The organism is Sphaerospermopsis sp. FACHB-1094, from assembly GCF_014696195.1.
In the GTDB taxonomy this organism is placed as follows: Bacteria; Cyanobacteriota; Cyanobacteriia; order Cyanobacteriales; family Nostocaceae; genus Sphaerospermopsis; species Sphaerospermopsis kisseleviana.
Genome location: NZ_JACJPT010000038.1, coordinates 1 through 43,690, shown reverse-complemented (window position 1 = coordinate 43,690; position 43,690 = coordinate 1). Strand labels below are relative to the sequence as shown.

The window sequence follows — 43,690 nt, the reverse complement described above, 5'->3', positions numbered from 1 at the left end:
TGACTCCTGACTCCTGACTCCTGACTCCTGACTCCTGACTCCTGACTCCTGACTCCTGACTCCTGACTCCTGACTCCTGAATCCTGACTCCTACCCCTTGCCTTCTGTTGCTAAATTAACAATGGATGTAACTCTACCAAAAATCAACAATGGTATCTAATACTGCATCATTTCCCGATATTCAAAATCATTGGGCGCGGTTATTTATTCAGGCTTTAGCCCAACGGCGAATTTTAAATGGCTATCCTGACGGTAGTTTTCGCCCTAATACCCCTGTTACTCGTGCTGAGTTTGCGGCGATTATAGCTTCTGTACTGACAACAACCAAAAAACGGGATTATGTACCTTTTGGAGATGTACCTGTTACACTTTGGGCTAATAGTGCAATTAGAAAAGTTTACGAAACTGGATTTTTGGTTGGCTACCCTGATCGGACTTTTCGCCCTAATGATAGTATTTCCAGAGGTGATGTTTTAGTTGCGATGGTTAATGGTTTGGGAATTGCTAGTCAAGTCCAAGCTGATTTAGTTAGTAGTTTAGGACAAATCTATCAAGATGCGGCTACAATTCCTAATTATGCTATCAATCAGGTGGCGATCGCCTCTCGTGTTGGTTGGGTAGTGAGTTATCCAAATATCAAATTACTTAATGCCAGAATGGCTGCGACTCGTGCTGATGTGGCTGTGATGGTATATCAAGCTTTGGTATATCTGGGAAGGGCGGAAAAAATTGCTTCTGAATATATAGTAGTACCACCATCGTCTGGAAACCAACCCAGGACTGTAAGGGTAAGTCATAACCGGGAGTTCCGGGGTGCTTGGATCACCACTGTGTGGAATAGTGATTGGCCTTCCAAACCAGGGTTGAGTGTTGAACAGCAGAAAACGGAATTACTGCAAATTATTCAACAATTACAATCTTTAAATTTTAACGCCCTAATTTTACAGGTGCGGCCAGAAGGGGATGCTTTATATGCTTCTAATTTAGAACCTTGGAGTGCTTGGATTACGGGAACTCAGGGAAAAGCACCAGAACCATTTTATGATCCTTTGGAATTTGCGATCGCTGAATGTCATAAACGCAACATTGAACTTCATGCTTGGTTCAACCCATATCGCGCCAAAACTACTACTAAAAGCGGGTTTAATGTCGGTCCCCATATAGCTATTACTAATCCAGAAGTTGTTTATCAATGGGGTAATCAGTTATGGATGGATCCTGGATCAAAAATTGTTCAAGATCGAGCTTATAATGTGATTATAGATGTTGTCAATCGCTACGATATAGATGGCATTCATCTTGATGATTATTTTTATCCCTATCCTATATCTGGTCAATCATTTCCTGATCAAAAAACTTATGGAGTTTATCAAGCTAATGGAGGTAAACTCAGCTTAGAAGATTGGCGAAGGGAAAACGTTAATCAAATGGTGTTGCGTTTATCAGAAGGAATTAAAAAAACTAAATCTCATGTTAAATTTGGGATTAGTCCTTTTGGTATTTATCGCCCTGGACAACCACCGGGTATTGTTGGTTTAGATGCCTATAATGCCCTTTATGCTGATTCTAAAAAATGGTTGCAGGAAGGTTGGATAGATTATTTAGCACCGCAACTTTATTGGCGGACTGATCAAACACAACAAAGTTATGAAGTGTTGTTGAACTGGTGGACTCAAGTCAATACTAAACAGCGACATATTTACGCTGGTAACAATATTTCCAAACTAGATGGGAAAGCTTGGAAAAATTCGGAAATTGAAAAACAAATTCTCATTTCTCGGAACTTAGCTAAAAATTTGTCCTTGGGAAATATATTTTTTAGTATGAATTATATCAAAGAAAATGTCCAAGGTATTGCTGATCAATTTAAACAGGTTTATTATTCTCGTCCGGCCATAATTCCTACTATGTCATGGCAAAGTCAAAATCCTCCTTCTCCTCCCAAAGAAATTAAATTTGAAAATGGTAGATTAAATTGGGAAAGAGGTGATGATAAACCTGTGCGTTCTTGGACTCTTTACCGTCAAAGTGGCGATAATTGGATCATTCAACGCATTTTGTCTGCTGGTACTACTTTTGCTACTGTACCACCGGGAACTTATGCGGTGTGTGCAGTGGATAGGTTGGGTAATGAGAGTGTGGGTGTAGTAATTACTGTAACTTAATCTGAGGAAGGCAGATGATTATGGCGATCGCACTTTGGCTATTTTGGCAAGGTGCGTTTTTTAACTTCTGTCTAGAGGTGAAGTCTCAACCCAAACAACAACAAATATTAGAAATCATCGAGACAATTTTAATTTACAAATTTCCAAGAATGAAGAGGGAGGAAATAGAATCAAGGGTAAAATACAGTAATGGTAAGTTTGGGTTTTCTGTGCAGAAACGGATTTACAGCACTTACCGGTGTTATGAGGTACAGAGATGAATCATAAAACTCTTGTGGTGCGGGCATCTTGCCCGCTACTGGTGTACTTCACTCACTGAAAAGTTACTAAGTATGAAATTATGGAAGAAATATTAAATCTCAAAAATCTACTCCTACAAGGTGACTTTCAAGGTGCATTAACTATAGTTGAAGAATTAGAAGAAATGAGTCGCAATGATATTATCAAAACCATTCGCAGTTATGCAATAATTTTACTCATCCACCTCATTAAACAACAAGCGGAAAATTGCTCAACTCGTTCTTGGGAAGTTTCCATTAGAAACTCAGTGAGAGAAATTCAACGGGAAAATAAACGCCGTAAATCTGGAGGTTATTTTTTAACAAAAGAAGAATTATTAGAAACTTTAGCAGAAGCTTATTTAAATGCTATTGATGAAGCTTCCCTAGAAGTCAAAGAAGGTCTTTATGAAGCAGAGGAATTAGAGAAACTGGTGAATAAATCAGAAATTATCAATTATGCTTTAGATTTAATACTACCAGAAAACTAACAAAAATTAAATAAGGTAGGTTGGGTTGACGTTAGGAAACCCAACATTTACTTACTTTTGTTGGGTTGCGCTGTCGTTTATATTGGGATAGGTTGACGTTAGGAAACTCAACATTTACTTACTTTCGTTGGGTTGCGCTTTCGCTTAACCCAACCTACAAACTACAAAATAACAAAAAATAAATGAAACAAAGACTAGATACACTATTAGTAGATTTGGGTTTATCTCCTTCCCGTCAACAAGCACAAAGACTAATTCAAGCCGGCGAAGTCATGGTAAACCAAACAATAATTGATAAACCCGGAACAGAAGTAGATAAAACCGCAGAAATTCAAATTAAAGAACGTCCTCCTTTTGTTTCCCGTGGGGGTGAAAAACTGGCTAAAGCATTGAAATTTTTTGGTATTTCCGCAAATCAAAGAATCTGCTTAGATGGGGGAATATCTACCGGCGGTTTTACCGATTGTTTATTACAAAATGGTGCTGCACAAGTTTATGGAATTGATGTAGGTTATGGACAAGTTGACTGGAAAATCAGAAGTGATGAAAGAGTAATTTTAAAAGAACGTACCAATTTACGAGAACTACAACCAGAAAAATTATATCCTGAAGGGGCAATATTTCCAGATTTAGCTGTTGTAGATGTTTCCTTTATTTCCTTAACCAAAGTTTTACCAGCAATTTGGCGTTTAACCCAAGCACCAAGGGAAGCAGTTTTATTAGTAAAACCACAGTTTGAAGTTGGTAAAAATCGTGTGGGTAAAAAAGGAGTAGTCAGAGATCCAAAAGATCATGGAGATGCGATTTTTCAAGTTTTACAAACAGCGTTAGAATTAAAATGGAAATATCTGGGTTTGACCTTTTCTCCCATTACTGGACCTGCGGGAAATATTGAATATCTTTTATGGTTAGGGATGGAAAGTGAAACCCAACCACCAGACTTAACAAGCATCCAAGAAATGACTAAAAACGCTGTACAGGAGTTGACAAAAAATGAGCAATAATCATCAATTAAGTTTAAAAACCTTGTATGAACAAGATTATCAATTGTGGTTAGATGGAACAATTGAAAATTTAAAGCATCGTAACTTTGATAACTTAGATATTGATTTATTAATAGAAGAAATAGAAGAAATGGGTGGCAGTTTAAAAGATGCTTTAGAAAATAATCTCATTGTCATTTTAGCCCATCTCTTAAAATGGAAATATCAACCAGAAAAACGTTTAGGAAGTTGGAAAGCTAGTATCAAAGAAAATCGTCGGCGAGTGAATAAATCTATACAAAAACATCCCAGCTTAAAAAATTATTATGAAAGTATTTTTTCAGAAAGTTACTCTCCTGCCGTAGATTGGGCAATAGAAGAAACAGGATTATCACCTGATATTTTCCCAGGAAAATGTCCTTTTACTCCTGAACAGGTGCTAGATAGTGAGTTTTTACCTGAGTGATTGATAATTATTGAAAATAAAATTAATTACCAATCAACAATAAACCATTGATAAATCTAGCTTGCGGTAGTCTTTCAAGAAAATTATCTTTGTTAGGGTGATGATGTCGCGTTTATTTATCCTATTCAGAGGTTGAAAATGGCTAATTTAAATCAGCGTCGTCCTGAAAATATCAACGGTGATTTTTATGTTGATACTACTTGTATTGATTGTGATACCTGTCGCTGGATGACTCCCGAAGTATTTTCCCGTATTGGTGAACAATCAGCAGTGCATCATCAACCAAGCAATAATGCAGAAAGAATAGCCGCATTACAAGCACTTTTATCCTGTCCCACCAGTTCCATTGGTACAGTAGAAACACCACAAGATATTAACTTTGTACAACAAACTTTTCCGATTTTAATAGATGAGAATATATACCATTGTGGCTATCATTCCGAAAAATCTTTTGCCAGTGTTCCCTATTTAATTCAACATCCAGAAGGCAATATATTAGTAGATTCTCCCCGGTTTGCACCACCATTAGTTAAACGTTTAGAAGAAATGGGAGGAATAAAATATCTGTTTTTATCTCACAAAGACGATCTTGCCGATCATCAACAATTTGCAGATTATTTTCAATGTCAACGCATTTTACACAGTGATGATATTGACCCAGAAACAAAAAATATAGAAATACAAATAACAGGTTCAGAACCATTTCAACTGACAGCAGACTTATTAATTATTCCCGTTCCCGGACACACTAAAGGACACACAGTTTTACTGTACAAAAATAAATTTCTGTTTACAGGAGATCATCTTACTTGGTCCCAAGAAGAAAAACAATTAATAGCCTTTCGTGAATTTTGTTGGTATTCCTGGACAGAACAAATTCAATCTATGCGTAAACTAACCAATTATACCTTTGAGTGGGTGCTACCAAGTCATGGAAGACGCTATCAAGCTGATTCTGAGATTATGCAACAAAAAATGCAAAGGTGTATTGATTTTATGGAAAGTTTGCAGTAATAATTCAGGAGTCAGGAGTCAGCAGAGAAAATTCTTGCCTTACACCCCACACCATGCTATCACCTGTCATAACATCCCCAAAAAATCATCTACAACCTAACCCATAGAGTTAAAATAGAGAAATTGTGAAAAGATAGAAAATCAAATGTTTTGGGCTGATAAAATCGCTGCTGATACACAAGGCTACCAGGTAGTTAATGATTCTAAAACTCCTTCAGGACGGGTCCACGTCGGATCATTGCGGGGTGTGGTTATCCATGATGTTATTTACCGTGCCTTGAAACACGCAGGTAAGCCCGTAAAATTCATGTACGGTGTGGATGACTACGACGCATTGGATACCGTTCCCAAATATTTAGACAAGGAAAAATTTAAACCATATTTGGGTTTCCCCCTGTGTAACGTACCTTCACCTGGTGAGGGTGCGAGTGATTATGCTAAATATTTCATTGGCGAATTTTTTGAAATTTTTGAGTATTTAGGAATTAAACCAGAAACTTATTTTTTACGTGATTTATATCGTTCTGGTCAACTTAATTCCCACATTGATACTTTCTTAAAAAATGCTCATCTTGTGAGAGAAGCATATAAAGAAGTAAGTAAAGGCGATCGCCCTGATAACTGGTATCCTTTTCAAGTTATTTGTGAAAATTGCGGTAAAATCGCCACAACTGTAACCACAGATTATAACGGTTCAGAAGTTTTTTATACTTGTGAACCAGATGCAACTAATTATGTAAAAGGTTGTGGTCATTCTGGTTGGGTTTCTCCTTTTAATGGTAATGGGAAATTACCTTGGAAGGTGGAATGGGTTGCAAAATGGGATGTGTTAGGTGTAACTATTGAAATGGCGGGAAAGGATCACTCGCAAAAAGGTGGTTCTAGGGATGTAGCTAATGCGATTTCTCGCAAAGTTTTACAAAAACAACCGCCTTTTCATTCACCTTATGAATTTATTCTTGTCAATGGTACAAAAATGAGTTCATCTAAAGGTGTAGGTTCGAGTGCGCGGGAAATTGCTGATTTATTACCACCTGAGTTATTACGCTTTTTAATGTTAAGAACTCAGCCGAGAACGGTAATTAATTTCGCTCCCAATTATGAAACCATTACTCGGTTATTTAGAGATTACGATACTTTAATTAGTAAGTATCAAAATAATTCTGAATTAACTGAAGAATTAATGTCTTTATTTTATGCCCAGTTGGGTGATGAAGTTAAACCATTTCAACCTTTTGATTACAGTACGTTAATTTCCCTGTTGCAAGTTCCGCGTTTAAATATTCAGGATGAAGTTGTACAAAGAACTGCAAATCCTTTAACTGAGTATGATCACTTTATTGTCAATCAAAGAATTGCTTCTGCTCAAAAGTGGTTGCAAGACTACGCAGATGAGGAAGAAAAGCTAGTTCTATATTTAGAACAAGTTCCCGAAAAAGCTAATACTTTAAACGCAGAACAGGTGAGTTATGTACAGAAGTTAGCGGAGAATTTAGAGAATGCTGCTAACTGGGAAGCTGAAGAATTGCAAACTGTGATTTTCTCAACTACTAAGGAATTACAAATTCCTCCAGCGAATGCTTTTAAGGCTTTGTATTTGGCGTTTTTAAATAAAGAACGTGGTCCAAAAGCTGGTGGTTTGTTCTCTTATTTAGAGAAGTCTTTTGTGATTTCTAGATTGCAAGATGTTGTCAGTTTGAATCAGGCAAAAGTTTAATCACTTGTTGACTTGTTCCCTGTCTCTGACAGGGAATACATTTTGTGAGTCTCTGACTTATATTTAATATTAGCAGAAGGCAGAGCCTTCTTAATTGCATTCCCAGTTAGAAACGGGGAACGAGGAGAAGACGTATTTAGGGTTTACTGAATAAATCCGAAAACTTTACAGGTAAAGGGTTTTAGCTATTTTGACTTGTACTGAGCGACTTGTACTGAGCCTGTCCTGAGCGGTGTCGAAGGGCGCAGTCGAAGTAAGCCGAAGTGCTTTCAAAAATTGCCAGCTTTTATGAGGTGACAAGTGAAAAACCTTGCACTTAATTCCTACTTCAAGAAAAAATCGTTCCTATCCAACTCTTGAAACTGTCACCGTGGCGTAGCACCTGTCACCTGTCACCTGTCACCTAGCCTTCACAGATAACTTTTTCAGCAAACCCTATTTATTCAGGTTTCATAATTTTGATACTAATTTTTCATGATCAAAATCCTTCTGCATAGCTTTATTATCTTGATTTTGATCACGCTGTTTAAATTCCTCTAACAAAGTAAAAAACCTGTTAAAAGCATCTTTTTCATCACGGGTAAATAATAAAATAATATTCGCCCAAGAATTGGAAGTTCTCACATTAAAATGTTGCTGTATCCAGGGCTGAAAATTCTCATAAAAATCAGCTTCTTCCTGATTTAATTCCACTCCTAACTCATTCCTTGCGAATTTATATCCTACTAAAAAATGATGTAAAATCGTAATAGAAGAATTACCAATATACATTCCTGGCCTGTGTTTGATTTTTTGTAAAACTTCATATATTCCTCCCATATTAACCTCCTTGCTGTGGTGGTGCTGGTTTTACTATAGCAAATCTATTTCAGTGATAATAAACTCACGGCTGAGACAATCAAAATCATTTAACCAATCCTCTTTCGTCATTCCTTCAACTGAGAGATTATCAAAAACTTTGCCTAAAACCTCCACTTCATAATGAGTACCATTCTGTGTAATTGAATTGGTGATATCCTGTTTTTCTAAACGATTACTCAAAATATATTCATCTGTTCTATTTTTTGTTTTTAATTTGAGAATTTTAGCTTGAATATTGTTCTTTTGTAACCATTGGTATATAGCCCTAGCACAATCATCACATTGATAAAGATCAAAATTTTGAATGATTTTCCCAATTTCTCGAAAAATATCCTCATCAGATAATTGACTCACCCACACCTCCAGGCTACCGCTAATTTATCAACCTTTATATTTTCTTGTATATTTTCTTGTTCCCTGTCTCTGACAGGGAATACAGTTTATGGTAAAAATTCCATATCCAGAATTTGAGTCACAGTGTAAGGTAAATCTGCTGGAAAGGTATTTTGAGAAATTCCTGTTTCGTTACTTGCTAGTTTTTTGCCTCTGCGGTAGCACTCAGCTAATACTTCTTCTAAATAAGGATTAAGACTAGGACTATCTTGTAATAAGTCTTCAATGCGGTTGCGTTGTTCTGTAATTGTATTTTGCGAAGATCCACTTCGCAAACTAGGCTGATATTGCCATTTTAGCAAATGCTGTAACAATACCTCCAATCGGCTTTTCAACTCTCGTTTATCTGACCTTCCCAAGCTTTCAATCTCCTCAACAACCGCTTCCCAATCTACCCTATCCCATTTTCCAGCGCGAATTAACTCAGCCGTTTGCTGTGTCCATGCTAAAAAATCAGTATCATACAATCGGATTGCTGTCTTGGGAATAGAAACCATGATGTTTTCTCCTATTCTCTTTTAATGTTAGCAGAAGGCAGAGCCTTCTTAATTGCATTCCCAGTTAGAAACGGGGAACGAGGATAACGAGAATAAATTCAAATACCCTGACGAAATTTTCTAATTGCTTCTAAGGGTGAAGATAACAAAATACAACGACTCAATAAAGATAAATCTAATTCTCGTAACAACACACTATTACTAATTTTTTCATATTCTGCTTCTCGCAAACAATAAACCTCAAGTGTGCCATCTTCCCAAAACCAAACTTCGGGAATTTGCATTAATTTGTATTTCTGTAATTTAATAGGACTACCGCTAGTAATAACTACCTCTATACACAAATCTGGTCTATCTTTATCTGTGCCTAAACAATAGGATAAGTCGGCTTGATAATCAACTATACCAGGAATAACTTGATTAAAACTACCACTAGGAAAAAATTCAATTTCTTTGTCTAAAAAATACTGTCCTAGCAACAAACCTATTAAAGATGTTATAAATTCATGTGCTTTACCTATACCCACAATTTCTAAAACTCCCTCACAATAAAATAAACGCACCCCTGGTACATTTTCAAAGCTGTTTTGAATTGCTTGAAATCTTTCCCAAATAACTCCCCGACGGTAGAAACGTTGTTCTTCTTCGGCTAAACCAATGGAATTTTCTAAGGCTTGAGTCATAATTTTTTTCACTCTCCCTAGTGACAATTTTAATTATACCAAATTTAGATCCCCCCAACCCCCCTTAAAAAGGGGGGCTAATATGGCTAATATTTATTGATATTATGTTAAAACCAAATTATCCCGATGAATGACGGTTTCTGCACCTGCATAACCTAAAATTCCTTCGATATCTCGTGAATGACAACCGCGAATTTTTTGTAATTCTTCGCTGTTATAATTCACCAAACCTCTAGCAATTTCATTACCATGAATATCACATATTTGCACTGCTTCTTGGTGATCAAATTCCCCTTCTACGGTTTTAATTCCTGCTGCTAATAATGATTTTCCTGCTTGAGAAATAGCTGTAATTGCGCCATCGTCTAAATATAATTTTCCAGATGGAACTAAACCATAAGCTATCCAGCGTTTTCTCGCTGATGTGGGTTCTGGTTGGGGTGCAAAGTGCGTTCCGATGGGTTCTCCGTTGATGATTTTTTCAATGTTGTGGGGAAAACGTCCTTGAGTGATGACAGTTCTTACTCCCGCAGCGATCGCAATTCTAGCAGCAGATATTTTTGTTACCATTCCCCCAGTTCCCCACTGTGAACCCTGTCCCCCGGTTTGAATCTGTAATTCCGCTAATTCCTTCATGTTACTAATTAAAGAAATAGGTTTAGCGTCGGGTACTGTACGGGGATCTGCTGAATATAATCTATCAACGTCTGTCAGTAAAAATAACCAATCGGCTTCTACTAAACTCGCCACTAAGGCGGAAAGGGTATCATTATCACCAAATTTCAATTCTTCTATGGCTACGGTATCATTTTCATTGACTATGGAAATTACTCCCAGTCCTAGCAATTCCTGAAAAGTATTATAAACGTTAAGATAGCGGCTACGTTGCACTAAGTCTGACCTAGTTAATAATACTTGGGCAATAGGCTGTTGCAAAGTAGTAAATAAGTCGTCATATATACGCATTAAACGACCTTGCCCAACTGCTGCTACTGCTTGTTTGAGGGCGATCGCTTTGGGACGTTCTGTTAAACCCAGTCGCGCACAACCCACACCCACAGCACCGGAGGAGACTAAAATTATATGATGTCCCTGTTGTCTTAAATTACACAGGGTTTCTGTTAAGCTGGCAATGGTAGAAAGGGCTAATTGTCCCGTTTCTGGTTGGGTCAGGCTAGAAGTACCGATTTTTACAACTATTGTTTTAGTCATTAGTCATTAGTTATTAGTCATTAGTTATTAGTCATTAGTTATTGGTCATTAGTCATTAGTTATTAGTTATTTTTCCCAATCACCAGTCACCAGTCCCCAATCACCAATCACCTATCAACACCTAAAAAATTGTACAGCGCCAATCCCTCTATCGTGAAGGCTGACGCTGTACGGGTTTAAAGTTATTTTTGATCGGCTAGGGTCTTTATTTGCTTGACCCCATGTTATTAATACCTATAATCTCCGATTTTTTGGAACATTAAGGATTTCTTTAGTATTTCTTTAGATTTACTTTTTTATTGATTTATCAATCTTTGTTAATTTTTGTGTATTTGGGAGAAATAGAAGCGCCAAGTATTTCTGATACCCAAACTTCAAAGTTGCGAATAGGATGAGAACGAAGCACAGTATCAGCATGAACAATAGGTTCAACTAAAATAGTAAACATTCCTAAACGATTACCTGCTATGACATCAGTAAATAAGCGATCGCCTACCATACCTACTTGATGTACAGGTAAATTCATTCCTTGTAATGCGGCTCTAATTTTACGACGTGAGGGTTTAGCCGCACCCAGGTAATAAGGAATATTCAGGGAACGAGCAATACTACCAATTCGGGATTCACTGAGATTATTACTCACTAACCAAAGAGCCGCATAATCACGCATTTGTTCTACCCATTGTTCTAGTTCTGGGGAAGCGGCGCTGGCAGTAATGGGTACTAGAGTATCATCAACATCCAAAACCAGCCCTTTGAGTCCATATTGTTGGATGATATCTGGTGTGAGTTGCAAAACGGAACCTTCTAAAATCAAGTCTGGTTGTAAAATATTGTTCCAAGTCTTCATAATTCGTAATTCATACATGAGGTGACAGGTGATTGGTGACTGGTGACTGGTGACTGGGGAAAAATATTTCCCTTCTGCCTTCTGCCCCCTGCTTCTTCTGCCTCCTGAACTCCTAACTCCTGTAATAAAATTCCATTGCCAATCAAGATTAGACTAGCAATGGAAACATTAAATTTCAGTTATGAATTATTCAACCTGATCAAACAGATGTTCTTCTAAAAGCGGTTGAACTTTACGAAATTCTTCAGGAGATAGTAATTCTGGCTTACCTGACTTGGTGATACGGGCAAAAAATAGCAGGGGATCAAGGGGGGTGTAAACTGCATACTCCTGGTCTTGATGATAGAAACTAGCCAGTAGCTGTAGTTGCTCCGGTTCTAAATCTGTTCCTTCATCTTCGATTTCTAAGGTGAAGATTTCTGATTCTTCTACTGGTGGTAATTCACCCACTACAGTCAAAGCATAAGCAGTATTTTTAATAGTCAGATTTTGCTCAGAGAGAACTGCTTGAGCGGTACTAAAAATCTCATCAATTAAATCGTCATCTTCTACCAAAATGGCTTCTTCTTCCTCACCATCACCTTGCCAAGCAAAAATTTCTATGGGTGAGTCAACAGGCAGAAGTAAAACATATTCTTGCCTATCTACCGAGAGGGAATGCTCAATATAACATTCGAGCGATCGCCCTTTTTCATCGGTCAAAGTGATAGCAGCAGCGTCAGCACGATCATTTTCTTCAGAAAATTCAGATGAATACATAGTCACATTATCTAAACTTATCAATACTCAAATCTATGAAATTCATTTAACTGTTTTATGACAGTCAATGTCAACCAAAAAGCTGAATATACAGTTGAGTAATAGTTTTCAGAATATCATGTTCAAAGGTATTAATCCTCAACAAATGCTACCGATCTGTTGGAGTTACTGCGTCTAGCATCTAGCCACTGTTGCAAAATTAAAGCTGCGGCTTTCCGGTCAATCAGGCTCTTATGACGTGATGGCGAGCGATTTTCTGCAATCAGCATTTGTTCAGCTTGAAAAGAAGTTAATCGCTCATCAACGTATTCAATAGGCAGATGCACAGCTTTAGCCAACCTCTTGGCAAATTTCTGGACGTGTCGAGCTTGAAAACCTAAAGATCCATCCATTGAATATGGTAGACCAACAACCAGAACTTGCACTTGGCGATCATGCAAGATTTGTTGTATTTGCTCCACATCATCTTGAAAGGATCGGCGCTCAATCGTAGTGATACCTGTGGCAATCAAACCAGTACCATCGCACCCTGCTAAACCGATGCGTTTGCTACCAACATCCAAACCCAAGGCGGATATAAAAGATTTTGATTGCTGCTCAAGCATCACTCTAATTGTTCTCCTGGTGTGCCTCTGATGATTCAGATTGGCGATATGTATCCATATTATGAAATTGTTGACTACCAAAAGCAACAGTTTCTGACTTATTTGCTGCTGTTCGCTCTGAGGCAGGTTGTGGTTTAGGAACCCATGACATACCACCGGGTATGGGTTTACGTGCTGGTTGTAGTCCTTGCAGCACTTCTGGCCATTGTATGCCTTCCAAAGAAACGAATTTTGATTCGCGGATTTTATGCCAAACGGAACGCGACATAATTAGGGTATGTTCAATGCGTTTAGCACCAATTCTTTCTAAATATTCTTCCCGTTCTGGCTGATAATCAGAGGAAGCCAGTTGTAAACCTTGTTGGGGAAAATCTTGAGCAATGCGAGCTAATTGAGACAATAATTCTGGATACAACCAAGTATAGGCTGGGTGAACCGTCAAACTCGCTACATGAGGATTTTCGCCTTTCCGGTCAAGTTGTACCTGAAAATAGCCAATAGCTGCTTTGCGTTGGGGTTCAAACACATAACCGCTGACAACCTCTGTTTTTGTCACCCATTGCTTCACAGCATCGGCAAGAACACCGAATAAACTGGTTTTAAAATCATGGGTATGGCGGTCAAAAACCTGACGTACCAAAGGCGGCATGGATGCTGTATCTAGTTGATATAGTAATGGTGCATCAGCATTACTAACGGGTAAGAGATTAGGTAAGTCAGGTTCTGCTTGTGCTAATTCTCGCAGTAACTCTGGGCTAATTTCCCAGTAGGTCATTTCTGCCAACCGCTGAAATCCATTTTGTCGATATAGTGCTAGAGCATCAACGTCATTGACATTAATTTCTAGCAGCCAGGTACGAGCTTCTAAAATTGATTCAAAGCAATGCCTAAGTAGTTGTGAACCTACCCCCAGTTTGTCAGCAGTACGGTCTAACATTACCCTGTCAATTCGCCAAGTGCTGCGGGTACGGTTAAATGGTGATACTTGAATCATTCCTAGCAGCATCCGTCCTTGCTCTGCGACAAATCCGCAGAAGCGGTACTGTAAAGGGTTGGGAAACCAACTCAAAAACTTGAGTAAGCCAAACCAGTGACGCAGCCATTGCATGGTAAAAAAGCTGCCCTTGGGAGAGAGGTCTGTATAGGAATCTTGTGTTAGACGTTCAATACCGTCTAGATCCCGATATTGAACAGGACGAATTACGAGGCTGAGATTTCGAGGAAGTAGTGAATTCATTTTGATTCAAGCCGCCATTTAACCTTTACTAATTGCGATGGGTAAGGTACTGCTGCAATAATAATCTTAACGGCTTTTCACTCTTAAGTTATTGTTCCAAAAGAGTGATTTTATTAACTGAATACCGAAAAAAGAATAAAAAGCAGAAATTGTGATGACACCGTTGGCGTAGACACAATCATATCTGCTTCTATTGTATAAGTTTTTCTGAAAATTCTCTATAATGCTCAGGTTTTATAAACCTTGTCTAGAGGCCAGCTTTTCAAAGTAAGCTTGAGTTTGATGAAGTAGCTGCTGGCGACTATCTTCTTGTGTGTGTTTTAGTGTTGGAACCAAGTTGCGAGCTTGGAGTGTCATGTGCAACTGTAGATGCGCCACATATTCACTGATATCTTGGTTTTCTACAACTGCGCCCGTTAATACATTTGATTCCATTTCCACTGTGTTCTCCTTTATCAATGTTGTGCGGTTGTATGACTTGATCACATGATCAAAATATCATACTTGTTTGACTTAGCTTATTGATTTGCAACGAACTGTAATAGTTAGGTATTGGGGACTGGGGACAGAAGGAAGTTTACCAATTACCAATTACCATTTCTCTACCCAATAGATAATTTCTGAGGCTGAACTATCAATAGCGACTCCATAGCTATGATCATGATTCCATTTAAACCCTGGTTTACCTTGGTCTTGTGCCTTGAATACCAAGATTTGATATGTACTGGGAAAGGCTAAATTATCAGATTTACCAGTATAAAAAAATGTTGTGGGTACACCTTCAGCTTGTTTGATATGGTCGTTTGTATCACCCCCCCAATATTTATGCCCTGCAATTTTACTGTAGTGGGAAAGTGATTTTTGAATTTGTTCAGGAGGTCGTTTTAAACGGATTTGAAAAAAATTACTTCCTTGCTTCCAGCCTGGAGAGTAAGCCAGGGAGATGAACTGAATCACTAGGAGTAATCTTTATGGGGAAATGTTTGATTTGGTTAAGATCAGACCACTTGTGATTGCGAATTTCTGAATAGCGTGATATATCAGTAATTATCTGTGCTGTTGCCGTATTGTTGACAGTTTGTGTGAAGAGAAAACTGCCTGCAATTACACTGGAACTACCCACAGATAATAAACCTATTGTAGCGATTTTGACTAATAAAGATTGCTGCATTTAGTTGAGTAAATCTAGTTGGTAGATTAATATCCCAACTCATCAAACAACCGTCATGATAATTTTTAATCTATCACCAGAAATATTAATTGTCAGAAGTCAGAAGTCAGAAGTCAAGAGTCATATAGGACTGCTATTTGATTTGTGATAGCTGGCGTGGTGTAGCCATACAAATTAAATGAAAGGATTTTGGATTTTGGATTGTATTTAATCAACTCCAATCTAAAATCTAAAATCTTGTCCCAGTCAACAGTCACCAGTTACCAGTCAAGGGTTTCTTTTAGAAAGAACCAAAAATCATTCCTGCTAAAATCAAAAATCCAATCCAGACATTTTGACGGAACATTTCTCCATAAGCAGGGTTAGGTAGTTCGGGGTTTCTCAAGCGGATAAATTGCCAAACCCAACCACCAGATGCAATGATTAAACTAATCCAGAAAAATCCATTCAGGTTAACTAACAAACCCTCTCCAGCTAGGAGAATGATCGTACCAGCGAAGAAAATACCAATAGCTGTGGGGGCATATTTACCAAAAAAGAGGGCGCTGGAATTAACACCAATGCGCTGATCATCTTGGCGATCGCTCATGGCATAAATGGTATCAAATCCCAATGTCCAAAGTACAGTTGCACCCCAAAGTAACCAAGTCGGTGCGGTAATGTTTTGTGTAACTGCACTCCAACTAATCAAAACGGCAAAACCCCAAGCGATAGAAAGCACTAACTGCGGTACAGGAAATACTCGTTTTGCACCAGGATAAAGTAAAATTACGGGTACTGCTGCTACAGACAACCAGAAGCTTAAAGGGCTAAGATAGAAAGCGAGAACTGCGGCACAAGCCAGGGCAACTATCCCTACAGCTATACCCACTTTGATGGATAGGGCGCGGGAAGCCAAAGGGCGATCGCGTGTTCTCTCGACTTGCGGATCTATATCTCGATCCCATAAATCATTAACTACACAACCTGCGGCGCTGGTGGCCAGAGTACCTAATATAATTACTCCTACTAGGGGTAAAGGTGGTTTACCAGCAGCTGCCAAAAACACAGCCCATAGTGCAGGAATCATCAAAATTAACCTACCTTCTGGTTTATGCCACCGTAACAGCCGAATAATAACTAGCCATAATGGTTCTTGGTTGCTTTCTGGTGTTGTTAGCATATTCGCTTAATTCACATATCTTCACATCTATAGAATATCGTTATTTGATAACTGTAAATACAGGGAGCATCCAAATTTGGGAAAAATACAGCACTGATGTCAAAACATGATTTAATTCTCTTTACTTTTACTTTATTCTCTAGGACTTACGCACAAGTCACAGAAGAATGAACCACAAAGGAACGAAGGACACGAAGGAAAGAGGGTTGGAGAGATATTTTGCGTCAGTCCTGTTCTCTTTACTTTGCGTCTGTGCGATTTATTTTTTGATGATCTTGACACATCAACGAATGTTCCAGCTTGGGATACAAATTCATTACTTTAATTGTGTGTAATTTCACCAAACAATTAACCTGAAAACTCTATATATTTACAATACAGTAGATAGCAGATCAATCAGGTACAGAATCTAATTTGAAACCTAGACAGAAACAGAGTTTTACTCCTGACTCCTGCTGTATTGTCAGTAACAAGTATTTAGTGCGGATTAAATCGGCACACCATGACCATCCATTGTTAAGAGAGAGAAACTTAAATGGTGAATGTAGTTTCTGCGAACTGGGAGAATATGGCAACTCCACCAGTGAAGCAAAACCGGATGATTGCGTCCATTGATATCGGCACTAATTCTTTGCACATGGTAATAGTCAGGATTGAACCGACACTACCAGCTTTTACAATGATTGCCAAAGAAAAAGAAACAGTGAGATTAGGCGATCGCAATTTAGAAACGGGAGAATTAAAACCAGAAGTGATCAAAAAAGCGATCGCTTGTTTAGGACGTTTCCAAGCACTAGCCAAAAGTCTCGAAGCAGAAAGCATTATTGCAGTCGCTACTAGCGCCGTCCGTGAAGCACCTAATGGTAGAGAATTTTTACACCAAGTAGAAACCGAATTAGGTTTAAGTGTAGACTTAATTTCTGGTCAGGAAGAAGCGCGACGCATTTATTTAGGTGTGCTTTCTGGCATGGAATTTAATCACCAACCGCACATTATTGTTGATATTGGTGGTGGTTCAACAGAACTAATTTTAGGCGACTCCCAAGAACCCCGCAGTCTCACCAGTACAAAAGTTGGTGCAGTGCGACTCACTGGGGAGTTTATCACCACTGATCCCATCAGTGATACAGAGTTTCAATATCTGCAAGCCTACGCACGAGGTATGTTAGAACGTTCTGTAGAAGACGTACTTTCTAAACTCCAACCTGGTGAAATTCCCAAGTTAGTAGGAACATCTGGCACAATTGAAACTATAGCCATGATTAATGCTAGGGAAAAGATGGGTGTAATACCTTCTACCCTCAATGGTTATCAATTTAATCTTCAGGACTTGCGGACTTGGGTAACGCGCTTGCGACGCATGAATAGCGTAGAACGGGCAGCCATTTCAGGAATGCCAGAAAGACGGTCAGAAGTAATACTTGCTGGGGCAGTGATATTACAGGAAGCAATGACCCTGTTGGGTGTAGACTCAGTGACACTGTGTGAACGTTCCCTGCGGGAAGGTGTGATAGTAGATTGGATGCTGACACATGGTTTAATAGCAGATAGACTGCGCTATCAAGGTTCAGTTCGAGAACGCAATGTTCTGAAAATTGCCAAAAAATACCAAGTTAACCTAGAACATAGCGATCGCGTAGCTAAATTCGCATTAAGTTTATTTGATCAAACTCAGGGAAAACTACATCCTTGGGGTAAAGACGAAAGACAATTACTTTGGGCTGCTGCAATTTTACACAATTGTGGTCACTACATCAGCCATTCCGCACACCACAAACATTCATACTACCTAATTAGAAATGGTGAATTACTTGGTTATAACGAAACCGATATCGAAATCATTGCTAATTTAGCTCGTTATCACCGCAAATCACCACCCAAGAAAAAGCACGAAAATTACCGGAATTTATTGCATAAAGAACATAAACAAATGATATGTCAACTGAGTGCAATTTTAAGATTAGCAGTAGCTTTAGATAGAAGACAAATCGGCGCAGTATCTCATGTTAATTGTGAATATTTGCCTCATGCAAATGAATTGAAAATGTTAATATTTCCCTCTGAATTAGGTGATGATTGTGCTTTGGAATTGTGGAGTTTAGATTACAAAAAAGGAGTGTTTGAACAAGAATTTAGTGTGAAATTATTAGCAAATTTAGTCAATACTGGCGTTAAGTTTTCTTAGCTTTTAGGGAATTTAATCGCAGGGGTAAGGGTGTCAGGGTGTAAGAGTTTAGGAAAAATGAATTCTTTCTCCTGTAACTCCTGTAACTCCTGTAACTCCTGTAACTCCTTGGATTATTATGAAATATCAATTCTCTCGCATGAATGCGGTACAATCACCAATTATTCCTGTAGTTGGGGAATTAATCAAAAATTCTCCCGGTACAATTTCTTTGGGACAGGGTGTAGTCTACTATAGTCCACCACCAGAAGCAATAGAAATATTACCAAAATTCCTCAACGATGCCACAAATCATCTCTACAAACCAGTTACAGGAATACCCGAATTAATTACAGCATTAACAACAAAATTATCAACATTTAACGGCATTGAAATTAACAATCAAAATTGTATTGTTGTCACAGCCGGTAGTAATATGGGCTTTATGAATGCTATTTTAGCCATAACTTCCCCAGGTGACGAAATTATATTAAACACTCCCTATTATTTCAATCATGAAATGGCAATTACAATGGCGGGTTGTCATCCAATTTTAGTAGCAACAGACGAAAATTATCAATTAATTCCTGAAAATATAGCCCAAGCTATTACACCCAAAACCCGCGCCATTGTCACAATTTCGCCGAATAATCCCACAGGTGTAATATATTCAGAAGCGGTATTAAAACAAATAAATCAAATTTGTCGAGAACGGGGTATTTATCATATTAGTGATGAAGCTTATGAATATTTTACCTATGAGGGAATAAAACATATTTCCCCTGGTGCATTTGCGGGAAGTAATGAATATACAATTTCCCTTTATAGCCTTTCCAAAGCTTATGGTTTTGCGAGTTGGCGTATTGGTTATATGGTAATTCCTCAACATTTATTAAATGCAGTCAAAAAAGTACAAGATACAATTTTAATTTGTCCTCCTGTCGTTTCCCAGTATGCAGCATTAGGGGCATTACAAGCAAAAGAAGATTATGTAAAAGATCATATTCAAACAATTGCCCAAACTCGGAAAATAGTGATTAATGCACTTAATGAATTACAAGGTTTATGTACCATCACACCTGCAAATGGGGCTTTCTACTTTTTCTTAAAAGTACATACTCAAATAGATGCTTTAGAATTAGTAAAAAGATTAATTCAAGAACATAAAGTAGCAGTCATCCCTGGTACAACCTTCGGGATAGAAGACGGTTGTTATTTGCGTGTTGCTTATGGTGCATTAAAACAAGAAACAGCAAAAGCAGGAATAGAAAGATTAGTCAAAGGATTACAAATTATCTTATCATAACCACAGATGGATGAAGGTTACTGGGGACTGGGGACTGGGGACTGGGGACTGGTGACTGGGGACTGGGGACTGGTGACTGGGGACTGGGGACTGGGGACTGGGGACTGGTGACTGGGGACTGGGGACTGGTGACTGGGTAATCAATTTTATGTTTTCTAATCAACTATTCCCAATTACCAATTACCAATTACCAATTACCAATTACCAATTACCAATTACCAATTACCAATTACCAATTACCAATTACCAATTACCTAAATCAAACTCTACAAATTCTGGTAAACCTGGATAAATCATATTTTTATCTAATGCAGACAAAACTTGATTATTAGCATTAGTAGAATTTAAACAACGACAAACTAATTCAGCAACATCAGCACGGTGAATACTACCAACAATTCGGGGATCTGCGGTTAAAATACCATTACCTGTAGATGGTTCTGATTTTAAACCACCGGGACGAATAATGGTATAGTTGAGTCCGCTATTTATCAGGTGTTGTTCTGCTTTTTCCTTTTCAATTAATACTGGTTTGAGTGCTTCTAAAGCTTGAGGAGGAAGCGCACCTACACTATCACCACAACCAATAGATGTTACTAAAATAAACTTTTGTACTTTAGCTTTGACTGCGGCATCAATTAAATTTTTATTACCAATAAAATCTGGTTTGACACCATCTGTAGGTAAACCACCAAGGGTACTAATTACAGCTTGGATAGGTTCATTGCCTAAAAGTGCTTTTTCTACATCATCCACTTTTAAAGCATCTCCGAATACTGGATGAACAGCAATAGCTTCTAATTCCTTAGCGGCTACTTCTGTTCTCAAGAGTGCTTTTACCTTCATATTGTGTGCTGTCAAATATTTGGCGATTTCTTGACCAACACCACGACTAGCTCCAGCGACAAAAATGTAAGATGTAGTTGACATAGTGATTTTCTCAGATAGATCCTTTGATTACACAAATAATTAATATATCCTGGTTTGCTCAATTTGGTAAATTCCTGCTATAAGATTGTATCAGCCAAGATTTTGATTTACTGACATAAACCTTCTTAGTGACTATAAATGTTGCTCTAGAAACAGTAAGATGTTTTCAGAGTTAGTTAGAATTTATGGAAATCATTTAAATTTGTTTTTATCTCATTTTCTGACAATCTGCTGTAAATATCAGTTCCTATTTTTCAGATTGTTAAATTTGCTTAATCTTTATTTCACTAAAGGTTATAAAATTGGTTAAATTTCTTAGTATAACTTACATTAGGTATGCAATAGTGTGTCACTATCATGCAGATGGATTGGATTAGTTTACTCAAAGCGCAACAAACGGACTTCCTGCAAAGGGTGAAAAAACCCAAGACAATTGATCTATCTCTTTTGGAAGGTCAAGTCAAAGGTTGTCACAGTGAAATTATGGTATTTTGGGGCGATTCTTTGGCAAAAATTCTGGAATGTTCTCGTAAACAAGCAGAAATTCTGGCCAAAAATCCACCACCCATGCCTCCAGAATATCCTGAACCACCAGATTGGACAATTCCCTTTCCTAAATTTTTTCAAAGTCAAGCGGAAGATTTTCTTGTGCGTGAACAAATTGTAGATCGGGTAATCATAGAACGCTTGGGTAAATTAGTGAAAAAAGTGCCACAAGACAGTTTAGAAAATATGGTTTTGGATGATGAGGGAAATTTGCGCGGTGAAAGTAAGTTTACTTATATTTTAAGTAATAATTCCCAAATCAGTGTACAAGTTCACGTAGCGGATGGAGAAAGTTTTAACGGCATTAAAAAAGATAAAATTCGTTGGACGGTAACACAGGAAGATGTGAAAAACCACCAAGTATTAATTTTCTTGTGTTTGTTTTATCCAGGACATACAAAGTTAGGATATCAAAAACAAACAGTGATCACTGGTTTTTTACCTACAAATCAAGTTCAATTTTCTGAACCAAAGTTGTATTTACATCCGAGTAGTTTATTGTATGCTGGTGGTTTAAATTGGTATTTGGAATTTATCAATGGCAATAAAAATGGCAATAAATATGATTCATCCATCACCGATCATAAAATGATGGTGGAAGTGATTCAGACGTTGCCTTCAGAACATCCACAAAAGCATATTATTGGTGATTGGGAATGTTGGCAAACATTAAAAGGACACACGCGAGGAATTAACTGTTTAGCTTATGCTATTAAAGCTTTAACAGTGAAAGATTTGGGTGGTCATAATGTGAAAACTATCCCAATTTTAGCTAGTGGTAGTCGTGGTGAGACAAAGTTATGGGATTTATCTAAAGGTGAATTAATTGAAACTTTAGCAGAATATCCTTGGTCTGTTTCTGGTGTGGTAGATGAAGTTAATTCTTTAGCTTTTAGTACCGATGGACAAACTTTAGTTAGTGTAGGTGCTGATTCTACGGTTAAAATTTGGCATACTGGGGCGTTAGATTTAATTGATATCCTGCATAAACATCAAGGTAGTGTGCGTTGTGTGGCGTTTACTCCTGATGGTAAAAGTTTAGCAACTGGTGGAGATGATAGAAAAATCTTGTTTTGGAATTTGCGCGATCGCCTAGTAGAAAATACTTTATGTTTAGATGATACTGCTGCCCATTCAATGGTATTAAGTCAAGATGGCAAAATTTTGGTGACAGGTAGTTATCGCAAAATCAAAGTTTGGCGTTTAACATCTTCATTTAATAATAGAAATCAGCAAGAAATTAAACCTGTACATATCTTAATAGGTCATTCTCACATTGTTAATTCTTTGGCTATGAGTGCTAATGGTAAATATTTAATTAGTGGTAGTCAAGATAAAACTGTGAGAGTTTGGAATTTAGTAACTGGGGAATTAATGCACACTCTCAAAAGTCATCGAGAAGGGGTTTATGCAGTTACTTTGAGTCCTGATGAACAAATTATTGCTAGTGGTAGTGCTGATAAAACTATTAAATTATGGCATTTGGAAACCGGAGAATTATTAGGAACTTTTTCTGGTCATGCTGATACTGTAACAGCTTTAACTTTTACTGCATCGGGTGAAATGTTGGTTAGTGGAAGTTTAGATAAAACTATTAAAATTTGGCAACGGAGTGAAAATTAGGTAATTGGTAATTGGTGATTGGTGATTGGTGATTGGTGATTGGTGATTGGTGATTGGTGATTGGTGATTGGTGATTGGTGATTGGTGATTGGTGATTGGTAATTGGTAATTGGTGATTGGTGATTGGTAATTGGTGATTGGTGATTGGTGATTGGTGATTGGTAATTGGTGATTGGTAATTGGTAATTGGTAATTTTTGTCAAATTTATGTTATTAATGATATAATGAAGATTATTATTCATTAATAACTATGACTATAACAAAAGAACTCCAAATTACTCTAGATGAGTTTCTGAAATTACCAGAAACTAAACCAGCATCAGAATTTATCAACGGGGAAATTATACAAAAACCAATGCCACAGGGTGAACACAGCCTTCTACAGATTAAATTGTGTACTACTATTAACCAAGTAGCCGAAACACAAAAAATTGCCTATGCTTTTCCAGAACTACGTTGTACTTTTGGTGGAGATACTATTGTACCGGATATAGCTGTATTTCGCTGGGACAGAATACCTAAAACCGCATCAGGGAAAATTAACAACCGTTTTGAAATTCATCCTGACTGGGTAATAGAAATACTTTCTCCAGAACAACAACAAAAAAAGGTATTAACTAAATTATTACATTGTTCCCGCAATGGTACAGAATTAGTTTGGTTAATGAACCCAGAAGAAGAAAGTGTTTTAGCTGTGTTTCCTGGGCAAAAAATTGATTTATATGACGGTGAGGATCAGTTGCCAATAGTTGAAGGTGTTAATTTAGAATTGACGGTAAAAGAAGTATTTAGTTGGTTGAGTTTTAGTTAATTATCAATAAATATGAAGGAATTGGGATTTCCAGAATATTCCTTGACATAGTATCAATAGTGGTACTATAATTTTTCTATGGCACAAATTGAAAAACTTTTAGCTGAAATAAAAAATAATCCTAAAGATGTCAAATTTACTGATTTAATTTAGTAAAACTTTGTAATCATTATTTCGGAGAACCTAGACAGCAAGGAACAAGTCATTGTGTCTATAAAACACCTTGGTTTGGAGATCCAAGAGTTAACATTCAAGAAAAGAATGGAAAATGGTTAACTACGACCACTACACATATAAAATTACCTGGTCAAGTGAAGATCAAGAATTTGTAGGATTATGTGCTGAATTTCCTAGCTTATCTTATCTCCATGAAAATCGTAATTTGGCTTTAGAAGGTATTACGAATTTGGTCAAAGATATAGTATTAGATATAGAAGCTAATGGTGAAGAAATTCCAGAACCTATTGCAGAAAAAACCTACAGTGGTAAATTTCAAGTTCGTATTACTCCTGAACTTCATCGAAAATTAGCAATAGAAGCAGCAGAAGAAAATGTCAGTTTGAATCGTTATGTAAGTTATAAACTGGGATCTTGAAACTATCTAAATTCCAATTAATTAAAACCCAAAAATAAAAATCCTGTTTTTATCCTGTAAATCCTAAAAGAAATGCTAAAATCCGGCTATATACGAATAGACAACGACCCCATCACTGGAGTCGTTACCTACCATTTCCACGAAATGTAGCACCAAAAGGCACTCATACAACACCAATTATCAATTGTCAATTCTCAATTGATAATTAATTTCTACCTAGCCATTTTTGACCGTTTAAACGGTAAACTAGGCGAGATACCAATAAATCAAGGGTAATTTTGCGCTCATCTATTAAGAATGACTCTAGGGTACTGGGTTTTTTACCTTCGTTACAGGAAAAACCCTTTTTACCTTGAATGTCTGCATCGGGGAAATAGACGTTAAACTGTTTTTGTCCATTTTGCCAAGAACCAATAATTTGCCAGCATTCTTCCGCTGAGTCAAAGCCAATAATAGGATACTTCTGCTTGGCAAAATTTAGCTGTGCATCTGGTACTCCTTCATTTGCGATCGCCTTTTGTAAAGCTGGTAAATAATGTTGCTGCATAAACTCTTCAAACGGTTTATCTTCCACTGCGGGGGGTTTTTCTTTTTTAGCCGCAGGTTTAGCAGCAGCGGGTTTTTCGGTTTCTGCTTGATTTTGATTGGTTTCTTCTGCCATTGCTCAGGTCAATCCTTTATCTAACTGTGCTATAGTCAGTCATTCTTATTTTTACATATCATATTCTTGGCGTTGGTAATTGGTGATTGGGGAAGAGGTGATTGGTAATCAAAAGGAAGAATCATGGAATTAAGTATTGTAGACAACTCTTTGCAAATAGAATTTACTTTAACAGAACAACTTATAGCCATTCGCTTTCACAAACTTTGGCAAATACCCCTAAATCATATTATCTCTGTCACCATAGACCTACCACCAAAAACACTGAAAGATTTACGCGCCCCTGGTACTTTTGTACCGGGATTAATTAAAGCCGGAACTGATTATACAAACAGAGGTAAGGAATTTTGGTATGTGACAAGAAAAAATAATTTTGGTCAGGTTTTAAACATTGATTTAATTAATGAAACCTATCAGAAAATAGTCTTAAATAATATCGAAAATTATCAACAATGGCAACAACAACTAACTCAACACAGATGAACATATAGCAGGAGTCAGGAGTCAGGAGGAAGTTAATAACCCAATTACCAATTACCAATTACCAATTACCAATTACCAATTACCAGCCTCAACAGATATAATAAGTGTTCAACCAGACATGATATAAGATAACAAAGAATAATTTGTGAGGAGCTAAAAATGGGTAAGAAATATGATGTTTATGGTGTGGGTAATGCCTTGGTAGATATAGAATATGAAGTATCTCCAGAGTTGCTAGAAAAGTTAAACATTGATAAAGGTGTAATGACACTACTAGATGAAGATAGTCAAAATCTTATGTTAGACAATCTCAAAAATCTTAATTGTCATAAAAGTTGTGGAGGTTCAGCAGCAAACACAATAGTGGCTATTAGTCAACTAGGAGGAAAAACTTTTTATTCCTGTAAAGTTGCTAATGATGAATTTGGAGAGTTTTATATTCAAGATTTACTCAATTGTCAGGTAGATACTAACTTAAAAAATGCTGATTTGCAATCAGGAATTACAGGTAAATGTTTAGTATTAGTTACTCCTGATGCTGATCGTACCATGAATACATTTTTGGGAATAACAGGAGAATTTTCGAGTCAAGAATTAGTTCCAGAGGCGATCGCAGATTCAGAATATTTATATATCGAAGGTTATTTAGTTACATCTCCCACCGGTAAAGCAGCAGCTATTCAAGCTAGAGATATCGCTAAAAATGCCGGAGTTAAAACCACCATGTCCTTATCGGATTACAACATGGTAAAATTTTTCAAAGATGGTTTATTAGATATGATCGGACCTGGTTTAGACTTTATTTTTGCTAACGAAAGTGAAGCGTTAGGTTTAGCAGAAACAGAAGATTTTCAGGTAGCTGTAGATAAACTGAAAATTCTCAGCCAGAAATTTGCTATTACTCGTGGTCCTAAAGGTTCTGTAGTCTTTGATGGGGAAAAATTAATTGAAATTTCCGCACCTCAAGTTCATGCTGTGGATACAGTGGGTGCAGGTGATATGTATGCAGGAGCTTTTCTTTATGGTATCACCCACGGTATGAGTTATGAAGCAGCAGGAAAATTAGCATCTACCGCAGCTTCTCAAGTAGTTACAACCTACGGACCAAGATTAAAAGTTGAGGATTTACAAGCGTTGCTAACTGTTTAATGGTTAATTGCTCCCTTCCCACTCAAAGATTACCTATAAAGATTACCTATAAAGATTACCTATATTTCGTCCCTGAAGGGATAAGTTATGAAAATTATAGGTAATTTAACAGTGGGATAGGAGTATTATTTAGCTAACTGCTGACTGCTGACTGCTGACTGCTGAATACTAATTTTAACCACCTGCAATAGCAGGAACAATACTCACTTCATCACCATCTTTTAAGGGTGTTGCTGTTCCACCTAAAAAGCGGATGTCTTCGCTATTAACGTATAAGTTTAAGAAGCGATTTGGTTTCCCCTCTTCATTGCATAAACGCGACTTAATACCTGGACAAACTTGCTCTAAAGAATCAAATAATTCAGCAATGTTGGTACCACTGCATTCTAAGACAGCTTGATTATTTGTAAATTTTTGCAGCGCAGTGGGAACTAGAACTGTTACGGCCATAGTCTAAAGATTAGTTTTTAGTTTTCAAGTGAGAGTTGGTAGGGGGTTAGCATTGCTCAACCCCTAAAGTCAGTGGTTAATTGTAATTTACCAATGACATTAACTAAACAAGAACTTGTTGCCATTCTAGGCGATCAAGAGTGCGGGATCTTTCTAACGCCCGTTCAAAACTATCAAGTTTGGCATCAATAGTCAAAGGTTCACCAATATAACCTTGTACCGCTTCTTGGGTTTTCAAACCGTTGCCAGTGATGTACACAACTGTAGTTTCATCTGGATCAATTTTACCAGCTTCTACTAATTTTTTCAGCACGGCGATGGTTGTACCACCTGCGGTTTCGGTGAATATACCTTCAGTTTCTGCTAACAGTTTGATACCTTCGATAATTTCTGCATCATTTACTGATTCAATATTACCGCCTGTTTTTTGGGCGATTTCTACAGCATAAACCCCATCTGCTGGGTTGCCAATGGCAATGGATTTAGCAATTGTATTCGGTTTTACTGGTTGAATAAAGTCTCTTCCTTCTTTGAAGGCTGTAGCAATTGGAGAACAGCCTTCTGCTTGTGCGCCACTAAAGCGAACTTTTTTACCTTCGACTAAACCAACTTCGGTAAATTCTTGGAAACCTTTATAAATCTTGGTGAACAATGAACCAGAAGCTAAAGGTGCAACTATATGATCTGGTAGTTCCCAACCGAGTTGTTCTGCAACTTCAAAACCTAATGTTTTAGAACCTTCGGAATAATAAGGACGAAGATTAATATTGACAAATCCCCAACCGTGTGTATTGGCAACTTCTGAACAAAGGCGGTTTACTTGATCGTAGTTGCCTTTGACTGCCATTAAGGTGGGACTGTAAATTAAACTACCTAATACCTTACCAGCTTCTAAGTCAGAAGGAATGAATACACAGCAATCTAAACCAGCATAGGCAGCGATCGCAGCGGTAGAATTTGCCAAGTTGCCGGTACTAGCACAGGAAACAGTTGTAAAACCTAATTCTCTAGCTCTGCTCAGTGCCACAGACACCACCCGATCCTTAAAGCTCAGGGTGGGCATATTTACGGCATCATTTTTAATATAAAGTTTATTTAGACCCAGGCGACGGGCAAGACGATGAGAACGCAATAAGGGAGTCATCCCTGTTCCCACATCTATATAGTTGTCGGTAGCAACGGGTAAAAATTGACGATAACGCCAAATTGAATTAGGACCAGCTTCAATAGTTTCTCGACTGACAGACTGACGCAAAACATCATAGTCATATTTAACTTCCAATGGACCGAAGCACAACTCACAAACATGAGTAGCTTGGAGTTCGTATTCTGCACCACATTCTTTACACTTGAGTGCTTTCAATATGGAAGTGTTGGCTTTGTTTAAGTTTGCGATGGCCTGAGTCATAAACTAGCTTCCCCGTATATCCGTCAACTGTGAAAAAAATACTAACACGAGGCAAAATACTCGTCAAACATACCCGACAAAAATAGTCGGATATTAGGTTACAGGGAACAGGGAACAGGTGATAGTAAGTAGGGAGTAGGAATGGATCAATCTAAAATCCAAAATCCAAAATCCAAAATCTAAAATTATCCTCCGCTAACGGGGGGAATAAGTACGACTTCATCACCGTGTTTAAGAGGGGTGTCGGGTTCAACAAAGATCAAATTAATGCCATAGCGGGTAACATCACGCCATTGGTTCAGTTCTGGGTGTTCTGATATGAGGCGATCGCATACAGCTTTGACTGGTGTACCATGAGGAAATTCCAGCATTAGTTCCGAAAGTCCATAAGCTTCTTGATAAGCAGCGAACAATTTAACGGTTACAGAAATTACAGATTCAGAAATTACAGATTCAGACATACAATAATTGTTCTCAAATTTTTTTCACGCCCTGGTTAATTGAATTATTACAAGAAATAGAATGCAAGCCGAATTTAACTTTTTTCAGCACTGGTATCCTCTTACACCAATTGAAGACCTTGATCCACAACGTCCCACCCCGGTAAAATTGTTAGGAATACGTTTAGTAATTTGGAAACCTAGATCATCTGCAAATTACCGGGTATTTTTAGATCAATGTCCTCACCGTTTAGCACCTTTAAGCGAAGGTCGTATTGATGACAAAACAGGTAATTTAATGTGTAGTTATCATGGTTGGCAATTTGATGATCAAGGTATTTGTACTCACATTCCCCAAGCGGAAAATACCGAAATTGTCACCAAAAATCAAGAAAATTTCTGTGTCCTTTCTTTACCAGTACGTCAGGAAAATGACTTACTTTGGGTGTGGCCAGATGCGAAAACCCCCGAACTAGCAGCAAAGACACCTTTACCTTTATCACCACAAATAGACGCTAGTAAAGGATTTGTTTGGACTTCTATAGTCCGTGATTTAGAGTATGATTGGCAGACATTAGTAGAAAATGTAGCTGATCCTAGTCATGTTCCTTTTGCTCATCATGGAGTACAAGGTAATCGAGACAAATCACAACCCATAACTATGAATATAATTAAATCAACAATTGATTTAATTGAAGTTTCCATTCCTAGAGGTTTACCAACAACAATCACTTTTGAACCACCTTGTCGTTTAGAATATGCGATTAGTCTGGGTCAGACAGAAAAGAAATTAGGACTGATAGTTTATTGTGTACCTGTATCTCCAGGAAAATCGAGAATTGTTGGTCAATTTAGTCGTAATTTTGCGAAAACATTTCATTATTTAACACCCCGTTGGTGGGATCATATCACTAATAGAAATGTGGTGTTAGATGGTGATATGATTTTGTTAAATCAGCAAGAATATTTGTTGCAGCAAAAACAAGAAAGGGAAAGTTGGAAAACAGCTTATAAATTACCTACCAGTGCAGATAGATTAGTAATTGAGTTTAGGACTTGGTTTGATAAATATTGTCATGGTCAGTTACCTTGGAGTGAGGTGGGAATTAAGGATACAGAAACTAAAATCAATGATGATAGACTGGTGATGTTGGATCGTTATCAACAACATACTCAACATTGTAGCAGTTGTAGAACCACAGTTAAAAATTTAGAACGTTTGCAAATAGGACTTTTAGCTTATTTTGTCATAGTTGTATCTGGGGTGGCAATTCTTCCTGATGCTTTCCGTCTAAAAGTGGGTTTACCCTTAATAATTACTGCACTTTTAGGAATGGGAATTTATACTTGGTTGAAACTTTGGCTGATTCCTAAATTCTACTTTGTTGATTATATTCATGCCCATAAATAATTCAAAACTCCTGACTCCTGACTCCTTACCATTGAACTAAAGCGATAAATCGCTTACTACGAACTAAAATTTATTGTTTTAGATTTAATTCTTGGAAAGGTTCTGAGGATTCATCTAATTTTAAATTACCAGTTAAATTACCAGCAGATTGACCATTAATTTCTAGTTGATAATTTCCTTGGGGTAAATTTTCTAAACAATCAACTTCTAAAACTTAATCCCTAACCGTTCAAAATCGCGCTGAACTTCGTTAAACAGAGCTTTATTGTGGGGATCTGTCTTGATAGCTTTTTTTAGATAAATTCTGGCTTTTGGCAGTTGTTTTTGGGCAATTAAAGCCCGTCCCCAAATTTGATAAGATATAGCTTGCCATTGTTTGACTTCTATATCCCCAGGTAATCTAGCAGCTAAAGCTTCAACCAGAGCGATCGCTTGGGGAAAACGTTTTTCCTGTAAAAACCGCTGCAACTGTTCATAAGTCTTCCACTTTAACCGTTCCTCTATATCTTCTGATGTTGGTGGATGAGGCATTACTGTTGTTGATACTGACGGTGGGGATGCTACCTGGGTAGAACTATCCTCAAACACTGATGAAGTGGATGAAGTGGATGAAGTGGATGAAGTGGATGAAGGGGATGAAGAGGATGAACTATGTGATTTTACAGCTATTTCCTCAGGTGGTACTACCGTTTGCAGGAGTTTGTAAGCCTCCGTCAAGGCAATAAATTTTTCTTTACACTTTTCATCATCTGGGTTGAGATCGGGGTGATATTGCTGTACCAGTCGCCGATAAGACGCTTTAATTTCAGCAAAAGAAGCTCCTGACCTTAACCCCAATAAACGGTAGCAATCTCCGATATCCATGTTGCTTTGCTCCAATTCAAAATTCAAAATCAAAAATTCAAAGTTAAGATGCTTTTGAATTTTTAACCTTGAATTTTGAATTTATTTTGCCCTGTTTAGATGCGTTCTTCAATCACACGGTCAATTAAACCATATTCCTTGGCTTCTTGAGCAGACATAAAGAAATCCCGATCCATGTCTTTCTCAATTTTAGACAAAGCTTGACCAGTGTTATTAGCATAAATCTGATTCAGTTGGCTACGAATTCGCAGAATCTCTCTAGCTTCAATTTCAATATCAGAAGCTTGTCCGCGAGTACCGCCGGAAGGTTGGTGAATCATGATCCGGGAGTGAGGTAAAGCTAGGCGTTTACCCTTAGTACCAGCAGCTAATAAGAAAGATCCCATGGAAGCTGCTAAACCCACGCAAATAGTGACAACATCAGATTTGATGTGTTGCATGGTGTCATAAATTGCCAAACCAGATGTCACCATCCCACCGGGGGAATTGATGTACAAATAAATATCTTTACCTGGATCATCGGAATCCAAATAAAGCATAACGGCAATAATTTGGTTAGCAATTTCATCATCGACATCTCTGCCCAGGAAAATGATTCTTTCCCGGTATAGACGGTCATAAATGCTAATCCAATCTGTATATTGTCCTCCGGGCATCCGGTAGGGAACTTTAGGCACACCTATAGGCATTTTTACGACTCCATTTGTAGTTTATTTAGATTGGGAGATGGGGGTAGATTAATCACCTAATCCCCAGTCACCAATCACCAGTCACCTTCTTAAAGCACACTTGCAGGAAGTGGGGGGTTGGCGAGTTCTTCTTTTTCAAACACGCGGTCTATTAAACCGTATTCCTTGGCTTGGTAAGGAGTCATGTAGAATAGACGATCCATGTCTTTGGTGATTTTTTCTGGTGCTTGTCCTGTGGTGCGTGACAGAATATCCACCATTGAAGCTTTATTTGCCAAAACTTCTCTAGCCCGAATTTGAATATCCGTTGCTTGTCCTTGAGCGTAACTCTTAGGCTGATGCAGGATAATACTAGAGTTAGGCAAACTTGCACGACAACCTTTTGTCCCAGCACTTAACAACATAGCAGCCATACCCATTGCTGAACCAATACAGATGGTGTGGATGGGGGGCTTAATGTATTTCATGGTGTCATAAATAGCGAAGGCTTCGGTTTCAAAACCGATAGGTTCGCCACTGTAACCAGATGTTCCAGTAGAGTTGATATAGATTTTAATGGGTTTTTCTGGGTCGTCGGATTGTAAAAATAGTAGTTCAGCGATGATCAATTCTGTAACCGCAGGAACTAATGGCATTCCCAGATACACTATTCTCTCCTTTAATAGCAGGGAAGGTAAGTCTGGGGGTGGTGTGCGGTAGGAATTTTCGCCGTAATAGGCAGCTTGTACAGCTTTGATGGGAAAATGTTCCATAGAATCTCAATCGCCTAAAACTATGCCGTTAACTGTATTACATCCTAGCGCGATCGCAAAATAATTAAAGGGTGTGGATTTCTAGGTAGGTGATTGGGGATTGGAAGCCATCCAATACATTTTTTATGCTTTTTCTGTTTATTTTGTTTTTGGACTTGACAAGCCGTGAATACTGTTGTACACTTATGTTATGAGTGGGAATCTGTGGGCGCAATATATATGGTGTTTTTAACAGCCTGGGTTGGGAACGCAGATGAACGAAGATTCTCAGCATCAAGATTAAAGGATGTACAGGATATCTTCTTTGCGCCTTTGCGTCTTGGCGTGAGGAAATAGATAATTTATAGATAATTTATAGATAATTTATAGATAATTTATAGATAATTTATTACCTAATTGGGAAATTAGCGAGTATATTTTTGTATATGTTCTAAAATGTAACGTATCTACCGAAACTCTCCCATGAATCAAATATGCTGTCTAAACCCAGACTGTCATAATCCAACCGTAGCAGATACGACAAAGTTTTGTCCTAGTTGTGGTATTCCTTTAGTTATCCTTAGAAACCATTACCGTCCGGTTAAACCTTTGGGGGGTGGAGGTTTTGGGAAGACTTATTTAGCAGAAGATACTGATAAATTTAATGAAAATTGTGTTATCAAACAACTTGCACCGCAAACGCAAAATACCTATGCTTTAAAAAAAGCAACAGAGTTATTTGAAGAAGAAGCTAAAAGATTACAACAACTGCAACATCCGCAAATTCCTAGACTTCAGGCATATTTTGAAGAGAACGGATATCTATATTTAATTCAAGATTTTATTGATGGAGAAAATTTATTAATTGAGTTAGCGAATGGTGAAACTTTTGATGAAAGAAAAATTCGTAAATTGTTGCTAGAGATTTTACCAGTTCTGCAAATAGTTCACAATCAAAAAATCATTCACCGCGATATTAAACCGGAAAATATTATGCGTCGTCGCAGTGATGGAAAATTATTCTTGATTGACTTTGGGGCATCTAAGCAACTTCAGGGTACAATGCGTCCAGGTACGATCATCGGAAGTTATGGTTATGCTTCTTTAGAACAGATGGAAGATAGGGAAGTTTATCCAGCGAGTGATTTATTTAGTTTGGGTGCGAGTTGTTTTCATTTAATGACAAGGGTGCATCCTTGGAATTTATGGAAAACTCAAGGTTATGGGTGGGTGGAAAAATGGCGTGTTCATTTACAGCAACCTGTGAGTGTAGAGTTAGGTAAGATTTTAGATAAGTTATTACAGACAGAATATCAAAATCGTTATCAGTCATCTGATAAACTTTTGCAGGTTTTACAGACTCCACCCCAACCACCCCAACCACCCCAACCACCCCAACCTCCAATTTCTCAAAAATTGGGAAGTTCTCAAAATCAATCTTCTCAAAATCAATCTTTGCAAAAATCGGGAAGTTCTCAAAATCAATCTTCTCAACCTTCTCAAAATCAATCTCCTCAACCTACAATTATCACCCGGAGAAATTTCTTGGTTTATCCCAGCTTATTTGTTGGTGGTGTGACTATTGCTGTTGTAGGACAAAATTTATTATTCTCAGGTCCTAAAAATCAAACTTCTGAAAATCAAACTTCCTCAAACTCCCTCTCAACCTTTAATTTTGAAGTTGTCACCACCGACTCCACAGGAAGCATCATCAACCGACGCAACTCCTCAGCGCGATATTTTACCGAAGACTTGGGAAATGGTGTGACTTTAGAAATGGTGGAAATACCAGGGGGAACATTCCTCATGGGTTCACCGCAAACTGAGAAAGATAGAGCATCAAATGAAGGTCCCCAACGTCAAGTAACTGTTCCCAGTTTCTTCATGGGTAAATATCCATTGACACAAGCACAGTATCAAGCTATCATGGGAGATAACCCTTCTGGCTTTAAAGGCGATGGTTCAACCACGCTCACCAACCAACGTCCTGTAGAAAGGGTTAGTTGGGATGATGCGGTTAATTTCTGTGAACGGTTAAGCCAAAAAACAGGAAAAAACTACACCTTACCCAGCGAAGCACAATGGGAGTATGCTTGTAGAGCCGGAACTACCACACCATTTTATTTTGGTGAAAGTATTACCACTGATCTGGTAAACTATAATGGTAATGAAACTTATGGTTCTGCACCTAAAGGCATATACCGTCAACAAACCACAGATGTAGGTTCTTTTCCCCCTAACGCTTTTGGTTTGTATGATATGCACGGCAATGTTTGGGAATGGTGTTTGGATGATCGGGTAAAAGACTATAATAACGCGCCTACAGATGATAGTGCTGTGACAAGCCAAAGCGAATTTAAAGTGGTGCGCGGTGGTTCTTGGAACTACTTCCCCAGATCTTGCCGTTCTGCGTATCGTGGCAGCTTCCTCCCAGGCTACAGTTACAACGGCAGCGGGTTTCGGTTGGTAGTTTCCGGCGCAAGGACTCTTTAGTTCTTTACTCTCTTACCCTTTTACCCTCTACACTTTTTCTTTTTTCCCTTTTTCCTCGCCGTCAGGCGATCAATTTTTTTTACGGTTTTTAATATGTCTGAATCAGGATGTCCAGGATTAAAGGATGAACAGGATAGGATTTTGGTTTGATGTTATATGATTTAAGTTTTAACATATCATATATATTTATGAGATGTCAATATTTGTCCGCATCAGGATTTAGGGATTTATAGGATAGGAACGCGGATGAACGCAGATTGTTAAAACTAAGATTCAAGGATGTACAGGATATCTTCTTTGCGCCTTTGCTCCTTTGTGCCTTTGCGGGAAATAGATTTTCGTCTGAATCAGGATGTCCAGGATTAAAAGATGAACAGGATAGGATTTTAGTTTGGTGTTTATAGACTCAGTATATGATTTTGACTTTAAAAGATCACAGATGTGGTGGAGATGTCCAGGATTAAAGGATGAACAGGATGAAATTTTCAAATCTCTCTGAAACCTCTTACCTTTGTGTACTTTGCGTTCTTTGCGGTTCGTTCCTTCCATAACTTGTGCGTAACGAACCATCATTAAATAACATCCTGTAAATCCTATAATCCTGGTTATCCTGATTCTGAGAAAAAAAGCCTTCAAAAATAACCAACCATCATTAAATCGTATCCTAGAAATTCTTAAATCATCTAAATCATGATTCAGATCATTTGCGTTTATCTGCGTTGTTATCTTGTAAATCCGGTAATCCTGGATATCCTAATTTAGACAATACGACACCCTTGGATTATTCTAAAACCTATCATAACACAACCCTCTCAGAAGTCAAGACCCTTGAAAATACGTTGAGTCATTCGCAAGTATTCTCAATAATTTAGGGGTAAAAAAAGGTGCTGAAACTTTTTTGGGATTTTTGGGGGAAAATAGAGTTAAGAATTGTTAAGGTGTTGGGTGAGAGGTAGAACCTCTATGTTCACATTTCCAGTCAGAGACTGGGAACGAGAGAAACGAGAGACGAGAGACGAGGTAAACCTTCCTGCTTCCTTTATCTGTTTTCCGTACTCTGTTAACTGGGTATTGAAGTTATTTATAAATAGATATAGATAATGTCGTTAGGAAAATGACTTTATGAAAGTTAACTTGCAACCTCATTTAAATGATGCTTGTGTAGACTCGAATCAACCTAGTAGTCAACGTCAGTTAGCGGTTTCGATTTCGGCGATTGGGGAAACTTTAGATCCTAGTGTGCCATTAAATCTATGTTTAATATTAGATCATAGTGGTTCGATGCGGGGGCGATCGCTGGATAATGTGAAAAAGGCGGCTTGTTTGTTGGTTGACCGTCTCAGTGACCAGGATAGACTGAGTATTGTGGTTTTTGACCATCGTGCCAAGGTTTTAGTGCCTAATCAGGTAATTGCAGAGCGAGATTACATCAAACAGCAAATTAATCGTCTTTCTGCGGATGGGGGTACTGCAATTGATGAAGGGTTACGTTTGGGAATAGAAGAGTTAGCCAAGGGTAAAAAAGATACTGTTTCCCAAGCTTTTTTACTGACAGATGGGGAAAATGAACATGGTGATAATAATCGCTGCTTGAAATTTGCTCAATTAGCGTCTGACTATAATTTAACCTTAAATACGTTAGGGTTTGGAGACAATTGGAATCAGGATATTTTAGAGAAAATTGCGGATGCAGCGTTAGGAAGTTTGTCACATATTGAACGCCCTGAACAAGCGGTGGATAAGTTCAATAGTCTGTTTACTCGGATGCAAACAGTGGGTTTAACAAACGCTTACCTGTTATTTTCCCTGATGCCGAATGTGAGATTAGCAGAATTAAAACCTGTAGCTCAAGTCGCTCCAGAGACAATTGAATTACCTGTACAAACAGAACCAGATGGACGGTTTACAGTGAGATTAGGGGATTTAATGAAAGATGTGGAACGGGTGATTTTGGCTAATATTTATTTGGGACAGTTGCCAGAAGGTAGACAGGCGATCGCTAATGTGCAAGTACGCTACGATGATCCCGCACTGGATCAAGCTGGTTTATTTTCCCTCAATATGCCAGTTTATGTGAATGTAGATCGCACTTACCAACCGAGTACCAATCCCCAGGTGCAGCAGTCAATCTTAGCTTTAGCCAAGTATCGCCAAACCCAGTTAGCGGAAGCAAAATTACAGCAAGGCGATCGCGCTGGGGCGGCCACCATGCTCCAAACCGCCGCCAAAACAGCTTTACAAATGGGTGACGCTAGTGCAGCGACGGTGTTGCAAACTTCAGCTACTCGTTTACAAGCAGGTGAAAATCTATCAGAGAGCGATCGCAAGAAAACCAGAATTGTCTCAAAAACTGTGTTGCAGGATGCTCCTCCTACATGAAAGTTAAATTATTATCGGCACTAAATGATACTAACGTTGACGCAACCCAAACTACTAACCAGCGTCAACTAGAAATTTCCATTTCGGCTATTGCTGATGAGCTTGATTCTAGTATACCCGTGAATTTATGCCTGATTCTCGATAAAAGCGGTTCTATGCACGGCGAAGCTATGAACACAGTGATTCAGGCAGTGGAACAATTATTAGATCAACTCAAACCCGGAGACAGGATCTCAATTGTGGCTTTTGCGGGTACTGCTGAGGTCATTATCCCTAACCAAATCGTTCAAGACCCCAAAACCATCAAAACCCAGTTACACAAAAGTCTGAAAGCTGGAGGCGGTACTATTATTGGTGAAGGTTTATCTTTGGGAATTACAGAATTGCTCAAAGGAACAAAAGGTGCTGTTTCCCAAGCTTTTCTACTCACAGATGGTCATGGTGATAACGGGTTAAAAATCTGGAAATGGCAGATAGGATCAAATGACAACAACCGTTGTTTGCAACTAGCACAAAAAGCCACCAGATTAAATATCACCATTAACACCTTTGGTTTTGGTGATGACTGGAATCAGGACTTACTAGAAAAAATCGCCGATGCTGGTGGTGGTACTCTCGCTTATATTGAGACTCCTAACCAAGCTGTGGACCAGTTTAAACGCTTGTTTAAACGCATTCAATCTGTGGGCTTAACCAATGCCCATTTATTGCTGTCTCTCGTTCCTGGTGTGCGGTTAGCAGAACTCAAACCAGTCGCCCAAGTTGCCCCAGAAACCATTGAGTTACCAGTGGAAACAGAAGCTAATGGTAGCTTTGTGATTCGTTTGGGTGATTTAATGAAAGATGTAGAAAGGGTAGTTTTGGGGAATATTTATTTGGGACAATTGCCAGAAGGTGAACAAGTCATTGGACATATTCAGATTCGCTACGATGATCCAGCACAGAAAAAAGAGAGTTTACTTTCTCCCCTGATGCCGATATATGCTAATATTACTCAGACTTACCAACCAGCATTAAATACCCAGGTGTCACAGTCAATTTTGGTATTAGCTAAATATCGCCAAACTCAGATTGCAGAGGCAAAATTAGAACAAGGCGATCGCACAGGTGCAGTCACAATGTTGCAAACAGCAGCGAAAACTGCTTTACAAATTGGTGATACCAATGCCGCAACCGTATTGCAAACTTCTGCTACTCGTCTGCAAGCCGGTCAAGAACTTTCGGAAGCAGACCGCAAGAAAACCAGGATTGCATCAAAGACGATTTTAGGGTAGTAATTAAGTAGGGGTTTAGCAATGCTATACCTCTACAAAAAACATCTATTTTTAGTATATTTATATGCAAATTTTATGATTACATTATATAATGTAGGTAATATTGATTTGGAGTTTGATAGAAAAAATTTTAACTAATGATGTATTTTGATAGTTATATTATATAATATTCTAAGGTTTGAGAAAATCATCTATTTATGGGAATCTAAATACTTTTGGCTTAGTTAACTCGTAATCCATAATTAATGTATATCACTGTTGAAAAATATGAAAAATTTAAGAATTCCACAACAATATCAATCTGGTATTAATTTAATTATCAAAATTGATGAAATTTTATTTGATAAATTACTGAATGTAATAACAGAAGTTCATCCCTTTGTCAATATAGATAGCTTAGTATTAGAAATATCTCCAAAAATAGAGGAAATTGATATTGATGCTTTGGAAGATATTATAAGAGCTATTCGTTCAATTTACTCCCTCCGTATCCAAGAGAATCTAAAAAATAGTGAAATAATTGCAGGATTGAGTAATTCTTTATCAAGAGATGATACATTTTTACCTGAAGAATTAGCACGTTTTGAACAAAGAATAAATAAAATATTGGCAGTTGATGGATCTATTAGTATTTCTTCTAAAGCTATAGGTTTGTTACAAGAGTATGATAGTATTTTCTTAAGTTCACGTATTGTTACAGACATAAGACCTGTTTTTAAAACAGAAACAAAAGAGGGTGTAGCTGGGGCTTTGGTAGTTCACACATTAAGAATTGCTTATCAGGATGCAAGTGGTGCAAAGGAGTTTTATGTGGCCTTAGATTCCAACGATGTCAAAAAATTACAAGAACAATTATCTCAATCTTTAATAGAAGCAGATATTGTTCAATCAATGCTAAATAAAGCAGGTGTTACTTATCTAGATCCTAACTCTAACTCTCAATAAAGTAGGTGGTAAAATGCTCTTAGAACAGCAAACTAAACAGTTGTTAGATACTCATGATATGATATATATAAAACAGCCGAAAGTATCTATAGATAGTTGGTTTCAAAAAGACATTTGGTTTTCAGATGTTAAAACAGATAAAATACAAAAATCTTCTTTAGAAGATACTAGATGGACTAATAAATTAAGAAAAATCAATTCCTTGTACATAGTAGAAAACAAATTTGATGTACACAGGTTTTTACAAAAGCATTCAAATCTGATAGGTGTGCTGTTGGAAGCACATCCACAAATAAGAAAATATTTCCCAACTGAGAAATTAAGATTAAAGTTGTACTTTGATCCTGAATCTCCTGAATGGGAATATCTTATCATTGCTATCTGTACGAGTCCAGAATTTGTAGATGAAGCTTTAAATAAACAAACTGAGTTTGATGAAAATTGGTGGATAGATGCTTCATTGGGAGTTGCTGTAAACCTCTCGATAGATTTGGAGTTTGAATGAAATTCGACTGGTCAAGTTATTTAGAAGTTGCAGAAATTCTTCTGAATGAAGTAAACACTTCCTGGGGTCAGGGAGATAATGTATCGCTTAACGAAGCTAAAATACGCTCTTCTATTAGTAGAGCGTATTATTCATCTTTTTGCCTAGTTAGAAACTACTTACGTGATGTTGAGGGATATAGTGAGTTAATTAATATGGAGAAAAAACAAAAGGAGAAAAAGAAAAATGTACATCAGTATATAATCCATGACATACTATTAATTAGTACAAATACTAATTTTGTCGATTTGGGAAAAGATTTACGTAATCTGCGAAAATTGAGGAATGACGCTGATTATGAAGATGAAATACCTTTCCATACGTTGCGTGCTAACGCAATAAAAGCCTTGAAGTATGCAAAAACAATCAACACATTATTAGAGAAAATTAAAAATAATAAACTCAAATAGTTAATATATATGAAAATTTCCGGTGTTCATCACATCGCTATCATTTGTTCAGATTACCAAAAATCAAAATATTTTTATGTTGACATTCTTGGTTTTCCTATCATTCATGAAACCTTCCGCAAAGAGAGAAATTCTTATAAACTAGATTTAAAAGTAGGAAATACCCAAATTGAATTATTCTCCTTTCCCAACCCTCCCCAAAGAGTGAGTAATCCAGAAGCTTGTGGTTTAAGACATCTTGCTTTTGCAGTTGAGAATATTGAAGAAAGTGTGAATTATTTAACTTTTCAAAATATCGAAGTGGAAAATATCAGAGTGGATGAAATTACAGGCAAGAAATTTACCTTTTTTAAAGATCCAGATAATTTACCATTAGAAATTTATGAACTCTAAATATATTGAATATGATCATTTATGATCATTAACGTAATACTATTTTTATATTATCATATAAAGAAGGAATATGAGTAATCACAGTGGACACATAAACCATAGTTGGGTACAACCTCAAAATCCTGCAAAGGTAGAGACAGAACCGACATTTTATTATTTTGCCTATGGTTCTTGTATGTGTCCAGTGGATTTAAAGCGATCGCTTGGTGAAAATACATACCCTTATGTCATCGGACCTGCTATATTAAAAGAATATAAACTCAGATTTTATGGTTATTCCCCCCTGCGTAAATGTGGGGTTTTAGATGTAGTCAATGATTCTACATCCTTAGTCACAGGTGTACTTTATCAGTTACCTTGGAGACTCAGCGAAAATCTCGATCAACGTGAAGGTGTTTCCCAACAATTCTATCGTCATGAAATAGTAGATATTCACCACAAAGATCAAATATATAATAATGTTCGTACTTATGTAGTAGTGAACAAATTAAAAGAAGAAGTTGCACCTAATGATTGGTATTTTAACGTTGTGCTAAGGGGTGCAATCACCTGTGGACTACCTGAAGAATATTGTTGGCATTTATTTAATAAAATGCACCAATTACAACAGCAACATAAGCATCAAAAAAAGTAATTGATAATTGATAATTGATAATTGATAATTATTTATTCTTCTGACTCCTGACTCCTGGGGCAACCACGGGGGGTTTGCCCCTACTCCTAATCTAATTCCCTTCTTCCTTCCAAAGCCCTAGCCAGTGTCACTTCATCAGCATACTCTAAATCACCACCCACAGGTAAACCAAAAGCAATGCGCGTTACCTTGGTAAACGGTTTGAGTAGCTGACCTATATATAATGTAGTGGTTTCCCCTTCCACACTGGGACTAATAGCCATAATTACTTCCTGGGGTTTTTGTTGACTGACTCTCCTTACCAAAGCTTGAACCGTCAACTGTTCTGGGCCAATACCATCCATCGGCGAAATTACCCCACCCAAAACATGATACTTCCCTTTATACTCGCGGGTTTTTTCCAAAGCTATCACATCACGGGAATCTGCAACTACACAAATAGTTTGATTATCCCGGTTCGCGTTGCGACAGATATCACATACAGGTTCAGATGAGAGGTGAAAGCAGACTTGACACAAACCTACCTGTTTTTTAGCATCAATCAATGCTTGTGCTAAAGCTTCCACTTCAGATTCTGGACGCTTCAAAATATGCAACGCTAGACGCTGGGCAGATTTTGGACCCACACCAGGAAGGCGTTGCAGTTGTTCAATTAACCGGGCTAAAGGACGTGCGTAAACCGTAGTTTTATCTCCAGTATTTTCTCAACTTTACTATAATGACATTTTTGGGGAGTTTTGGAGAAACTGTCTGAATCAGGATGTCTGGTTACTGAGCGCAGTCGAGCTATGTCGAAGTAAGTCGAAGTACAGGATTAAAGGATTAACAGGATGAAAAAAGCCATTTTAGGGACTTCCAAGAAATAGATTATCCAATAGACATCTCCGAAAATTACATAAGCGTAACTTGAAACCCATTCGTAGGGACAATTCATCAATTGTTCCTACATCTTTTTCGGAGAGGTCTAATATTGTGGGATGGGCTTCTAGAACACCGATTCATTAATCGTAAGGGCGAAGCATTCGGGTGATAACCTATCGGTGAAACCAGTTCATATTCTGTCCGAATGCTTCGCCCCTACAAGGTAAAAACAGATTACCTAGCATTACTAAATCGACGTTCTAGCCCATCCGGGTTTAAGGACAGGCAAGACCTGTACTGAGCGTGTCGAAGTATGCCTACCCACAAGAATTAATTGTATATTTTTTTATCTGAAAGTCGCTGATCAGCAATTAGAGTATAGCAAAATAGGCTATTTCCATCCCCTTGCGGGGAATTTAGTTGGGAAAGGATCTCCAAAAACTACCCAGTGAGATCAGCGGAGAGTTTTCCATCCCCTTGCGGGGAAGTGAGTTTGGAAAGTCGTGGTATGCCACCGCGAACGGCGCTGCTATCTGGGCGTTTCCATCCCCTTGCGGGGAAATGATTTTGTAAAGAGTTCTCGTGGTATGCCACCGCGAACGGCGCTGCTATCTGGGCGTTTCCATCCCCTTGCGGGGAAATGATTTTGTAAAGAGTTCACTTCTGGAAACCTTACAGAGCAAGGGTTTCAGATACCCTGATCGACACACCTCTTGAAAATGGAAAAAAAACTTCAAGAAATGGTGAAAATTGCAGCTTGAAATCCTTATGGTGGAAGCCATCGACACACCTGAACGAAGTTATGCGGTTTTCAAGGTTCGGGCGGGGTGTGTCGATAAATTTGAACACATTACATTAATATAGATGATTTCACTGAAATTGTCAAGCCGTTCGATAATGGATAATTAACAGTGAACCTGCCACTAAAAAACAAACAAAAATACCCCCCATT

The 43,690-nt window shown here is 37.8% G+C and carries 46 protein-coding genes and 1 pseudogene; 23 read left to right on the top strand and 24 right to left on the bottom strand.

Going from position 1 to position 43,690, the window contains the following annotated elements:
* Window positions 1-149 precede the first annotated feature (149 nt).
* From H6F47_RS13695 to lysS, 7 genes and pseudogenes are all read left to right on the top strand, one after another.
* Entirely contained in the window at window positions 150-2,165 is a 2,016-nt protein-coding gene (locus H6F47_RS13695; protein WP_190649596.1) for a family 10 glycosylhydrolase, read from the top strand.
* Window positions 2,166-2,239: 74 nt separating this feature from the next.
* Window positions 2,240-2,338 (top strand): annotated as a pseudogene (locus tag H6F47_RS27925) (DUF2887 domain-containing protein); the annotation flags it as partial.
* A gap of 167 nt (window positions 2,339-2,505) precedes the next feature.
* Window positions 2,506-2,934, top strand: a complete 429-nt coding sequence (locus tag H6F47_RS13685) for a DUF29 family protein (protein ID WP_137668556.1) — start codon at window positions 2,506-2,508, stop codon at window positions 2,932-2,934.
* Window positions 2,935-3,116: 182 nt separating this feature from the next.
* Window positions 3,117-3,938, top strand: coding sequence for a TlyA family RNA methyltransferase (locus tag H6F47_RS13680; protein WP_190346777.1), 822 nt, complete (start codon window positions 3,117-3,119; stop codon window positions 3,936-3,938).
* Window positions 3,928-4,383: a DUF29 domain-containing protein gene (locus tag H6F47_RS13675; RefSeq protein ID WP_190346778.1), complete on the top strand. Its 456-nt coding sequence runs from the start codon at window positions 3,928-3,930 to the stop codon at window positions 4,381-4,383. Before H6F47_RS13680 ends, H6F47_RS13675 begins: the two co-directional genes overlap by 11 nt.
* 138 nt (window positions 4,384-4,521) lie before the next feature.
* Window positions 4,522-5,397, top strand: a complete 876-nt coding sequence (locus tag H6F47_RS13670; RefSeq protein WP_096571882.1) for an MBL fold metallo-hydrolase — start codon at window positions 4,522-4,524, stop codon at window positions 5,395-5,397.
* Window positions 5,398-5,542: 145 nt separating this feature from the next.
* Window positions 5,543-7,114 carry a lysine--tRNA ligase gene (lysS, locus tag H6F47_RS13665; protein ID WP_190346780.1) on the top strand — a complete coding sequence of 524 codons (1,572 nt, stop codon included), beginning with the start codon at window positions 5,543-5,545 and terminating at the stop codon, window positions 7,112-7,114.
* A 450-nt stretch (window positions 7,115-7,564) separates the two neighbouring features.
* Here lysS and H6F47_RS13660 read toward each other — a convergent pair whose 3' ends face one another.
* From H6F47_RS13660 to H6F47_RS13600, 13 genes are all read right to left on the bottom strand, one after another.
* Window positions 7,565-7,933, bottom strand: a complete 369-nt coding sequence (locus H6F47_RS13660; RefSeq protein WP_190649594.1) for a hypothetical protein — start codon at window positions 7,931-7,933, stop codon at window positions 7,565-7,567.
* A 33-nt stretch (window positions 7,934-7,966) separates the two neighbouring features.
* Window positions 7,967-8,329, bottom strand: coding sequence for a papain fold toxin domain-containing protein (locus H6F47_RS13655; RefSeq protein ID WP_190346782.1), 363 nt, complete (start codon window positions 8,327-8,329; stop codon window positions 7,967-7,969).
* Window positions 8,330-8,415: 86 nt separating this feature from the next.
* On the bottom strand, window positions 8,416-8,865 hold the full coding sequence (locus H6F47_RS13650; RefSeq protein WP_190649592.1) for a DUF29 domain-containing protein: 450 nt from the start codon (window positions 8,863-8,865) through the stop codon (window positions 8,416-8,418).
* 98 nt (window positions 8,866-8,963) lie between these two features.
* Window positions 8,964-9,548, bottom strand: coding sequence for a Uma2 family endonuclease (locus H6F47_RS13645; RefSeq protein WP_137668563.1), 585 nt, complete (start codon window positions 9,546-9,548; stop codon window positions 8,964-8,966).
* A 102-nt stretch (window positions 9,549-9,650) separates the two neighbouring features.
* Window positions 9,651-10,760: a glutamate 5-kinase gene (proB, locus tag H6F47_RS13640; protein ID WP_190346784.1), complete on the bottom strand. Its 1,110-nt coding sequence runs from the start codon at window positions 10,758-10,760 to the stop codon at window positions 9,651-9,653.
* Window positions 10,761-11,067: 307 nt separating this feature from the next.
* Window positions 11,068-11,610, bottom strand: coding sequence for a YqeG family HAD IIIA-type phosphatase (locus tag H6F47_RS13635; RefSeq protein WP_137669298.1), 543 nt, complete (start codon window positions 11,608-11,610; stop codon window positions 11,068-11,070).
* Window positions 11,607-11,756 carry a hypothetical protein gene (locus H6F47_RS13630; protein WP_190346785.1) on the bottom strand — a complete coding sequence of 50 codons (150 nt, stop codon included), beginning with the start codon at window positions 11,754-11,756 and terminating at the stop codon, window positions 11,607-11,609. The genes H6F47_RS13635 and H6F47_RS13630 overlap by 4 nt, the downstream gene beginning before the upstream one ends.
* 40 nt (window positions 11,757-11,796) lie before the next feature.
* Window positions 11,797-12,369 carry a DUF3727 domain-containing protein gene (locus tag H6F47_RS13625; protein WP_096571889.1) on the bottom strand — a complete coding sequence of 191 codons (573 nt, stop codon included), beginning with the start codon at window positions 12,367-12,369 and terminating at the stop codon, window positions 11,797-11,799.
* A gap of 131 nt (window positions 12,370-12,500) precedes the next feature.
* Window positions 12,501-12,974, bottom strand: coding sequence for a Holliday junction resolvase RuvX (ruvX, locus tag H6F47_RS13620; protein ID WP_096571890.1), 474 nt, complete (start codon window positions 12,972-12,974; stop codon window positions 12,501-12,503).
* 4 nt (window positions 12,975-12,978) lie between these two features.
* The gene (locus tag H6F47_RS13615; RefSeq protein WP_190649590.1) at window positions 12,979-14,211 is read right to left on the bottom strand and encodes a GNAT family N-acetyltransferase; all 1,233 of its coding nucleotides are present in this window, start codon (window positions 14,209-14,211) and stop codon (window positions 12,979-12,981) included.
* Between the two features lie 234 nt (window positions 14,212-14,445).
* On the bottom strand, window positions 14,446-14,646 hold the full coding sequence (locus tag H6F47_RS13610) for a hypothetical protein (protein ID WP_096571892.1): 201 nt from the start codon (window positions 14,644-14,646) through the stop codon (window positions 14,446-14,448).
* A gap of 156 nt (window positions 14,647-14,802) precedes the next feature.
* The gene (locus tag H6F47_RS28885) at window positions 14,803-15,168 is read right to left on the bottom strand and encodes a hypothetical protein (protein WP_347239084.1); all 366 of its coding nucleotides are present in this window, start codon (window positions 15,166-15,168) and stop codon (window positions 14,803-14,805) included.
* 494 nt (window positions 15,169-15,662) lie between these two features.
* Entirely contained in the window at window positions 15,663-16,544 is an 882-nt protein-coding gene (locus H6F47_RS13600; RefSeq protein ID WP_096571893.1) for a 4-hydroxybenzoate solanesyltransferase, read from the bottom strand.
* A gap of 535 nt (window positions 16,545-17,079) precedes the next feature.
* Here H6F47_RS13600 and H6F47_RS13595 point away from each other — a divergent pair.
* Together H6F47_RS13595 and H6F47_RS13590 are read left to right on the top strand one after the other, a co-directional pair.
* Entirely contained in the window at window positions 17,080-18,729 is a 1,650-nt protein-coding gene (locus tag H6F47_RS13595) for a Ppx/GppA phosphatase family protein (RefSeq protein WP_096571894.1), read from the top strand.
* 118 nt (window positions 18,730-18,847) lie between these two features.
* Window positions 18,848-20,014, top strand: coding sequence for a pyridoxal phosphate-dependent aminotransferase (locus H6F47_RS13590; protein WP_137669321.1), 1,167 nt, complete (start codon window positions 18,848-18,850; stop codon window positions 20,012-20,014).
* On the opposite strand, the gene H6F47_RS13585 is transcribed toward H6F47_RS13590, so the two are convergent.
* Both H6F47_RS13585 and H6F47_RS13580 read right to left on the bottom strand, forming a co-directional pair.
* Window positions 20,009-20,158, bottom strand: coding sequence for a hypothetical protein (locus H6F47_RS13585; protein ID WP_190649588.1), 150 nt, complete (start codon window positions 20,156-20,158; stop codon window positions 20,009-20,011). The genes H6F47_RS13590 and H6F47_RS13585 overlap by 6 nt on opposite strands.
* A 99-nt stretch (window positions 20,159-20,257) precedes the next feature.
* Window positions 20,258-20,944, bottom strand: a complete 687-nt coding sequence (locus H6F47_RS13580) for an SDR family oxidoreductase (RefSeq protein ID WP_137669455.1) — start codon at window positions 20,942-20,944, stop codon at window positions 20,258-20,260.
* A gap of 357 nt (window positions 20,945-21,301) precedes the next feature.
* On the opposite strand from H6F47_RS13580, the gene H6F47_RS13575 reads away from it, so the two are divergent.
* On the top strand, window positions 21,302-23,113 hold the full coding sequence (locus H6F47_RS13575; protein ID WP_242027394.1) for a WD40 repeat domain-containing protein: 1,812 nt from the start codon (window positions 21,302-21,304) through the stop codon (window positions 23,111-23,113).
* Here the strand turns inward: H6F47_RS13575 and H6F47_RS13570 are convergent.
* The gene (locus H6F47_RS13570) at window positions 23,110-23,316 is read right to left on the bottom strand and encodes a hypothetical protein (RefSeq protein ID WP_190649586.1); all 207 of its coding nucleotides are present in this window, start codon (window positions 23,314-23,316) and stop codon (window positions 23,110-23,112) included. The two genes, H6F47_RS13575 and H6F47_RS13570, sit on opposite strands and share 4 nt — an antisense overlap.
* A 47-nt stretch (window positions 23,317-23,363) precedes the next feature.
* Between H6F47_RS13570 and H6F47_RS13565 the strand changes: the two genes are divergently transcribed.
* Together H6F47_RS13565 and H6F47_RS13560 are read left to right on the top strand one after the other, a co-directional pair.
* On the top strand, window positions 23,364-23,924 hold the full coding sequence (locus tag H6F47_RS13565) for a Uma2 family endonuclease (RefSeq protein WP_190649585.1): 561 nt from the start codon (window positions 23,364-23,366) through the stop codon (window positions 23,922-23,924).
* A gap of 268 nt (window positions 23,925-24,192) precedes the next feature.
* Window positions 24,193-24,519, top strand: coding sequence for a type II toxin-antitoxin system HicB family antitoxin (locus H6F47_RS13560; protein ID WP_190649583.1), 327 nt, complete (start codon window positions 24,193-24,195; stop codon window positions 24,517-24,519).
* 205 nt (window positions 24,520-24,724) lie between these two features.
* Here the strand turns inward: H6F47_RS13560 and H6F47_RS13555 are convergent, their stop codons facing one another.
* Window positions 24,725-25,180 (bottom strand): DUF2996 domain-containing protein, encoded by a 456-nt coding sequence (locus H6F47_RS13555; protein ID WP_137667850.1) that lies wholly within the window; start codon window positions 25,178-25,180, stop codon window positions 24,725-24,727.
* Window positions 25,181-25,303: 123 nt separating this feature from the next.
* On the opposite strand from H6F47_RS13555, the gene H6F47_RS13550 reads away from it, so the two are divergent.
* Together H6F47_RS13550 and H6F47_RS13545 are read left to right on the top strand one after the other, a co-directional pair.
* Window positions 25,304-25,663 (top strand): hypothetical protein, encoded by a 360-nt coding sequence (locus H6F47_RS13550; protein WP_137667851.1) that lies wholly within the window; start codon window positions 25,304-25,306, stop codon window positions 25,661-25,663.
* A 159-nt stretch (window positions 25,664-25,822) separates the two neighbouring features.
* Window positions 25,823-26,812, top strand: coding sequence for an adenosine kinase (locus H6F47_RS13545; protein ID WP_190649581.1), 990 nt, complete (start codon window positions 25,823-25,825; stop codon window positions 26,810-26,812).
* 174 nt (window positions 26,813-26,986) lie between these two features.
* Here H6F47_RS13545 and H6F47_RS13540 read toward each other — a convergent pair whose 3' ends face one another.
* The 3 genes from H6F47_RS13540 to H6F47_RS13530 all read right to left on the bottom strand — a co-directional run bounded on the left by H6F47_RS13540 (window position 26,987) and on the right by H6F47_RS13530 (window position 29,116).
* Entirely contained in the window at window positions 26,987-27,262 is a 276-nt protein-coding gene (locus H6F47_RS13540; RefSeq protein WP_190346794.1) for a MoaD/ThiS family protein, read from the bottom strand.
* Between the two features lie 103 nt (window positions 27,263-27,365).
* Window positions 27,366-28,670: a threonine synthase gene (thrC, locus tag H6F47_RS13535; RefSeq protein WP_096571904.1), complete on the bottom strand. Its 1,305-nt coding sequence runs from the start codon at window positions 28,668-28,670 to the stop codon at window positions 27,366-27,368.
* 185 nt (window positions 28,671-28,855) lie between these two features.
* Complete coding sequence (locus H6F47_RS13530; protein WP_190649600.1) at window positions 28,856-29,116, bottom strand: MoaD/ThiS family protein; 261 nt, start codon at window positions 29,114-29,116, stop codon at window positions 28,856-28,858.
* A gap of 76 nt (window positions 29,117-29,192) precedes the next feature.
* On the opposite strand from H6F47_RS13530, the gene H6F47_RS13525 reads away from it, so the two are divergent.
* A complete protein-coding gene (locus tag H6F47_RS13525) occupies window positions 29,193-30,521 on the top strand; it encodes a Rieske 2Fe-2S domain-containing protein (protein ID WP_137667855.1) in 1,329 nt (442 codons plus the stop codon).
* A gap of 207 nt (window positions 30,522-30,728) precedes the next feature.
* Here the strand turns inward: H6F47_RS13525 and H6F47_RS13520 are convergent, their stop codons facing one another.
* The 3 genes from H6F47_RS13520 to H6F47_RS13510 form a co-directional block, all read right to left on the bottom strand.
* Window positions 30,729-31,385: a J domain-containing protein gene (locus H6F47_RS13520; RefSeq protein ID WP_190649578.1), complete on the bottom strand. Its 657-nt coding sequence runs from the start codon at window positions 31,383-31,385 to the stop codon at window positions 30,729-30,731.
* Between the two features lie 95 nt (window positions 31,386-31,480).
* Window positions 31,481-32,074 carry an ATP-dependent Clp protease proteolytic subunit gene (locus H6F47_RS13515; RefSeq protein ID WP_096571907.1) on the bottom strand — a complete coding sequence of 198 codons (594 nt, stop codon included), beginning with the start codon at window positions 32,072-32,074 and terminating at the stop codon, window positions 31,481-31,483.
* A gap of 89 nt (window positions 32,075-32,163) precedes the next feature.
* On the bottom strand, window positions 32,164-32,826 hold the full coding sequence (locus H6F47_RS13510) for an ATP-dependent Clp protease proteolytic subunit (RefSeq protein ID WP_096571908.1): 663 nt from the start codon (window positions 32,824-32,826) through the stop codon (window positions 32,164-32,166).
* Between the two features lie 462 nt (window positions 32,827-33,288).
* Here H6F47_RS13510 and H6F47_RS13505 point away from each other — a divergent pair, with 462 nt between their 5' ends.
* From H6F47_RS13505 to H6F47_RS13470, 8 genes are all read left to right on the top strand, one after another.
* A complete protein-coding gene (locus H6F47_RS13505) occupies window positions 33,289-35,298 on the top strand; it encodes a bifunctional serine/threonine-protein kinase/formylglycine-generating enzyme family protein (protein ID WP_190649576.1) in 2,010 nt (669 codons plus the stop codon).
* Between the two features lie 1,122 nt (window positions 35,299-36,420).
* Entirely contained in the window at window positions 36,421-37,677 is a 1,257-nt protein-coding gene (locus H6F47_RS13500) for a VWA domain-containing protein (protein WP_190649568.1), read from the top strand.
* Window positions 37,674-38,951, top strand: coding sequence for a VWA domain-containing protein (locus tag H6F47_RS13495; RefSeq protein ID WP_190346798.1), 1,278 nt, complete (start codon window positions 37,674-37,676; stop codon window positions 38,949-38,951). The genes H6F47_RS13500 and H6F47_RS13495 overlap by 4 nt, the downstream gene beginning before the upstream one ends.
* 267 nt (window positions 38,952-39,218) lie before the next feature.
* Entirely contained in the window at window positions 39,219-39,896 is a 678-nt protein-coding gene (locus tag H6F47_RS13490) for a hypothetical protein (protein ID WP_190649566.1), read from the top strand.
* Between the two features lie 13 nt (window positions 39,897-39,909).
* Complete coding sequence (locus tag H6F47_RS13485; RefSeq protein WP_190649563.1) at window positions 39,910-40,401, top strand: hypothetical protein; 492 nt, start codon at window positions 39,910-39,912, stop codon at window positions 40,399-40,401.
* Window positions 40,398-40,850, top strand: coding sequence for a DNA-binding protein (locus H6F47_RS13480; protein ID WP_190649561.1), 453 nt, complete (start codon window positions 40,398-40,400; stop codon window positions 40,848-40,850). Before H6F47_RS13485 ends, H6F47_RS13480 begins: the two co-directional genes overlap by 4 nt.
* 9 nt (window positions 40,851-40,859) lie before the next feature.
* Complete coding sequence (locus H6F47_RS13475; RefSeq protein ID WP_190649559.1) at window positions 40,860-41,243, top strand: VOC family protein; 384 nt, start codon at window positions 40,860-40,862, stop codon at window positions 41,241-41,243.
* A 70-nt stretch (window positions 41,244-41,313) separates the two neighbouring features.
* On the top strand, window positions 41,314-41,877 hold the full coding sequence (locus tag H6F47_RS13470; protein ID WP_187041963.1) for a gamma-glutamylcyclotransferase: 564 nt from the start codon (window positions 41,314-41,316) through the stop codon (window positions 41,875-41,877).
* Window positions 41,878-41,963: 86 nt separating this feature from the next.
* On the opposite strand, the gene recR is transcribed toward H6F47_RS13470, so the two are convergent.
* The gene (gene recR / locus H6F47_RS13465; protein ID WP_199291166.1) at window positions 41,964-42,521 is read right to left on the bottom strand and encodes a recombination mediator RecR; all 558 of its coding nucleotides are present in this window, start codon (window positions 42,519-42,521) and stop codon (window positions 41,964-41,966) included.
* Window positions 42,522-43,690 lie beyond the last annotated feature (1,169 nt).

Bases quoted from the DNA above. Each gene is read 5' to 3' on its own strand.
- H6F47_RS13695 (WP_190649596.1), top strand. From the start codon at position 150: ATGGTATCTAATACTGCATCATTTCCCGATATTCAAAATCATTGGGCG.
- H6F47_RS13685 (WP_137668556.1), top strand. From the start codon at position 2,506: ATGGAAGAAATATTAAATCTCAAAAATCTACTCCTACAAGGTGACTTT.
- H6F47_RS13680 (WP_190346777.1), top strand. From the start codon at position 3,117: ATGAAACAAAGACTAGATACACTATTAGTAGATTTGGGTTTATCTCCT.
- H6F47_RS13675 (WP_190346778.1), top strand. From the start codon at position 3,928: ATGAGCAATAATCATCAATTAAGTTTAAAAACCTTGTATGAACAAGAT.
- H6F47_RS13670 (WP_096571882.1), top strand. From the start codon at position 4,522: ATGGCTAATTTAAATCAGCGTCGTCCTGAAAATATCAACGGTGATTTT.
- lysS (WP_190346780.1), top strand. From the start codon at position 5,543: ATGTTTTGGGCTGATAAAATCGCTGCTGATACACAAGGCTACCAGGTA.
- H6F47_RS13660 (WP_190649594.1), bottom strand. From the start codon at position 7,933: ATGGGAGGAATATATGAAGTTTTACAAAAAATCAAACACAGGCCAGGA.
- H6F47_RS13650 (WP_190649592.1), bottom strand. From the start codon at position 8,865: ATGGTTTCTATTCCCAAGACAGCAATCCGATTGTATGATACTGATTTT.
- H6F47_RS13645 (WP_137668563.1), bottom strand. From the start codon at position 9,548: ATGACTCAAGCCTTAGAAAATTCCATTGGTTTAGCCGAAGAAGAACAA.
- proB (WP_190346784.1), bottom strand. From the start codon at position 10,760: ATGACTAAAACAATAGTTGTAAAAATCGGTACTTCTAGCCTGACCCAA.
- H6F47_RS13635 (WP_137669298.1), bottom strand. From the start codon at position 11,610: ATGAAGACTTGGAACAATATTTTACAACCAGACTTGATTTTAGAAGGT.
- H6F47_RS13625 (WP_096571889.1), bottom strand. From the start codon at position 12,369: ATGTATTCATCTGAATTTTCTGAAGAAAATGATCGTGCTGACGCTGCT.
- ruvX (WP_096571890.1), bottom strand. From the start codon at position 12,974: ATGCTTGAGCAGCAATCAAAATCTTTTATATCCGCCTTGGGTTTGGAT.
- H6F47_RS13615 (WP_190649590.1), bottom strand. From the start codon at position 14,211: ATGAATTCACTACTTCCTCGAAATCTCAGCCTCGTAATTCGTCCTGTT.
- H6F47_RS13610 (WP_096571892.1), bottom strand. From the start codon at position 14,646: ATGGAATCAAATGTATTAACGGGCGCAGTTGTAGAAAACCAAGATATC.
- H6F47_RS13600 (WP_096571893.1), bottom strand. From the start codon at position 16,544: ATGCTAACAACACCAGAAAGCAACCAAGAACCATTATGGCTAGTTATT.
- H6F47_RS13595 (WP_096571894.1), top strand. From the start codon at position 17,080: ATGGTGAATGTAGTTTCTGCGAACTGGGAGAATATGGCAACTCCACCA.
- H6F47_RS13590 (WP_137669321.1), top strand. From the start codon at position 18,848: ATGAAATATCAATTCTCTCGCATGAATGCGGTACAATCACCAATTATT.
- H6F47_RS13580 (WP_137669455.1), bottom strand. From the start codon at position 20,944: ATGTCAACTACATCTTACATTTTTGTCGCTGGAGCTAGTCGTGGTGTT.
- H6F47_RS13575 (WP_242027394.1), top strand. From the start codon at position 21,302: ATGCAGATGGATTGGATTAGTTTACTCAAAGCGCAACAAACGGACTTC.
- H6F47_RS13565 (WP_190649585.1), top strand. From the start codon at position 23,364: ATGACTATAACAAAAGAACTCCAAATTACTCTAGATGAGTTTCTGAAA.
- H6F47_RS13560 (WP_190649583.1), top strand. From the start codon at position 24,193: ATGGTTAACTACGACCACTACACATATAAAATTACCTGGTCAAGTGAA.
- H6F47_RS13555 (WP_137667850.1), bottom strand. From the start codon at position 25,180: ATGGCAGAAGAAACCAATCAAAATCAAGCAGAAACCGAAAAACCCGCT.
- H6F47_RS13550 (WP_137667851.1), top strand. From the start codon at position 25,304: ATGGAATTAAGTATTGTAGACAACTCTTTGCAAATAGAATTTACTTTA.
- H6F47_RS13545 (WP_190649581.1), top strand. From the start codon at position 25,823: ATGGGTAAGAAATATGATGTTTATGGTGTGGGTAATGCCTTGGTAGAT.
- H6F47_RS13540 (WP_190346794.1), bottom strand. From the start codon at position 27,262: ATGGCCGTAACAGTTCTAGTTCCCACTGCGCTGCAAAAATTTACAAAT.
- thrC (WP_096571904.1), bottom strand. From the start codon at position 28,670: ATGACTCAGGCCATCGCAAACTTAAACAAAGCCAACACTTCCATATTG.
- H6F47_RS13525 (WP_137667855.1), top strand. From the start codon at position 29,193: ATGCAAGCCGAATTTAACTTTTTTCAGCACTGGTATCCTCTTACACCA.
- H6F47_RS13520 (WP_190649578.1), bottom strand. From the start codon at position 31,385: ATGGATATCGGAGATTGCTACCGTTTATTGGGGTTAAGGTCAGGAGCT.
- H6F47_RS13515 (WP_096571907.1), bottom strand. From the start codon at position 32,074: ATGCCTATAGGTGTGCCTAAAGTTCCCTACCGGATGCCCGGAGGACAA.
- H6F47_RS13510 (WP_096571908.1), bottom strand. From the start codon at position 32,826: ATGGAACATTTTCCCATCAAAGCTGTACAAGCTGCCTATTACGGCGAA.
- H6F47_RS13505 (WP_190649576.1), top strand. From the start codon at position 33,289: ATGAATCAAATATGCTGTCTAAACCCAGACTGTCATAATCCAACCGTA.
- H6F47_RS13500 (WP_190649568.1), top strand. From the start codon at position 36,421: ATGAAAGTTAACTTGCAACCTCATTTAAATGATGCTTGTGTAGACTCG.
- H6F47_RS13495 (WP_190346798.1), top strand. From the start codon at position 37,674: ATGAAAGTTAAATTATTATCGGCACTAAATGATACTAACGTTGACGCA.
- H6F47_RS13490 (WP_190649566.1), top strand. From the start codon at position 39,219: ATGAAAAATTTAAGAATTCCACAACAATATCAATCTGGTATTAATTTA.
- H6F47_RS13485 (WP_190649563.1), top strand. From the start codon at position 39,910: ATGCTCTTAGAACAGCAAACTAAACAGTTGTTAGATACTCATGATATG.
- H6F47_RS13480 (WP_190649561.1), top strand. From the start codon at position 40,398: ATGAAATTCGACTGGTCAAGTTATTTAGAAGTTGCAGAAATTCTTCTG.
- H6F47_RS13475 (WP_190649559.1), top strand. From the start codon at position 40,860: ATGAAAATTTCCGGTGTTCATCACATCGCTATCATTTGTTCAGATTAC.
- H6F47_RS13470 (WP_187041963.1), top strand. From the start codon at position 41,314: ATGAGTAATCACAGTGGACACATAAACCATAGTTGGGTACAACCTCAA.